Origin of the sequence: Colwellia sp. 75C3, assembly GCF_002836255.1 — a bacterium.
Taxonomy (GTDB): Bacteria; Pseudomonadota; Gammaproteobacteria; order Enterobacterales; family Alteromonadaceae; genus Colwellia.
Map to the genome: position 1 here is coordinate 1 of NZ_PJAU01000048.1, position 57,671 is coordinate 57,671.

Annotated in this window: 52 protein-coding genes and 1 tRNA gene; 36 read left to right on the forward strand and 17 right to left on the reverse strand. The window is 37.4% G+C overall.

Translation table 11 applies throughout. The annotated features are described in order from the left end of the window. Positions 1-212: 212 nt before the first annotated feature. Both CXF85_RS10365 and mutY read right to left on the reverse strand, forming a co-directional pair. The gene (locus CXF85_RS10365) at positions 213-485 is read right to left on the reverse strand and encodes an oxidative damage protection protein (protein WP_101228460.1); all 273 of its coding nucleotides are present in this window, start codon (positions 483-485) and stop codon (positions 213-215) included. 109 nt (positions 486-594) lie between these two features. Next, complete coding sequence (gene mutY, locus CXF85_RS10370) at positions 595-1,683, reverse strand: A/G-specific adenine glycosylase (RefSeq protein ID WP_101228461.1); 1,089 nt, start codon at positions 1,681-1,683, stop codon at positions 595-597. 150 nt (positions 1,684-1,833) lie between these two features. On the opposite strand from mutY, the gene CXF85_RS10375 reads away from it, so the two are divergent. Together CXF85_RS10375 and trmB are read left to right on the forward strand one after the other, a co-directional pair. Next, entirely contained in the window at positions 1,834-2,172 is a 339-nt protein-coding gene (locus tag CXF85_RS10375) for a YggL family protein (RefSeq protein ID WP_101228462.1), read from the forward strand. 207 nt (positions 2,173-2,379) lie between these two features. Further along, complete coding sequence (gene trmB / locus CXF85_RS10380) at positions 2,380-3,105, forward strand: tRNA (guanosine(46)-N7)-methyltransferase TrmB (protein ID WP_101228463.1); 726 nt, start codon at positions 2,380-2,382, stop codon at positions 3,103-3,105. A 65-nt stretch (positions 3,106-3,170) separates the two neighbouring features. On the opposite strand, the gene CXF85_RS10385 is transcribed toward trmB, so the two are convergent. Further along, positions 3,171-3,533, reverse strand: coding sequence for a hypothetical protein (locus tag CXF85_RS10385; protein ID WP_101228464.1), 363 nt, complete (start codon positions 3,531-3,533; stop codon positions 3,171-3,173). Between the two features lie 140 nt (positions 3,534-3,673). On the opposite strand from CXF85_RS10385, the gene CXF85_RS10390 reads away from it, so the two are divergent. The 6 genes from CXF85_RS10390 to CXF85_RS10415 all read left to right on the forward strand — a co-directional run bounded on the left by CXF85_RS10390 (position 3,674) and on the right by CXF85_RS10415 (position 9,491). After that, positions 3,674-4,723, forward strand: a complete 1,050-nt coding sequence (locus tag CXF85_RS10390) for a S1C family serine protease (protein ID WP_101228465.1) — start codon at positions 3,674-3,676, stop codon at positions 4,721-4,723. 180 nt (positions 4,724-4,903) lie between these two features. Then, complete coding sequence (locus tag CXF85_RS10395) at positions 4,904-5,572, forward strand: GntR family transcriptional regulator (RefSeq protein ID WP_101228466.1); 669 nt, start codon at positions 4,904-4,906, stop codon at positions 5,570-5,572. A gap of 232 nt (positions 5,573-5,804) precedes the next feature. Then, complete coding sequence (locus CXF85_RS10400) at positions 5,805-7,334, forward strand: SulP family inorganic anion transporter (protein WP_101228467.1); 1,530 nt, start codon at positions 5,805-5,807, stop codon at positions 7,332-7,334. A gap of 266 nt (positions 7,335-7,600) precedes the next feature. Further along, complete coding sequence (locus CXF85_RS10405) at positions 7,601-7,921, forward strand: DUF1289 domain-containing protein (RefSeq protein ID WP_101228468.1); 321 nt, start codon at positions 7,601-7,603, stop codon at positions 7,919-7,921. A gap of 116 nt (positions 7,922-8,037) precedes the next feature. Then, positions 8,038-9,264 carry an erythromycin esterase family protein gene (locus tag CXF85_RS10410; protein ID WP_157829072.1) on the forward strand — a complete coding sequence of 409 codons (1,227 nt, stop codon included), beginning with the start codon at positions 8,038-8,040 and terminating at the stop codon, positions 9,262-9,264. A 151-nt stretch (positions 9,265-9,415) separates the two neighbouring features. After that, positions 9,416-9,491 (forward strand) — tRNA-Phe (locus tag CXF85_RS10415). Between the two features lie 150 nt (positions 9,492-9,641). Here CXF85_RS10415 and mutS read toward each other — a convergent pair. From mutS to CXF85_RS10430, 3 genes are all read right to left on the reverse strand, one after another. Continuing rightward, the gene (gene mutS, locus CXF85_RS10420) at positions 9,642-12,296 is read right to left on the reverse strand and encodes a DNA mismatch repair protein MutS (protein ID WP_101228470.1); all 2,655 of its coding nucleotides are present in this window, start codon (positions 12,294-12,296) and stop codon (positions 9,642-9,644) included. 301 nt (positions 12,297-12,597) lie between these two features. After that, positions 12,598-13,176: a hypothetical protein gene (locus CXF85_RS10425; RefSeq protein WP_101228471.1), complete on the reverse strand. Its 579-nt coding sequence runs from the start codon at positions 13,174-13,176 to the stop codon at positions 12,598-12,600. Positions 13,177-13,434: 258 nt separating this feature from the next. Beyond that, entirely contained in the window at positions 13,435-14,055 is a 621-nt protein-coding gene (locus CXF85_RS10430) for a LysE/ArgO family amino acid transporter (RefSeq protein ID WP_101228472.1), read from the reverse strand. A gap of 122 nt (positions 14,056-14,177) precedes the next feature. Here CXF85_RS10430 and CXF85_RS10435 point away from each other — a divergent pair, with 122 nt between their 5' ends. The 3 genes from CXF85_RS10435 (at position 14,178) to recA (ending at position 18,929) form a co-directional block, all read left to right on the forward strand. Then, positions 14,178-15,074 carry an ArgP/LysG family DNA-binding transcriptional regulator gene (locus CXF85_RS10435; RefSeq protein WP_101228473.1) on the forward strand — a complete coding sequence of 299 codons (897 nt, stop codon included), beginning with the start codon at positions 14,178-14,180 and terminating at the stop codon, positions 15,072-15,074. Between the two features lie 84 nt (positions 15,075-15,158). Beyond that, positions 15,159-17,375, forward strand: coding sequence for a putative bifunctional diguanylate cyclase/phosphodiesterase (locus tag CXF85_RS10445; RefSeq protein ID WP_157829073.1), 2,217 nt, complete (start codon positions 15,159-15,161; stop codon positions 17,373-17,375). A gap of 522 nt (positions 17,376-17,897) precedes the next feature. Next, positions 17,898-18,929, forward strand: a complete 1,032-nt coding sequence (recA, locus tag CXF85_RS10450; RefSeq protein ID WP_101228476.1) for a recombinase RecA — start codon at positions 17,898-17,900, stop codon at positions 18,927-18,929. A 127-nt stretch (positions 18,930-19,056) separates the two neighbouring features. Here recA and CXF85_RS10455 read toward each other — a convergent pair whose 3' ends face one another. Together CXF85_RS10455 and ygfZ are read right to left on the reverse strand one after the other, a co-directional pair. Beyond that, positions 19,057-19,545: an FKBP-type peptidyl-prolyl cis-trans isomerase gene (locus CXF85_RS10455; RefSeq protein ID WP_101228477.1), complete on the reverse strand. Its 489-nt coding sequence runs from the start codon at positions 19,543-19,545 to the stop codon at positions 19,057-19,059. 30 nt (positions 19,546-19,575) lie between these two features. Next, positions 19,576-20,550, reverse strand: coding sequence for a tRNA-modifying protein YgfZ (ygfZ, locus tag CXF85_RS10460; protein ID WP_101228478.1), 975 nt, complete (start codon positions 20,548-20,550; stop codon positions 19,576-19,578). A 214-nt stretch (positions 20,551-20,764) separates the two neighbouring features. On the opposite strand from ygfZ, the gene CXF85_RS10465 reads away from it, so the two are divergent. Together CXF85_RS10465 and CXF85_RS10470 are read left to right on the forward strand one after the other, a co-directional pair. After that, positions 20,765-21,070, forward strand: a complete 306-nt coding sequence (locus CXF85_RS10465) for an FAD assembly factor SdhE (RefSeq protein ID WP_101228479.1) — start codon at positions 20,765-20,767, stop codon at positions 21,068-21,070. After that, entirely contained in the window at positions 21,012-21,494 is a 483-nt protein-coding gene (locus CXF85_RS10470; protein ID WP_157829074.1) for a hypothetical protein, read from the forward strand. Before CXF85_RS10465 ends, CXF85_RS10470 begins: the two co-directional genes overlap by 59 nt. 52 nt (positions 21,495-21,546) lie before the next feature. Here the strand turns inward: CXF85_RS10470 and nadB are convergent, their stop codons facing one another. Beyond that, complete coding sequence (gene nadB, locus CXF85_RS10475) at positions 21,547-23,148, reverse strand: L-aspartate oxidase (protein WP_101228481.1); 1,602 nt, start codon at positions 23,146-23,148, stop codon at positions 21,547-21,549. Positions 23,149-23,480: 332 nt separating this feature from the next. Between nadB and rpoE the strand changes: the two genes are divergently transcribed. The 11 genes from rpoE (at position 23,481) to CXF85_RS10530 (ending at position 33,054) form a co-directional block, all read left to right on the forward strand. After that, positions 23,481-24,107, forward strand: coding sequence for an RNA polymerase sigma factor RpoE (gene rpoE, locus CXF85_RS10480; RefSeq protein WP_101228592.1), 627 nt, complete (start codon positions 23,481-23,483; stop codon positions 24,105-24,107). 46 nt (positions 24,108-24,153) lie between these two features. After that, positions 24,154-24,864, forward strand: a complete 711-nt coding sequence (locus tag CXF85_RS10485; RefSeq protein WP_101228482.1) for a sigma-E factor negative regulatory protein — start codon at positions 24,154-24,156, stop codon at positions 24,862-24,864. Between the two features lie 56 nt (positions 24,865-24,920). Continuing rightward, complete coding sequence (locus tag CXF85_RS10490; RefSeq protein WP_101228483.1) at positions 24,921-25,925, forward strand: MucB/RseB C-terminal domain-containing protein; 1,005 nt, start codon at positions 24,921-24,923, stop codon at positions 25,923-25,925. A 4-nt stretch (positions 25,926-25,929) separates the two neighbouring features. Continuing rightward, complete coding sequence (locus CXF85_RS10495; RefSeq protein WP_101228484.1) at positions 25,930-26,409, forward strand: SoxR reducing system RseC family protein; 480 nt, start codon at positions 25,930-25,932, stop codon at positions 26,407-26,409. 120 nt (positions 26,410-26,529) lie between these two features. After that, positions 26,530-28,320 (forward strand): translation elongation factor 4, encoded by a 1,791-nt coding sequence (lepA, locus tag CXF85_RS10500; RefSeq protein WP_101228485.1) that lies wholly within the window; start codon positions 26,530-26,532, stop codon positions 28,318-28,320. Positions 28,321-28,408: 88 nt separating this feature from the next. Next, positions 28,409-29,341: a signal peptidase I gene (gene lepB / locus CXF85_RS10505; protein WP_101228486.1), complete on the forward strand. Its 933-nt coding sequence runs from the start codon at positions 28,409-28,411 to the stop codon at positions 29,339-29,341. 44 nt (positions 29,342-29,385) lie between these two features. Then, positions 29,386-30,159 carry a ribonuclease III gene (gene rnc / locus CXF85_RS10510; protein ID WP_157829081.1) on the forward strand — a complete coding sequence of 258 codons (774 nt, stop codon included), beginning with the start codon at positions 29,386-29,388 and terminating at the stop codon, positions 30,157-30,159. A gap of 3 nt (positions 30,160-30,162) precedes the next feature. Then, entirely contained in the window at positions 30,163-31,080 is a 918-nt protein-coding gene (gene era / locus CXF85_RS10515; protein WP_101228488.1) for a GTPase Era, read from the forward strand. A 14-nt stretch (positions 31,081-31,094) separates the two neighbouring features. After that, positions 31,095-31,850, forward strand: coding sequence for a DNA repair protein RecO (gene recO, locus CXF85_RS10520; RefSeq protein WP_101228489.1), 756 nt, complete (start codon positions 31,095-31,097; stop codon positions 31,848-31,850). A gap of 74 nt (positions 31,851-31,924) precedes the next feature. After that, entirely contained in the window at positions 31,925-32,665 is a 741-nt protein-coding gene (gene pdxJ / locus CXF85_RS10525) for a pyridoxine 5'-phosphate synthase (protein ID WP_101228490.1), read from the forward strand. Positions 32,666-32,802: 137 nt separating this feature from the next. Then, positions 32,803-33,054: a hypothetical protein gene (locus CXF85_RS10530; RefSeq protein WP_101228491.1), complete on the forward strand. Its 252-nt coding sequence runs from the start codon at positions 32,803-32,805 to the stop codon at positions 33,052-33,054. Positions 33,055-33,169: 115 nt separating this feature from the next. Here CXF85_RS10530 and barA read toward each other — a convergent pair whose 3' ends face one another. After that, positions 33,170-36,019 (reverse strand): two-component sensor histidine kinase BarA, encoded by a 2,850-nt coding sequence (gene barA, locus CXF85_RS10535; RefSeq protein WP_101228492.1) that lies wholly within the window; start codon positions 36,017-36,019, stop codon positions 33,170-33,172. A gap of 181 nt (positions 36,020-36,200) precedes the next feature. On the opposite strand from barA, the gene rlmD reads away from it, so the two are divergent. The 5 genes from rlmD to CXF85_RS10560 all read left to right on the forward strand — a co-directional run bounded on the left by rlmD (position 36,201) and on the right by CXF85_RS10560 (position 41,900). Further along, complete coding sequence (gene rlmD, locus CXF85_RS10540; protein WP_101228493.1) at positions 36,201-37,604, forward strand: 23S rRNA (uracil(1939)-C(5))-methyltransferase RlmD; 1,404 nt, start codon at positions 36,201-36,203, stop codon at positions 37,602-37,604. 50 nt (positions 37,605-37,654) lie between these two features. Continuing rightward, complete coding sequence (gene relA, locus CXF85_RS10545) at positions 37,655-39,868, forward strand: GTP diphosphokinase (protein ID WP_101228494.1); 2,214 nt, start codon at positions 37,655-37,657, stop codon at positions 39,866-39,868. A gap of 64 nt (positions 39,869-39,932) precedes the next feature. Further along, positions 39,933-40,778, forward strand: coding sequence for a nucleoside triphosphate pyrophosphohydrolase (gene mazG, locus CXF85_RS10550; RefSeq protein WP_101228495.1), 846 nt, complete (start codon positions 39,933-39,935; stop codon positions 40,776-40,778). A 44-nt stretch (positions 40,779-40,822) separates the two neighbouring features. After that, positions 40,823-41,422, forward strand: coding sequence for an RNA methyltransferase (locus CXF85_RS10555; RefSeq protein WP_101228496.1), 600 nt, complete (start codon positions 40,823-40,825; stop codon positions 41,420-41,422). A 25-nt stretch (positions 41,423-41,447) separates the two neighbouring features. Further along, entirely contained in the window at positions 41,448-41,900 is a 453-nt protein-coding gene (locus CXF85_RS10560) for a YbaN family protein (RefSeq protein WP_232771152.1), read from the forward strand. A gap of 85 nt (positions 41,901-41,985) precedes the next feature. Here CXF85_RS10560 and CXF85_RS10565 read toward each other — a convergent pair whose 3' ends face one another. Then, entirely contained in the window at positions 41,986-42,582 is a 597-nt protein-coding gene (locus tag CXF85_RS10565) for a DUF4202 domain-containing protein (protein ID WP_101228498.1), read from the reverse strand. Between the two features lie 352 nt (positions 42,583-42,934). Between CXF85_RS10565 and CXF85_RS10570 the strand changes: the two genes are divergently transcribed. Both CXF85_RS10570 and eno read left to right on the forward strand, forming a co-directional pair. Beyond that, the gene (locus CXF85_RS10570) at positions 42,935-44,563 is read left to right on the forward strand and encodes a CTP synthase (protein ID WP_101228499.1); all 1,629 of its coding nucleotides are present in this window, start codon (positions 42,935-42,937) and stop codon (positions 44,561-44,563) included. 156 nt (positions 44,564-44,719) lie between these two features. Then, complete coding sequence (eno, locus tag CXF85_RS10575) at positions 44,720-46,018, forward strand: phosphopyruvate hydratase (RefSeq protein WP_101228500.1); 1,299 nt, start codon at positions 44,720-44,722, stop codon at positions 46,016-46,018. A 216-nt stretch (positions 46,019-46,234) separates the two neighbouring features. Here the strand turns inward: eno and CXF85_RS10580 are convergent, their stop codons facing one another. The 3 genes from CXF85_RS10580 to tal all read right to left on the reverse strand — a co-directional run bounded on the left by CXF85_RS10580 (position 46,235) and on the right by tal (position 48,510). Continuing rightward, positions 46,235-47,038 carry an alpha/beta fold hydrolase gene (locus CXF85_RS10580; RefSeq protein WP_101228501.1) on the reverse strand — a complete coding sequence of 268 codons (804 nt, stop codon included), beginning with the start codon at positions 47,036-47,038 and terminating at the stop codon, positions 46,235-46,237. A gap of 159 nt (positions 47,039-47,197) precedes the next feature. Beyond that, a complete protein-coding gene (locus CXF85_RS10585; protein ID WP_101228502.1) occupies positions 47,198-47,371 on the reverse strand; it encodes a DUF3545 family protein in 174 nt (57 codons plus the stop codon). Between the two features lie 176 nt (positions 47,372-47,547). After that, positions 47,548-48,510 (reverse strand): transaldolase, encoded by a 963-nt coding sequence (tal, locus tag CXF85_RS10590; RefSeq protein WP_101228503.1) that lies wholly within the window; start codon positions 48,508-48,510, stop codon positions 47,548-47,550. A gap of 322 nt (positions 48,511-48,832) precedes the next feature. On the opposite strand from tal, the gene yaaA reads away from it, so the two are divergent. From yaaA to aqpZ, 4 genes are all read left to right on the forward strand, one after another. Continuing rightward, the gene (yaaA, locus tag CXF85_RS10595; RefSeq protein ID WP_101228504.1) at positions 48,833-49,606 is read left to right on the forward strand and encodes a peroxide stress protein YaaA; all 774 of its coding nucleotides are present in this window, start codon (positions 48,833-48,835) and stop codon (positions 49,604-49,606) included. Positions 49,607-49,676: 70 nt separating this feature from the next. Continuing rightward, the gene (locus CXF85_RS10600; protein ID WP_101228505.1) at positions 49,677-50,210 is read left to right on the forward strand and encodes a DUF2062 domain-containing protein; all 534 of its coding nucleotides are present in this window, start codon (positions 49,677-49,679) and stop codon (positions 50,208-50,210) included. Beyond that, positions 50,210-52,000, forward strand: coding sequence for a TIGR03545 family protein (locus CXF85_RS10605; RefSeq protein WP_101228506.1), 1,791 nt, complete (start codon positions 50,210-50,212; stop codon positions 51,998-52,000). The genes CXF85_RS10600 and CXF85_RS10605 overlap by 1 nt, the downstream gene beginning before the upstream one ends. Positions 52,001-52,100: 100 nt before the next feature. Next, positions 52,101-52,799 (forward strand): aquaporin Z, encoded by a 699-nt coding sequence (gene aqpZ / locus CXF85_RS10610; protein ID WP_101228507.1) that lies wholly within the window; start codon positions 52,101-52,103, stop codon positions 52,797-52,799. 110 nt (positions 52,800-52,909) lie between these two features. Here the strand turns inward: aqpZ and CXF85_RS10615 are convergent, their stop codons facing one another. The 3 genes from CXF85_RS10615 to fldB form a co-directional block, all read right to left on the reverse strand. Then, positions 52,910-54,151 carry a porin gene (locus CXF85_RS10615; RefSeq protein WP_157829075.1) on the reverse strand — a complete coding sequence of 414 codons (1,242 nt, stop codon included), beginning with the start codon at positions 54,149-54,151 and terminating at the stop codon, positions 52,910-52,912. Positions 54,152-54,425: 274 nt separating this feature from the next. Further along, positions 54,426-55,679: an ATP-dependent RNA helicase SrmB gene (srmB, locus tag CXF85_RS10620; protein WP_101228593.1), complete on the reverse strand. Its 1,254-nt coding sequence runs from the start codon at positions 55,677-55,679 to the stop codon at positions 54,426-54,428. 320 nt (positions 55,680-55,999) lie between these two features. Continuing rightward, complete coding sequence (fldB, locus tag CXF85_RS10625; protein WP_101228509.1) at positions 56,000-56,518, reverse strand: flavodoxin FldB; 519 nt, start codon at positions 56,516-56,518, stop codon at positions 56,000-56,002. A 234-nt stretch (positions 56,519-56,752) separates the two neighbouring features. On the opposite strand from fldB, the gene dsbC reads away from it, so the two are divergent. Then, positions 56,753-57,547: a bifunctional protein-disulfide isomerase/oxidoreductase DsbC gene (gene dsbC, locus CXF85_RS10630; protein WP_101228510.1), complete on the forward strand. Its 795-nt coding sequence runs from the start codon at positions 56,753-56,755 to the stop codon at positions 57,545-57,547. Positions 57,548-57,671 lie beyond the last annotated feature (124 nt).

A 57,671-nucleotide genomic window follows, 5' to 3' on the forward strand; every position in this document is an offset into this window, starting at 1 on the left:
AAACATGCTTAACTTGGCTGTATTCGTTACCTCGTTAAGACGGGGCGTATTAAACTGTTTTTCCTTTATCCCGTCAACTCTTTTTTGCTATGTTTTTTATAAAAAGTGTTTGTTTGCTGGTTTTTACAGCACATCTTTTTTTAGTGTGCCTTTTGTAAGCATTAACGAGTTATAAAATAACCAGGGAAAACCAGTGTAGCTGTTAAATGTGATTATTTAGTCGGAGGAACGTAACCTTCAATTTCAGGCTCTTTACCTTCAAAAAGGTAGGCAACCATGGCAGTTTCTAAAAAAGCACGATCGTCAGCATTCATCATATTCATTTTTTTTTCGTTTATCAGCATGGTTTGCTTCTTTTGCCAAATACCCCAAGCTTCTTTACAAATATTATCAAAAATGCGTTTACCGATTTCACCAGGGTAGAGTTGGAAACCTAAACCTTCGGCTTCTTTGTTTAAATTTTGACAAAATACTGTGCGACTCATAATGGTTTCTCTTATCTATATTAGGTAGTAGTTAATTAGTTTAGGCTGTTGAACTTTACTTTTATTTTATATGAAAAAATTTAATGTGAACAAATTTAAATATGAAAGATCAATAGTCTCTAAGTAAAGTAAGTAGTTTTTGTGTCGAGGCCGCTAAGCCGACACTTAATTCTTGGTGTAAATCATACCACTTTTGCTGATCAGGTTCGTTTATATTTACTGAATCAAGTTGCTGGCAGTCTACTATCACAGGAGTGATATCTAAATGAAAGTGACTAAAAGTATGCCTAAATTCCGTTAAGGTTTGTGATGAAAGTGCTTTTAAGGATAAGTTAGTCATTAAGCCATCAATTTCAGTGAGTTCATCAATTTCATGAAAACACCATAATCCTCCCCAAATACCAACAGGTGGCCGCTTCTCCATTAATACCCTATCACAGCGTTCGTTTTTTAGTCGAGGGATTACCATGATGGTTTTCTTCTCAGGAATTTTCTTTTTAGGTTTTTTCTGAGGAAAATTCATTTGTTGATCACCAGCTTTGGCCAAGCAGCTCTGCTCAACAGGACAAAGCTCGCAGTTTGGTTTACTGCGAGTACAAACTGTTGCGCCAAGGTCCATCATTGCTTGGTTGAAGCTGTCAGTTTCTATAGCAGGGGTTAATTGTTCGCTTAATTGCCATAATGCTTTATCGAACTTGCTCAAGCCATTATAGCCTTCAATAAGATAGCTGCGTGCTAATACACGTTTAACGTTACCGTCTAAAATAGGATGATGCTGGTTTAGCGATAAACTTAAAATAGCGCCAGCGGTTGAGCGACCTATGCCAGGTAAAGCGATAACTTGTTCAATCTCAATAGGAAATTGACCATCATAATCATTGACCATTATTTTAGCTGATTTATGTAAATTACGCGCTCGCGCGTAATACCCAAGACCAGTCCAATGATGCAAAACTACATCTTCATCGGCATTGGCTAAGTCAGTAATTGTTGGAAAACTTGCCATAAAACGTTGATAGTAAGGAATAACTGTTGCAACTTGGGTTTGTTGTAACATTATTTCTGAAATCCACACACGATATGAGGTTTTATTTTGTTGCCAAGGTAAGTGCTTCCTACCTTGTTGGTGATACCAGCTAACGACTTGCTGACCAAATTGTTCAGCCGAGTTGGCTGATAGTACTATAGGATTATTCATAGCGCGCAGTGTAACTAAATAAGTTGTCGAGCTCAAATAGGCAAATTCGCATCTTGGTGCTAACGGGTATATAATCCCGCCTTTAAAATTCGATTCGCTTAGTTCAGCTTGAAACTAACTAAAGCATGAAGAAAAATATAAGGCTTTATAATGAAAATTGACGCAAAAAACCGTAGTACTCGTATCCGTAAAAAATTACGTGTTGATGAGTTTCAGGAATTAGGCTTCGATATTGCTTGGAAATTAAAAGATGGCATAAATGGCGAAGAACTTGATGCTTTTATCAATAAGTTTTTTGCAGAAGCTATCCAGCCAAATGGCCTAGGTTTTGGCGGTGAAGGTGATACTTTATGGCATGGTCTTATTTGCACTCAGAAATTAGGTTCTTGTACAGATGAGAATCGCAGCACTGTTGAAAAATGGTTAACTGATAATGGCGCTACTTCAGTAGCTGTTAGCGATTTGTACGATGTTTGGTGGGCTGAATAAATTTATTCGTCATAAATGACTTTTATACGGCATTGTCGGCGTTATTCATTACCATTACTTATGTTCCATAAGCGCTGGCACTGAATAACTTGACGGCTTTGTCTAAAATCCATTTATTTAGAATAATGAAGTCGAAGAACTACTTATGCAGCACTATCTATAATGCTTGCTGAATATAATTGAACAAATATTAGTAAAAGATCCAATATGACTGAAAAAACACATAAAACCATAGAACAAGCCGAGCAAGAAGGTAAGTACATTCGTAAGGTACGTAGCTTTGTTAAACGCGAAGGCAGGTTAACAAAAAATCAAGAACGAGCGATTAACGATCATTGGAAAAATATGGGCTTAAACCATAGTGATGGCGTTATTGATACTAAAGCATTATTTACCAATGATAACCCTGTGGTTTTAGAGATTGGTTTTGGTATGGGTAAATCTTTAGTTGAAATGGCTAAAGCAGCACCAGAACTAAATTTTATTGGTATTGAAGTTCACAAACCTGGTGTTGGCGCTTGTATTTCCTCTGCAGTTGAAGAAAGTGTTAGCAATCTAAAAGTTTATGAACACGATGCTATCGAGATTTTAGCCGACTGCATTCCTGACGGCACGTTAACAACCGTACAGTTGTTTTTCCCTGATCCATGGCATAAGAAAAAGCATCATAAGCGCCGAATTGTTTCTGCAGAATTTGTAGAAACTATCAGACAAAAGTTAAAAGTTGATGGTGTATTCCATATGGCGACTGACTGGGAAAACTACGCGGAATGTATGTTAGAAGATATGCAAAGTGCTCCAGGTTATAATAACTTGTCTGAAACAAGTGATTATGTGCCACGTCCAGATTCTCGTCCGTTAACTAAATTTGAAAACCGTGGGCAGAATTTAGGTCATGGTGTTTGGGATTTACAGTTTGCTAAAAAGGCTTAACTTTTCCGTTAAACCTTTGTACTTCATCTAGTCAAGTTAGTTTAGCCAAGTTAGTTTTGGCTTGCTTAAGCTTTGCTTTGGCTAGGTGAGGGTAAAAATTGACGTTCAATGAAAAATAAATGTTGAGCGTTACGTAAATTTCCGCTGTCTATTAACCATTGTTGGTCAATAATTTCACGTGCTAAAGCTGCATGTAATATACGGCTTTTATATTGGGTCCAATAAACTAATGTTGCTGCTTGGTGGCAATCATTATTTGGAAACTTTTCACTACGAGTTAGTGCTAATTCTTCAATGATCTTAGCAATGACTTTATCTTTTAACTCAGTATCAATTTGTTGTTTAAAGCGCGTAAATCTTTTTGCTTTAACTAATTGCCAAAACAACCAAATTAATGACAGTAACGCCAGTGTGGCGATAATTTCCATGTAATATTCCTATTTTAATACTCACGATTATCATAGCACCTTAACTTGATTATTTATCTATACAAGTGCATAAAAGTAATGATAAAAAGATAACAGTTCGTTACACTGTTATTAATTTAATGACAGTCGGATTTTTATCAATGAGCAGAGTTTTTCTAATTCTTAGTGTTTTCTTCTTAAGTGGATGCGCAACACCAACACAAGCATATAAAGTAAAAGAAAATTCAATTCAAACCCTATATAAGAAAGTTAATCCTTCAGTAGTCGAATTGCATGTACAATCATTAGCTGATCCGCAAGTCGGTCAAGTGGCTTATAAAGAAAAAATGTCAAATTCATTGGGCTCAGGTGCTTTAGTTAGTAGCGAAGGACGTATTTTAACCGCGGCACATGTTGTTGATAAAGCGACATCAATCGAAGTTGAGTTTGCCGATGGCACTAAAACAACCGGTCATGTTGTTTGGATAGAACCTCTTATTGATTTGGCTATGATTCAAGCAGGCGAAGTGCCTAGTACAGCAAAGCCATTAAAGTTAGCTGAGGCTAACGATTACCAAATTGGTGAGCAAGTTATTATAATTGGTGCACCTTTTGGTGTTAGCCATAGTTTATCTGTCGGTTATTTAAGTGGTATTCGTGACGGTAAAGCAATACCTGGAAGAAGCCTAATACCACGCTTATTGCAAACGGATGCCTCAATTAATCAAGGTAATTCTGGCGGTCCAATGTTTAACCTTAATGGTGAGATTGTTGGTATTGTTAGCCACATATTATCTAAAAGTGGTGGCAGCAATGGTTTAGGGTTTGTTGTTTCAGTTGATACTGTTCGCCATATTATTGATAGCGGTCCCGGTACATTTTCTGGCTTTATTCCACTTTTACTTAATAAAAAACAGTCTTACGCAATTAACAATACCGCAGGTCATGGTATGTTAATTCAACATGTTATACCGGGTACTTTAGCAGATAAACTTGGCTTTAAAGGTGGTACTCTTAGTGTTGTAATGGGTCGTAGTCCTATTTTACTTGGTGGTGATATACTGCTAGAAGTCGGTGGTCGTGCTATCATTGATTTGGCCTCAGCAATGCAAATTAAGAAACATCTTGCTAGCTTTGAAAAAGGCGATAGAGTTACCTTTAAATATTTACGCAATGGCGAAATGAAAGAAACTTACTGGATAGTTGAATAATACCTATTTAGTAGTTGTCGCAAATAATAAGCTATGATGTTTATTCAAAATAGCTAAAATAAAATAGCAGATAGCCTATCTGTCTTTTTTTAGATAACTTAAACGGTAAAAGTACATTTTTTAATGGTGTTATATAAATGACTCCTTATAATGATTGCTAATATTGTTCGGAAGCATTTTATGAATATAGTATATAAAACAAGAACGCAGTTAGTGGTTGAAACTCTTAGAGAGAAAATCCTTAGCGGTGAATTGAAAGCGGGTGAATCACTTCGTCAAGCGGCGTTAGCGACCGAATTAAATGTCAGCCGTATTCCAGTAAGAGAAGCTTTGCTTCAGCTGGAAGGTGAAGGTCTAGTTGTCTTTGAACCACATAAAGGTGCTACAGTAACCGAGCTTAGCGCTAAGCATGTAGCGGAACTTTTTGAATTACGAGCAATGCTTGAAGGGAATTTACTAGCCGCTTCATTACCCTTGTTAACCAGCGAGAAATTAGCTGAGGCAACTGATATTTTAGCGCAGTTAGATAAAGCACTGGGTAAGGAAAATGCAGCAAATACCTGGAGTGAACTTAACTCTCGTTATCACAACTGCCTATATTCAGCGGCGAATAGACCACAAACGCAAGATTTAGTGAACACGCTAAATAAAAATGCGGATAGATATATTCGTATGCACTTATTGTGGGCCGGCGGTATTTCTAAAGCAGGACCTGAGCACAACCAGCTACTAGCCTTTTGTAAAACTGGTGATATAGACGCAGCTGTTGGCGTATTGAAACACCATATCCTAAGCTCTAGAGATGAAATAAAAGCCTTTTTAGAGCAACGCGAAGCAGCTAATATTTAACTTAGCTCTTAGCTGAAAATTTATTTGCTTACTTATGTTGTAAAAGTAAGCAAATATTGACTTTTTCTCTCCATCTCTATAGTATTCACGCCCCTCAAAACCACAGTAAACTTGCTTATTTTTGTCTATGCTTAATGTTAATTAAGTATAAATAAAACAGTTCGCCAATTCGTATTCGCCAAAGATTTGACCTAAAAGGTTAACTATTAGCGATAAACTCAATGAGATAAAAATGTTTGAATTACACGCCAGTAAAGTGTCCAACTTGAAAAATGATGTGTTATCAGGTCTAACAGTTGCGTTAGCACTGGTACCTGAAGCCGTAGCTTTTGCCTTTGTTGCCGGTGTTGAACCCTTAGTTGGTTTATATGCGGCGTTTATGGTCGGTTTAATAACGGCTATTTTTGGTGGTCGTCCGGGAATGATTTCAGGTGCTACAGGTGCTATGGCTGTAGTAATGGTTAGTTTAGTTGCCATTCATGGTGTTGAATACCTATTTGCCACTGTGGTGCTCACGGGCTTACTGCAAATTATGGCGGGAATATTCAAATTAGGTAAGTTTATTCGCCTAGTACCACATCCAGTAATGCTAGGTTTTGTTAATGGTTTAGCTATCGTTATCTTCTTAGCGCAATTAGGGCAATTTAAAGTAACTAATGCTGCCGGTGAGCTTGAATGGATGCAAGGTACGCCATTGTTTACTATGGCTGGTTTGATTCTTTTGACTATGGCAATAATACACTTTTTCCCTAAACTGACTAAAGCAGTACCTTCTACTCTTATTGCAATTGTAGGTGTTTCATTACTCGTTTTTGCTACCGGCCTTGATACTAAACTTGTTGGTGATGCTGCTTCGATTGCAGGCGGTTTACCTACATTTTCTGTTCCAGATGTACCTTTCACCTTTGAAACTTTTAAAATCATTCTTCCTTTTGCTTTAGTTCTTGCAGCAATAGGTCTTATTGAATCGTTATTAACACTAACCTTAATTGATGAATTAACGGGGACTCGTGGACGCAGTAATAAAGAATGTATTGCACAGGGTGCAGCTAACACTGCTACTGGATTTTTCGGCGGTATGGGTGGTTGTGCGATGATCGGTCAATCGATGATCAACGTAAACTCCGGCGGTCGTGGTAGAGCATCAGGTATTACTGCAGCATTGGCCTTATTAGGTTTTATCTTATTTGCTTCTGGCTTAATTGAGCAAATTCCTCTAGCTGCATTGGTTGGGGTTATGTTTATCGTTGTTATTGGCACTTTTGAATGGTCTAGTCTGCGTATTTTAGGCAAAGTACCTAAAGCTGATGCCTTTGTAATTATACTGGTATCAGGAGTTACTGTTTATTCAGATCTGGCTGTCGCCGTTATTGTTGGTGTTATTGTATCTGCATTAGTTTTTGCATGGGAACACGCAAAACATATTATAGTTAAACGTAGTGTTAATGAAGATGGTTCAACTGTATATGAAGTAAGTGGACCAATATTTTTTGGTTCCATTGCAAACTTCCTTGAGCAGTTTACGCCAGAAGAAGACAGTGATGATGTCATTGTTGAATTTAAAAATGCACGTGTTGTCGACCATTCAGCTATTGAAGCTATTGATACCTTGGCTGAACGTTATTTATCACGCAATAAGGCTATGCATCTGAAGCACTTAAATAAAGAGTGTAAAGAGCTGTTAGACAAGGCAGATAAATTAGTTGAGCTTAATATCATTGAAGATCCTGATTATCATATCGTCAGTGATAAGTTAGCATAAAATTAGCTTTAAAATCATCTAGCTAAGCTAGCTGTTATAAAAAGTGCGTTGATAAGTTATACTTAACTTACAGCGCATTTTTTTTGTTTTTTTTATATCAGTCTCATTAAGTTTGTGCACTTTTTGTGCGTAGATAAAATAAATTAGGGCAAGGCACCCTATTGAATAATAGCTGGCGATTGTGATTGAGAGTAACGCGGACTTGGAGTATTTTAACAAGCACAAGTGGGCAATCATTTATTGAAACTGGTATTAGGGAGGGGTAAATGCAATTAGAATTTTTTGATGTTCCTAGCCCTTGTATTGGCATGTGTCAGTCTGATGATAAAGGTCATTGTCTAGGTTGCATGCGCTCCCGTGATGAAAGACAAAACTGGAAAGAATTTAATAATGATAAAAAACAAAAAGTTATAAAACTCTGCGTTCAACGAAAAAAACGTAAACAAAATCAGCATAATCCCAAGCAAGAAAAAGCAGTTATCACCGCTGAACTTGAAGCTGATATGCAGCCATCTTTACTAGATATCCCAAGTAGTACTAATACAGCACCAGACATCGACTTAGATTTTAGTGATTTTGAACTATAATATTCATTTTTCTACTATCGATATCATTAATAATCTATTGAAATTCAGTGTATTATTCTTAGTCCGTTCTATCTGTTACCACCTATAGAATACTACAATTATCAAGGATGAAATTAATGCGTTTAATAAGCCTCGTCTATATTTATGTCATAGTTTTAACTGCTTGCAGTTATGAGCCAAGTCATTTAAATATCCCGATAGACACCCATCTTAGCCATCAGCTTATAGATAATCATCTAGCCATTAATGTCGATAACTCAGGACATATTGATAGTCGCGGTTTAGCTGAATTTGCTAAAAAGATCGAAAATGTTAGGATTTTAGCTTTAGGTGAACAAACTCATGGCGCAGGTAATGTTTTTACCCTGAAAACGGATTTGATAAAATACTTACATAAGCACCATGGTTTCGATTTATTCATATTGGAAAGTGGCATGTATGATGTGCGTGAGATAGTTCAACAAGCGAAAAATGGGCAATCAATAAAAGCATTAGCGCCGGGCAATATTTTTTATATGTATGCCAATAGTAAAGAGGTTACGCCTTTATTTGATTATGTTAATGAACAGCTTAATACTGATAACCCGTTGATGATGGTAGGTTTCGATAGTCAACATACGGGAGGCATCTCATTAACCGGCCTTGTTACTGACTTAACTAAAGCACAACAAACAATTGATAAAGCTTGGGTGAACAGCTCACAGTGGCTAGTCTTTTCATCGCAAATTCAACAAGTACTTGATGGTTCAAGGGAACGCTTGTCATCAGAACAAGAAAAATTATTTTTTACTCAACTTGATAAATTAGCAAGTAACTTTGAACAGCACGAGAATGGCTTTTGGTTTCGTATTTCAAAAGGCTTAGCCGCGCAAGCAAAAAGGCAATGGCAGTTGGGTGATAACCGTAGCCAGCAAATGGGTGAAAATATTAAGTGGTGGGCTGAACAATACCCAGATAAGAAAATTATTGTTTGGGCGCATACATGGCATTTGACTAAAGAGGGTAATAACCAAATTAATGCCGGGAAAGTGGTTAGTGATGCCTTTGGTGATGCTTATTACATGGTGCACTTTAGCGGTGAAAAAGGCCAATATCTAAGTTATATTGATTTAACAAATGAAGAAGTAGCTAAACCAAAGCATAATTCAGTAGAACAGTTATTCAGTCAAACTAAATCCTCGCCAATTAGTTATATTGAAAATAAAGGTTTATCCTTTCAAGGCGGTGAGATGCACGTTTTTAGTAATGACTATAAAGAGATACTCGCGGCTAGTGAATGGGCAACCTATTGGGATGGCATGTTTATCTTAAAAAAAATAACACCAGCAACTTATCAACAATAAAAATGTATGTTTAAGTTTAATAATTGAACACTTATTTAACCGTAATGTATTAAATTAGATTTTAAGTAAATTATTATTATAAAACGGTTGCTTGCACCAAAACTTCACTATATTATACGCTCTCTTTAGAGAGTTCTGCTTTATAAAGATTGCCCCGATAGCTCAGTTGGTAGAGCAGAGGATTGAAAATCCTCGTGTCCCTGGTTCAAATCCGGGTCGGGGCACCATAAAAAGACAAAAGCCTCAACACTATTAATGTTGAGGCTTTTTTCGTTTCTGCATGGCTAACTTTAATTAAACTATTTATTAGTTAATTGATGCCTGTAAATCAAAAGTAATTGAGTGTTTTTAACTCAATTACTTTTGTTATTAGATTCCTACAATTGCTCTTTTAAAGCGAACAATAAATCTAACGCCTGTCTCGGGCTTAACTCATTAACATCGGTGTCGATAAGCGTTGTTAGTGCAGGATGCTCATTTGAGGCAAAAGTAAGTTGCTCAAAGGCATCACTAGGTGCAGCTGTTGTAGAAAGTAACGTTGGTGTTTGCTGTTGCTCAAGTTCACTTAATTTTTGTTTAGCACGCTTGATCACCATTTTGGGTACGCCGGCTAATTGCGCTACTTGCAAGCCAAAACTCTTACTGGCAGCACCTTCTTGTATTGCGTGCATAAAAACGATGTTATCGTCATGTTCCATGGCATCTAAGTGAACATTGGCTAAGCTTGGGATCTGCTCAGCAAGCATGGTCAGCTCAAAGTAATGCGTAGCGAATAAGGTAAAAGCCTTAGTTTTAAGTGCTAACATTTCTGCACAAGCCCAAGCTAGTGATAAACCATCGTAAGTACTGGTGCCGCGGCCAATCTCATCAAGCAGTACTAAACTTTTATCAGTAGCATTATGTAAAATATTGGCAGTTTCAGTCATTTCAACCATAAAGGTTGAGCGACCACTGGCTAAATCATCGGAAGCACCAATGCGGGTAAATATTCTATCAACCAAACCTATCGTTGCGCTGTCAGCAGGTACATAACAACCGATATGAGCAAGCAATACGATTAAAGCTGTTTGACGCATATAAGTTGATTTACCGCCCATGTTTGGTCCGGTAATAATCAACATTTTTCGCTGTTGCGTTAACGAAACTGGATTAGCGATAAATGCATCATGAGTCATTTGTTCAACGACAACATGGCGACCCGCATCAATACTAATACCTGGCTTTTCAACTAAATTAGGCTTTACATAATTTAGGGCTAATGCACGCTCTGCAAAGGTAGTTAATACATCAAGTTCAGCAATGGCTTGGCTCAATTGCTGTAGTTGTGCCAAATCAGGTAATACTTTATCGAATAACTCCTGATAGAGTACTTTTTCTAAGGCTAAGAATTTACTTTGAGCACTCAGCACTTTCTCTTCATGTTGTTTCAATTCTTCGGTAATAAAACGTTCATTGTTTTTTAATGTTTGGCGACGAATGTAATCATCGGGTGCATCAACTGCAGCAGTGCGACTCATTTCGATAAAGAAACCATGAACTCTGTTATAACCAACTTTCAATGAATGTATGCCAGTACGCTCTTTTTCACGTTGCTCAAGCTGTGCTAAAAATTGAGTAGCGCCATCACTTAAATCACGTAATACATCGAGTTCGCTATTATAACCGGGTGCGATAACACCACCATCACGTATTAGCACCGGTGGATTTTCAATAATGGCATGTTCCAGCAAAGCTTGTAATTGAGGCATTGGCTGGCTTTGTTGAGCAATGGTCGTTAAGTAGTTAGCAGCTGAATCGCTAGTGTGGAGTTCTGTAAATTCACCTTGCGACTCATTTTGTAACTCATCCTGTAACTCAGGCAACTGTTGTAGCGCATGACGTAAGCGAGCAAAATCTCGAGGTCGAGCAGAGCCTAACGCTATTCTAGAGACAATACGTTCAATATCGCCTAAGCCTTTTAATAATGGCTGAATTGGTGTGATTAGATCTAAGGCTATGATGTCACTTACCGTATTATGGCGGTTATTAAGAACAGTTAAATCCCGTAATGGAAAGTGTAACCAGCGCTTCAGTAAACGCGATCCCATTGGTGTGGACGATTTATCTAAAATAGCGGCAAGGGTATTATCTAAACCGCCTTGTAAATTTTGGGTTAGTTCTAAGTTACGTCTAGTAGCCGCATCAAGTACTACCCCTTTATTGGCAGACTCACTGATTATGGAACGAATATGGGGAAGAGCGGTACGTTGAGTATCTTTAACGTATTGAAATAAACACCCTGCGGCAGCCAAACCTAATGGTTTATCATCAACACCAAAGCCGGTTAATTCTTTAGTATCGAACTGTTTATTCAATAAACTAACGGCCGTATCAAGGTCAAACTCCCATTCAGGACGACGACGTAAACCTTTTCTATTCTCTATTAAACTAAAATCCTGTAGCGATTCGCTATAAAGTAGTTCAGCAGGAGATAAACGTTGGAGTTCAGCTTGAAGTTGTTCATTGGTTTGTGGCTCAGTCAGTACAAATCGGCCACTGGCCATATCCAAATAAGCAAGACCAAAAGCAGGTGCAGAGCTCGTTTTTAGCTTGGCGTTAGGCGATTGATTATCTACGATGGCAACAATTAAATTATCTTGTTTATCTGTTAATAGGGCTTCATCACTTACCGTACCCGGAGTGATAACACGAACAACTTTACGTTCAACCGGACCTTTACTGGTAGCAGGGTCACCTATTTGTTCACAAATAGCGACAGACTCACCTAAGGCGACCAGCTTTGCTAAGTAATTTTCAACGGCATGATAAGGCACCCCAGCCATTGGAATAGCGTTCCCACCTGTTTTGCCGCGGGCAGTAAGCGAAATATCTAATAAATCTGAAGCTTTTTTAGCATCATCAAAAAATAATTCATAGAAATCGCCCATGCGATAGAAAATCAAAATATGTGGAAATTCAGCCTTAATGGTTAAGTACTGGCGCATCATTGGGGTGTGCGAGGAGAAATCACTTTCTTTTAAAGGTTTAGTCATACTGTTTTAATTCTCTTATTCTTTTTGGTACGAGCGTATATATTGGGCTTGCTGTTTCAGTCTATATCAAAAAATTTGGTTATTATGAAGGGCTAGTGTAGCTTTTGTATATCTCTACATAATAAGGCATTGAGAATGCGGCAACCCTTCAAAATAGAAGCAAGATGGTTAAGCTAATTCTACAGTAATAACTGCTTAGTTGTACAACAGGGAGAGTTTTAAATTAATAATCTGAGGTTGGATTGTGTGATTCAAGGACCGTTTTGAAGAAAGGGGCGCAAGCCCCGTTAAAGCGTAAAGATTAAAATAATTCTATCTCATCTTCTTCGCAGTCGACTCGTTCTAATAGTGCTTGTTTAAAATCAGCTAACGCTTCTTCAATAGGCATGCCAGCGATAACTTTATCAAACATATTACGCTCTTCTTTCATGGTGTATTTAGCTCGAATAGATTCTTGTAAAGCTCGCCATTCTACCGGTGAATATAGTGCAGTGGGATCAGATATTAATGCTGTTAAGGCGCCTAAGCTCTGACTAACATGGTCAAGCCGTTGGGTTAATTTATCGTAAAATTGAAAAGCAATAATTGCTGAATGCACCTTATCTAATGCTGTTGTCGTTGAACCTTCAATAATCAGCTTCAGTTTATCTGCATCGCCATCATCATTTTTACCTTTCATTTGTAAAATCGATGACTGAATATCACTTAAATTTGTTGCCAGTCCGGTAAATGATGCCGAAAGTGTTTCAATTGAAGAATTACCCTCGTTCATTGAACCGTCAATTTGCGCGACAGCAAGATTTAACATTAATACGGTTTCTTTTAGTTGACTCCAATCTAGATCGGGACGTAATGCCGTTGAACCTGATAGTGTGCTCATGGTGCTCCTTTTACTTTCTATAGAGGGGTGTATGGTTTTACTTCACAGAAATATAGTTGAGTATAGGAGTAATCTATTGAGTTGCAGGCTTTTTATAGGTTTTTTGGTGTTAGTTTTTCTGAGAAGGGTTCGCCCTTTAATAATAAGAGGGAGGCTAATGAATCCGATAGCCGAGTAGTGAAAGAAATTTTTAGATAAAATGCTAACATTTTAGTATTAGCATTTCTTAATTATAAATAATGGTTGCAACAATACTTATTATCTCGCCATCCAAGCATTAAATAGTGACCAAGCGACTAACCACATAACTAAGGCAATAATTATATCTATGGTCATTTTTACTTTTGGTCTGCTTAATTGTTTTGAAAGCTTTACTGCTCCAAATGCTAAACAACTAAACCATGTTAATGATCCAAAAACACAGCCAATCAAAAAGTACACTTTCACTTCATCAGAATATTGACCACCAACACTACCAATAACCATAACGGTATCAATATAGGCATGTGGATTTAAGAAAGTAACCGCTAAAGTTGTTAGGAAAATAATCTTTGCTGATTTCTTTTTCAAAACCGTATCAGTTGTATTCTTGCTTTGTACAAAAGCCGACTTCATTGACATTAAACCATAGACACTTAAAAACAAGATACCGCCCCAAGTGAGCACGTTGAACAAAGTGGCATTACGGGATAGTAAAATACTTCCGCCAAGTACCCCCATACTTATTAATAAAGCATCGTAAAGTACAAAAAGAGCTGCGGTCATTTTATGATGATTTTGATTAATACCTTGGTTTATCAGCATCGAGTTTTGTGTGCCTATCGGTATGATCATGCTTAATGTAAGGGTAAAACCTTTTGCTAAAACTAATAAGCTCATAATGGTACTCGATAATTTGTCTGGGAATTTGATAAACGCTAGTTTGCATTAATTCACTATTTAAATATAATTAATAATAATTAACTATCATTAGTAAAACTTATGAGGGGTTTTGATAAAATATGGCAAATTTTGATTATAAGCTTTTAGCTGCACTGTCCGAAGTCATTGAGCTGCAGAGCTTTGAGTTGGCAGCTCAAAAATTATTCATTTCGCAATCAGCAATATCTCAACGTATTAAAGCGTTAGAGGAACATGTTGGCCAACCGGTTCTTATTCGTAATCAACCCATCGTCGCAACGCCAGCCGGTGAACAATTACTCAGTCACTTTAAAAAAGTGAAACAACTTGAACATGAATTGGTACCACTGTTATCTCCGGATAAGCCAATAAAGCCGATGAAAATATCTTTAGCGGTTAACGCAGATAGTATTGCCACTTGGTTTATCGATGCGATTACTCCTGTACTTAAAAATCACTTAGTTGAATTAAATTTAATTATTGAACATGAAGAGAGAACTTTAGATAAGCTACGAAGCGGTCAGGCCATTGGCGCGGTAAGCGTTATTGAAAAGCCGTTAAAGGGGTATCGCTCTTTCAAGTTAGGTGAAATGGAGTATTGTTTAGTCGCGAGTGAAGGCTTTGCGAAAAAATACTTTCCTGAAGGTGTGAACCAAAGCTCATTAAAAATGGCGCCAGCGATAAGTTATGATCATAAGGATGATATGCACGTTCGCTATATCGCAAAACATTTTAGTTTGGCGGCTAGTGAATATTATTGCCACAGTGTTCGCTCATCAGAAGCGTTTGTTGCATTAGTTAAACAGGGGGTAGCTTATTGTTTGTTACCTAAGTTACAAATAGAGCACGAATTACTTACAGATCAATTAATAAACCTATGTCCGGATAATGAATTGGTAGAGACCTTGTATTGGCATAGTTGGGTGCTAGTAAAAGGCGTTAACAAAAAGATTTCCGAACAAATCGTTAATATAGGCCGTGAAAAACTAGCATACTAACCTTGTGGATATTTATAGTACTTGCGTTAAATAAAGTGACTGTTTATATTGTTTTGATTCCCCGATCTATTATTTGAACGTTTTTTGAATTACTCATCTTTACAACAACAGCAAAGCAAAGCATTAAAGACGTCAAAAGCTGTGGTTGTTTTAACGAGTTTTTTAATTTTAATATTATTGATATCGCAATCGTTTTCCGCCAATAAAATTCATCACAGTTACCAAGAGTCATTAATGGACTCAGTAACGGATCGTATCCTTTCTGACTATCAAGAGTATTTCACTCATCTTCGTTTAGAGATCGATCTTTTTCAACAAAAACAACTCAATGCTATTGAAAATTTGGAAGAAAAAGGGATTGAGGTTTCAAAAGAAGAATATATGCAGGTATTAACATCGTTGAAAAATGACATTGATAATACCCGTTTATTTGCTTTGATAGATCAGAATGGCCAAGGCAGTTTAAAGCATATTACGGGAAATTTTTTACCTGATTGCGAAAATGAAATAGCGACAACTATTGTCGATGGCGTACAAGAAAAATTATTTTTACACCGAAGTAAAAGCAGTATTCATTTTGATTTACTGCAACCATTAGCTACTTCCTCAGGAGAAAATTCTTTTTTCTTTGTCGCTTTTAATCCCGATATCTTGACCGATATATTAACAAAATATCAGTTACCGCATCAGCAACTTTTTTTAATGCGATCGGATCTACCTGGGGAAATTGAGCTTTCTACTGAAAAAGGTGAGAGTAATTACAACGAATTAATTTTGGGGGAAGGGCTAAATTCTTTTAATTTTGTCAAACCCATTCCACATACCCTTTGGCAGTTAGCTATCCGCCAATCTCCAGAATATAGTAACGATTTATATCGGCAAGGTTTGATAAAGGCAATACTCATATGGGGATTGCTAACGCTATTTATTTACCTTTTTTATCGCCAGAAAAAGCATAGTTTACAAAAACAACTGAAAGTTGAACAAACATTAGTTTACGTGGATAACCATGACCAACTAACAGGTTTAGCGAATAGGGTTAATTTTGATAGACAGTTATCGGAATATATTGAGGCTAATCGTTTACTCGCTCATAACTCAATTAATGCTAACACTTTAGTAAATGATCAAGTTGGTGTTGTAATGCACATCGACTTAGATAAATTTCAAGTGATAAATAATAGTCTGAGTTATGCGATTGGTGATAAATTTCTTCATCAAATATCAATAGGGCTGAAGAATTTCCTTCCTGATAATGCCATTGTAAGTCGATTAGGTAATGATGAATTTGCCGTGTTATTACCTGTCATGTTATTTAGCGAGGCTAAAGATTATGCCCATGAATTACGCTTAGAAATACAGGGGATTCGTATTCCTGAACTTGAAAAAGATACCAATATCACCGCCAGTATTGGCGTGATTATTTTGGACCATTCTATTTTTGATGCGCAACAAGTGTATTCATCATTAGGTCAGGCGGTTAGATTAGCGAAAGAAAAAGGTCGTAATAGAGTACAAGTTTATCAAAGCGATGATGAGCAATTAGTGTTACATGCGAAAGAAATGGAAGTCTTACATGATGTTGCTGAAGGCTTAAAAGAAAATCGTCTCTTGTTATATCGACAAGAGATTAAGTCGCTAAAAAATATCCATAGCTCTCATTACGAAGTGCTTGTTCGGATGAAAAATGCACAGGGCGCGCTAGTGCCACCTAATCACTTTATTCCAGCGGCAGAGAAATACGGGCTGATCCGACAAATAGACCAGTGGGTCATTGAACATACTTTTAAAATGCTTGCTTCTCAGCCTGATGATAATAAAACTTACAGCATTAATTTATCTGGCGTTACTATAGCCGACCGCGATATTTATAGTCAGGTAATTAAGTTATTTGAACAATACCAAGTGTCAGCAAAACGAATCTGTTTTGAGGTAACGGAAACTTCAGCTATTAGTCATATAGACTCTGCCTTATATTTTATTCATAAAATGAAAGACTTTGGTTGTAGTTTTTCATTAGACGATTTTGGTAGTGGTTTGTCATCATTTAGCTATTTACAAAAACTTCCTGTAGACATAATAAAAATTGATGGCGTTTTTGTACGAGATATCGATACCAATCCGGTCAACCGAGTTTTTGTTGAAAATATTAAACGTACTGCGGATGCGATGAATAAAAAAACTATCGCTGAATTTGTCGAAAATTCGGTGATTGAAGAAATTCTTATCGAGATTGGTATTGATTATGGGCAAGGCTATAATATCCATAAACCTGAACTTTGGTATGAAGTAACCCAATAATGAGCTAATAGAGTCTCTCAATTCTACTAGTAGCTTTTAGGTGGCCTAATGAGTAACAAAGCTAAAATAAAACCCACTATCTTAGTCAGTGGTATGATTTCCTTTCTTTCAAAGCTTCCGTTTAGTTAACGGGGGGTTGCAATATCTTAAGATCTCCAAATGTCCCCACCCAGTTACCTAAAGCATCAAGAAGGCACTGTTTAACAGTTTAACTATAGCAACGAGAGAGCCCTCCTTATTATGATAATTAAATCTAGAATACGTAGAAAAAATTAAAAATTAAAAAAGCTGTTAAATAACGATGATAATTAAATAGTAACTTTTTAGCGTGAAACAATAAAAAGATATAAAGTGATAAATAATTCTTTATTATCAGTCAATTAAAAGTACCAGTAGTTAAGTTTTTTTAGAAATAAATAAAAAGTTGATAAAAAGCTTGATACTGTACGACCATACAGTATACTTGTCTCATCTAAACGAAACCATAAACAAGAACTAGCGATTTAGAGTCGCGGAGCAACTATGAAAGACGATAAAGATAAAGCACTATCAGCAGCCTTAGCACAAATTGAACGCCAATTTGGTAAAGGCTCAATAATGAAGCTTGGTGATAACACCACCATGGATGTAGAAACAATCTCTACCGGTTCATTAGGCTTAGATATCGCATTAGGTGCTGGTGGTTTACCACTAGGTCGTGTTGTTGAAATTTATGGTCCAGAATCTAGCGGTAAAACAACGCTAACGTTAGAAGTTATTGCTGAAGCACAGCGTAATGGTAAAGTTTGTGCCTTTATTGATGCAGAGCATGCTCTTGACCCTGTTTACGCTGAAAAATTAGGTGTTAACATTAATGAATTATTAATATCTCAACCTGATACAGGTGAGCAAGCATTAGAAATTGTTGATATGTTAACGCGTTCTGGTGCTATCGACGTTATTGTAGTCGATTCTGTTGCCGCACTTACACCTAAAGCTGAGATTGAAGGTGATATGGGTGATTCACATATGGGCTTACAAGCACGTATGTTGTCACAAGCGATGCGTAAGCTTACTGGTAATTTGAAAAAATCTAATACCATGCTTATTTTTATCAACCAAATTCGTATGAAAATTGGTGTTATGTTCGGTAGCCCAGAAACTACTACTGGTGGTAATGCATTAAAATTCTACGCTTCAGTACGTTTAGATATCCGTCGCATTGGTGCAGTTAAAAACGGCGATGAAATTGTTGGTAATGAAACACGCGTTAAAGTAGTTAAAAACAAAATTGCTCCACCGTTTAAACAAGCTGAATTCCAAATCTTATACGGCGAAGGCATTAACAACTTAGGTGAGTTAATTGAACTTGGCGTTAAGCATGGTTTTGTAGAAAAAGCGGGTGCTTGGTATAGCTGTAATGGTGAACGAATCGGTCAAGGTAAAGCAAATGCAGCGAAATATTTAGATGAACATCCGGACATGGCTAAAGATGTTGATACTAAATTACGCGATATGTTTTTATCAAAAGATGTTGTTACTGAAGATAAAAAAGAAGCAGCAGTAACTGAATAGTTAATACTAATTTAATTACTAACAGTTAATAAAAATTAGTAAAAAAAAACGTAACCTTAGACGTAAGGTTACGTTTTTTTATGCCTGATTAGTTTGTAAAACCCTACAAACTTGTCAGCAAAAATTTCTAATGGTCGTGTCCACAACCACCTTCACTATGTACATGACCATGTTCAAGCTCATCCGCTGTGGCTTCACGTACTTCAATAATCTCTACATCAAAACTTAAGTCTAAACCTGAAAGCGGGTGATTACCGTCAACGGTAATCTCGTCTTCTTGTACATCAATAACAATGACCGTTTGCTCGCCATCATCAGTTGTTGCACGTAATTGAGTACCAAGAGAAAGATCTTCAACACCGGCAAGTACTTCTCTAGGAACTGTTTGAACATAATCATCATGTCGTTCGCCGTAAGCATCTTCACAAGCGACGGCAACTTCAAACTTATCGCCAGCTTCATGATCAATAAGAGCATCATCTAAGCCAGGGATTAAATAACCAGTACCTTGAATAATTGCCATTGGCTTATCTTCGTATGAGCTATCAATTAAAGTGCCTTCGCTGTCAGATACGGCATAATGCATAACAACGACATTGTTTTTAGCTATTTTCATTTTTTTTCCTAATTATTTTAAAATTTGTGCTTATTCAGCTGCAAGAGTATAAGGTAATGTTTGAACTGTTACTACGGATTCAGTTTGCGAAGCAATGCGCATTGTCGGTAAGTCACCATCGTTAACTAATATTGCTTGTATAACACAACTGCCATCATCGGCTTGGTAATGAGCTAGTATATCGCCTGCTTTACGCCAATTTTCACCCAGTTGTTTCTCGATGATATCATCGGATTGAAAAGGTTGTTCAAGTTGAGCTGTTAAGGAAAATAGTGCTCTCTTGTTTTTTCCTAAATATTGCATTCTGGCAACGGTTTCTTGTCCTAGATAACAGCCTTTAGTGAAACTTATGCCATTAATCGCTTGTAAATTAAGCATCTGTGGGACGTAATGACCACTAGTGCTTGCGGTTAAAATTGGAAAGCCTTGGCTTATTTCTAATAGATTCCATACTGCTTGAGAATAGGTTGGCAGAGCTAATTTCTGGATTAAGGATTTAATAGCCACTTGCTCGTCAATAATGATGTATCTAGGCTGCTCACCACAAAGATAAACTAAACTAGTTGTACCCACTTGCACAACAGGACTTAAGCTATCTGGAACTTGTGAGAATTCTTGTTGTAACAAGCTACTTGCTTGTTCACCAACTAAAGCAATAAAACTTAAACCTTCAATAGCATCAATGGTTACTTTAGCGAACACACCAAACTTTTTCAGCTCTTTAAGTGAACTCTCTATACTGGCTTTAGGTTGCAATAATAAATGAGCAGAAGAGCGATTGATTAATCGAAAAACGGAAAAAACCTTTCCTTTAGCATCGCAGTGAGCCCCGACAAGTAAGTTTGATTCAGTGCTATTGTTAACATCACAGGTTACTTGTCCTTGTAAATAGCTAGTTTGCTCTTCACCAGATAACGAAATTGCCCCGAAATCACTAAGATCAATAAGGTAGGTCTCAGGTAGCTGTGTTATAGATGGTAATTGTGTACTGGTGGTAATTGTCATAATAAACTCTATGAAGAAGCAATGCTTGTATATTAACGGATAACTATAGGATAGGGGCGAAAATAGTAAAAACAACTCGTGTGGTGGATTATATTAGTGATAATTAGTGTTTTTAATAGCTGTGCCCAGAGAGTTATTGGTACAATGTCGGCGTATAAATTAATTGCGTTAATCAACACTATTGATTAACGGTATCAATCAATAAAGGGTACTTATGTCAGGTAACGAAGCTTCAAGCAACACAGTGACAAATAATGAAAACTCGGCTAATCTTTTAAAAGTTAACAAGGCTCGCTTAAAGTGGGCATGTCGTCGCGGTATGTTAGAGTTAGATATGTTGTTTATTCCATTTGTTGATGAAGCATATGATGACTTATCAACGAAGGATCAGTTCACTTTTGAACGTTTACTTACCGGCCAAGATCCTGAGTTATTTGCATGGTTTATGGGGCATGAAGTTTGTGAAGATACAGAGCTCAACGCCATCGTTCAATTTATACTCAAACGCGTTAAAGTATAATGTTAATGTAAGAGAGTCTCGATATAAGCTAGCCGTTTATAGCGCTTTAGGAATATTCATTTTCTTAGTTATGTTGGTTAGTTTTACTTTTTATTATATCTTGGCTCAGACCGTCGCTGTAGTAGGCATTATTTCTCTTGGTTTATTCTTATCAATTGGCAATAAAAATCCCTTCACCAACTCTCTAATTTTAACGAATACCGGTAGTATTGAGTTTAATAACAAGCAAGTCAGTTATCAACTATTAGCGAATAGCCGACTCAGCTTTATTGGCTGCTGGTTAGTTATGATACAAGATGTTCCATCTCTCCCCCCTCACACCAATCTATCTGAAAAAATCCCTAAACAATTATTTATATTCAGGGATAGTATGAATGAGCAAGATTACTCCCGTATTACTAGGGTGATAGAACAATTAGAATAGTTTCTCTATCTCTTTATTTTTTCTGTTTATTAATACTATTGGCTGAGCAATTTTATGAAGTTGGCGTCAGTATTGTTGGCTCAACAGTTGTTAATAACTCAGGATAATCCAGGGTATAGTGTAAACCTCTACTTTCCTTTCGTTCCATGGCACATTTTATTATTAGTTCTGCAACTTGTACCAAGTTTCTTAACTCTAGTAAGTTATTACTCACTTTAAAGTGTTGATAATAATCTTCCATTTCTTGTTGTAGCAATTCAACACGATGTAATGCACGCTCTAGGCGTTTAGTTGTTCGGACAATGCCAACATAATCCCACATGAATAATCTAAGCTCATGCCAGTTATGCTGAATAACAACCTCCTCATCAGAGTCGGTTACGCGACTGTCATCCCAATGGGGAAGCGTTAAGATACGATTGTCTTGTACCAAGGTTTCACTGATTTCGATGGCTGCAGCGCGAGCAAAAACAAGGCACTCAAGCAATGAATTACTTGCTAAGCGATTTGCGCCGTGCAAGCCGGTGTATGACATTTCACCAATAGCATAAAGCTGATTAACATCGGTCTTACCCTGTTTATCAACCATGACGCCACCACAGGTATAATGTGCAGCAGGTACGATAGGAATAGGTTGCTTAGTAATATCAATACCCAAAGACATAGTTTTTTCATAAATCATTGGGAAGTGTTGTTTGATAAAACTGCTGGGCTTATGACTAATATCTAGATACATGCAATCTGCACCTAAGCGCTTCATTTCATAATCAATAGCACGTGCGACAATATCACGCGGTGCTAGCTCTGCGCGTTCATCAAAAGCAGGCATAAAACGACTACCATCAGGGCGTCTTAATTTAGCGCCTTCACCACGTAGTGCTTCCGTTAGCAGAAAGGTCCCAGCAGAAGGGTGAAATAAGCAAGTAGGATGAAATTGATTAAACTCCATATTTGCTACTCGACAACCTGCTCGCCATGCCATAGCAATACCATCACCGCTGGCTACATCCGGATTAGAAGTGTATTGATAAACTTTGCTTGCACCGCCAGTGGCTAAAATAGTTTTTTGGGCATAAATACTTTCAACTTTTTCAGTATTTCTATTCCAAATATAGGCACCAATACATTTCTTTGGTTTGTTACCTGTCGTACTTGACTGACAAATTAAGTCAATAGCATTAAAACGCTCAAATATACGAATACGAGAATGCTGCTTTACTTGATCGGCTAAAGTTGTCTGAATTGCTTGGCCTGTTGCATCAGCGGCATGCAATATTCTACGGTGACTATGTCCACCTTCGCGCGTTAAGTGATAGCGGGTTTCTCCCTTATCACTCTGCTCTTTATCAAAGACAACACCTTGGCCTATTAACCACTCTAAACAGGATTTTGCATTTTCAGTGGTAAATTGCACAATCTCTTCGTCACATAGACCGGCACCGGCAATAATCGTGTCTTCGACGTGAGCGGCGACACTATCATTTTCATCAAATACGGCAGCAATGCCGCCTTGGGCATAAAAAGTTGAGCCTTCGTTTAATGGCCCCTTACTTAAAATGACGACATCAGCATTTTTAGCTAAATGCAACGCCAAAGTTAAGCCTGCAGCGCCACTGCCAATGATTAAAACATCACAATTGTTTTGTTGAGTCATACTTTTGATTAAGTTCGGTTATAAAAGCGAATAAATACCGAAACCATATGAGGATAAAGCTTCAAGTGATAAGGGTATATAGTAAAGAAGTTGCAGGTATTCTATAATACATAGGTATAAGCCGCCAGATAATAGCGTTTAATTAATGTTTAGTTAAAGTTTAGTTAGTGTTTGATTAATCTTTAATTCGCGTTGAATCACACTCTGGATATTAATAATATCATTGCTTGATAAGCCATCTAGTCTAAAGATTAAAAAAAATCAAAAATAAAAAGAACTTTTTTGAGAAACCTTAGTCTTACTTTATGAGTTTGTTACGAGCAATGGAAAATATGAGTACAAATCAATTGTCAGTGTTAAAAGATATGCCTCAAAAAATTGAACCAAATATAGATCAACAATTAGTTGAGCGGGTTCAGCGTGGCGATAAAAATGCGTTTAACTTACTGGTAACAAAATATCAGCATAAGGTTGCAAACCTAGTGAGTCGCTATGTTAAGAATCATAGTGATGTTCCTGATATCGTTCAAGAAGCGTTTATTAAAGCATATCGAGCATTGCCAAACTTTAGAGGTGATAGTGCTTTTTATACTTGGCTTTATCGTATTGCTGTCAATTGTGCAAAAAACCACAGTGTAGCATTAGGTCGTAAGCCACCAAGTAATGATGTCGAAATTACTGATGCAGAACTTTATGATACCGGTGGTGCGCTACGAGAAACTGCTTCACCAGAAAAGATATTACTTACAGCCGAAATTAAAAAAGTTATTTTCAGCACCATGGAGTCGTTACCAGATGATCTGCGCTTAGCCATTAACTTTCGAGAAATTGAAGGTTTAAGTTACGAAGAGATTGCGACGATAATGGAGTGTCCTGTTGGCACTGTACGCTCACGTATTTTCAGAGCACGTGATGCAATCGATAAGAAGATCAGACCCCTGTTGCAGAAAAATAATTAAGTCATTTGTGAAAGCAAAAATTAACTAAGTTTTTTTAAGGTAAAATATGAGTGAAATTAAATCAGAGTCAGTATCTTCATTAGTCGATAATTACTCTCCATCAGCAGATGATAGTGTTAGTGCGCATTTAGTTGATAATATGCTTAAGGATGAACACTTATCAAGTACGTGGCAAAACTATCATTTAATAGGTGATGTTTTACGTGATGAAGTGCCACAGTCATTACAGCTAGATTTAAGCAAAACAATTTCAGCGGCAATTGCTCAAGAAGCAACGATATTGTCACCTAACTCTTCTACTCAAGGTTTTTCTCAGATTTTGGCCGAAAGTATTGATTCATCATCTGATGAGAGCATTACTATTCATAAAGTTGAAGAGACACAAAGTAATAATCGAGTTATTGATGCAACAAATCGTTTTAAAGCCAAAATATCTGCTTTAGTTAAGCCGATGGGGCAAGTTGCTATTGCTGCTTCTGCTGCAGCTTTAATGATTGTTGGTGTTCAGCATAACGTTGGTAGTAATGACTTAGTAACACCTAGTCAAGTAGTACAAACGGTACCATTAACAGGTTATGCTAATCCTGTTAGTTTTAACGTTCAATCGGCCCAACCAGAGCCAAGCCTTCAAAGTAAACAACAAACACAACAAGCAATGAATGAACAGGTAGCTTCTGAAAGAGTTGCACAACAACGTCGTTTGCAAGCGCTGCTAACCGATCATAACCAACAAGTGAAATTAGGTAGTAATCAATAGCGTGATTGGCTGAATTAGTTGATAATTAAACTTTCAGCCATCATCTACGAGAATTTATGAAATTACCGGCACTTTTTTTATTGCTGTTTAGCTTTAATGTATCAGCTATAGCTGCTGATACAGAGTCAGCAAAACTTTGGCTAGAGCGACTTTCCCAATCATTACGTCAACTTAATTTCACTACCTCCTTTGTCGTGGTTAAAAATAATCAAGCCGAGCCCTATCATTGGTTACATGGCATTGGTGAAAATGATCAAGAATTAGAAATTTTCACTCGTCTAAATGGTCCTCGTCGTGATGTACTACGTCAAGGGGCGATTGTTAGTTATATTGAACCTGAGCAAGAAGCCTACTCTCTCATCTCTACTGATGTTCGAGGCCCAATTCCTACAATATTTCGCGGTGATATAACCGAGCTTGAAGAAAGTTACCGGTTCATTTCTGTTGGTCGCAGCCGGGTATTGGGGCGCGTCGCTCAACTTGTTCGTATTGTCGCAAAAGATAAATATCGTTTTAGCTATTGGCTTTGGCTTGATCAGAAAACCGGTTTGCTGTTAAAAATGGCGATACTTACACGTCAAGGACAACTATTAGAGCAAATTCAATTTACTCACATTGAAGTAAATGACCAGTTATCAGAAAACTTGGCACAACTGCAGATAACTGAATTACCTGATGTCATGCAGCTAACTAATCAAACCCAAAACAAAGCACTTTCTTGGCAAGTGGATTGGCTGCCACAGGGGTTTTCAGTAGTTAAATCAAACCAACATAATTTGAATAGCCGTAATCGCGGTGATGATAAAACCGTTGATTTTATGTTGTTTTCGGACGGTTTAACTGAAGTCTCTGTCTATGTGAACTCAAGTATAGAAAAGTTTAGAGCACCTGAATACGCTAGTGATGGCGCTACAATGGTATTTAACCAGATAGTCCAAGGAGTTGAAGTTGGCGTGGTTGGTGATATTCCTGTTGCAACGGCCAAAAAAATTGCAGAATCAATTGTTCCATTAAAGGTTGAGAAGATAAAAGACGACTCTCAACCGTCTGTAAGAGAATAGTCAGATGATTAAAGAATTGGCTAATGTTGTTGCTATTGATGCAGGACAAGTTACCGTCACGAGTCAAATAAAATCAACTTGTAGTGGTTGCGCGCAAGTTGATACCTGCGGTAGCGGGCAAATTGCTAAAGCGCTACCACAAGCTAAACTTACTCTGACTTTACCTTATGATATAAAGACAACAGGAAAGCAATTAAAGCAGGGTGACTGTGTTGTTTTAGCTTTACCGGAAAAACACATTTTGTCGAGTGCTGGTCAAGTTTATCTATTACCTCTACTTGGTTTAATTACTTTTTCAGCGGTTGGTCAATGGTTATTAAAACAGCAAATATTACCTCATGAATTATATGCTTTAGGGCTTGGTATTACCGGAGGATATTTAGGTTATAGACTGGCTAAGTATCAGCAAAAACAAGGTAAGCAAAGCGAAAATTTACAACCTAAAATAATCGAAGTTATTCCTTCTACAAACCTCAGTAAATGATGATTTAGGCTGTTACCGCTTGAAACAAAAGATATCTGAACAAAAGATAGCCCCAAGGCACTAAATTCGTTAAAATCACGTCATTATATTATTTTAACGCCCTTTATTTGACTGCCTTTTATGAAAAATATTCGAAACTTCTCAATTATTGCCCACATCGATCATGGTAAATCAACACTTTCTGACCGTTTAATTCAGCATTGCGGTGGCTTACAAGAGCGTGAAATGGAAGCACAAGTTCTTGATTCAATGGATATTGAACGAGAGCGTGGCATAACAATCAAAGCGCAGAGTGTTACTTTAGATTATAAAGCGAAAGATGGTGAAATTTACCAACTAAACTTTATCGACACGCCAGGACATGTTGATTTTTCTTATGAAGTATCACGCTCATTAGCTTCTTGTGAAGGTGCATTACTTGTTGTTGATGCCGGACAAGGTGTTGAAGCACAAACGGTTGCTAACTGTTATACCGCACTAGAAATGGATTTAGAGGTTTTACCAATTTTGAATAAAATTGATTTACCTCAAGCCGATCCAGAACGTGTATGTGAAGAAATTGAACATATCATAGGTATCGATGCTACAGATGCGGTAACTTGTTCAGCTAAAACGGGTATTGGTATTGAAAATGTTTTAGAAACAATTGTTAAAAACATTCCTTCTCCTAAAGGCAGTGTAGATGAACCGCTACAAGCGTTAATTGTTGACTCATGGTTTGATAATTATCAAGGCGTTGTTTCACTGGTTCGTGTTATCAATGGTGAAGTTAAAAAAGGCGATAAAATGTTGGTCATGTCTACAGGACAAGTCCACCAAATCGATAAAGTCGGCATATTTACACCAAAGCAAACAGATACAGGTGTATTAAGAGCGGGTGAAGTTGGTTTTATTATTGCTGGTATTAAAGAAATTCATGGTGCACCAGTAGGTGATACCATCACTATCAGTAAAAAAGAAACAGCAATAGCGTTACCTGGCTTTAAAAAAGCACAACCACAAGTTTACGCAGGTATTTTCCCGATAAGTTCTGATGATTATGAAAATTTCAGAGATGCGTTAAACAAGTTAAGCCTGAATGATGCGTCATTATTTTTTGAACCAGAAAACTCATCAGCGTTAGGTTTTGGTTTTCGTATTGGTTTCCTTGGTATGTTGCATATGGAAATCATACAAGAACGTTTAGCGCGTGAATATGATTTAGATCTTATAACTACAGCGCCAACAGTAAACTATGAAATAGCCTGTACAAGCGGTGAAGTTATCTCTATAGATAACCCTTCTGATTTACCAGCAATTAATAATATTGATGAAATTAGAGAGCCAATTGTTCAAGCAAATATCTTAGTACCACAAGAGTATTTAGGCAGTGTGATTATGCTTTGTATTGAAAAACGTGGTGTACAAAAAGATTTAATTTATCATGGAAACCAAGTTGCTGTTACTTATGAATTACCTATGGCTGAAGTGGTAATGGACTTCTTCGATAAGCTTAAGTCAACAAGTCGCGGTTATGCTTCGTTAGATTACAGCTTCATCCGCTTTGAACCTGCGGACATGGTTCGTGTAGATGTGATGATTAACGGTGATCGTGTTGATGCTTTAGCTATGATCACTCACAGAGCAAACTCGGTTGCCCGTGGACGTTTGTTGGTTGATAAACTGAAAGAGTTAATACATCGTCAAATGTTTGATATCGCTATTCAAGCGGCTATTGGCAGTAATGTTATTGCGCGTACTACAGTAAAACAGTTACGTAAAAACGTTACTGCTAAATGTTATGGTGGTGATATCAGTCGTAAGAAGAAGCTTTTACAAAAGCAAAAAGATGGTAAAAAACGTATGAAGCAAGTGGGCAATGTTGAAGTACCACAAGAAGCGTTCTTAGCCGTTCTTAAGCTTGATAGTTAGTTTAGCCGTTAAGTTAATTTAAAAAGTAGCGATGGCAAATAAACGTTGTCGCTAAACTTACCTAATAGCATTTTAAAGTAGGAATAATATGGCCGTTTATTTTTCGATTATCTTAGTGATAATTACGGTATTAACAGGGATGGTTTGGTTTGCTGATAAATTTTATTTAGCACCACAACGTAAATTAAAAGCTAGCTTCGCGCAACTTGCCGCCAAAGAGTCTTGTGCTGCTGAATTAACACCAGAAACCCTAGCAACGTTATCAGAGCCGTCGCCTTTAGTAGATACAGCAATACAAATCTTTCCAGTGATTGCCTTTGTCTTAATTTTACGCTCTTTTTTGTACGAGCCATTTCAAATACCATCGGGGTCAATGATGCCGACCTTACTTGATGGTGACTTTATTTTAGTGAATAAATTCAATTATGGCTTGAAAGATCCTGTTGTAAGACATAAATTCCTTGAAAATGGCTTGCCTGAGCATGGTGATGTTGTCGTTTTCAAATATCCAGAAGACCCAAGAGTTGACTTTATTAAGCGGGTAATTGGCTTACCAGGTGATCGAATTATCTACCGTAATAAATCACTTTATATCAAACGAGCTTGCCAAGAATCTGATACTAAATGTCCAGACTTCGAACAAATACAGGCAAATCTTGTGGGTCAATATACCGGACCTGATGCTGAATCAGGTATGAATCAATTTGAATCAAAAATGTTCAATAAAAGCCATCAGATATTAAATGATGCGCCAACGTTACCCCGAGTAGCGCACTATTTCCAACAGTCAGGGACTGCAGCAGATGAGTTCTTGGTGCCAGCAAAGCATTACTTTGTTATGGGTGATAACCGTGATAATTCTTTAGATGGGCGTTTTTGGGGTTTTGTACCTGAAGATAACCTTGTCGGTGAAGCGGTTGCAATATGGATGAGTTTTGATTTCGATAGAAATGCAGACAGTTTTTTACCTCAATGGTTACCAACAGGTGTCCGTTTTGATCGCATAGGCGCAATTATTTAACATGGTCACTTTTTTTACATGGCACAAAGAGCTATATCGTGAATATTAATCCACATAATCTTGCTAGATTAACCAAAAAGCTTGGTTATGAATTTAATGAACCGGCATTGTTAGTGCAAGCACTAACTCATCGTAGTGCTAAAGGTGCCCATAATGAAAGACTTGAGTTCTTAGGGGACTCAATCTTAGGTTTTGTTATTGCTGAGGCGCTTTATGATAAGTTCCCAAAACATGACGAGGGTGACCTTACTCGTATGCGTTCTAGTTTAGTTAAAGGAGTCACTTTAGCAGAACTGGCGCGTGACTTTAATTTAGGCGAATGTTTGATATTAGGACCAGGTGAGTTAAAAAGTGGCGGCCATCGTCGTGAGTCAATATTAGAAGATGCCATTGAAGCCATTATTGGTGCTGTGTATCTTGACTCGACTATTGAGCGTTGCAAAGAACTTATCTTAAGTTGGTTTGATAAACGTTTGACGGTAATTAAACCAGGTAATGAACAAAAAGATCCCAAAACACGCCTTCAAGAATTCTTGCAAGGAAGAAAGATACCTCTTCCTAGTTATGAAGTGATTGATACAACAGGGCAGTCTCATAACCAAGAGTTTACTGTACGATGTGAAACATCTGTGATCAGTGAAGTGGTGGTGGCTAAAGGAACGAGTCGTAGAAAGGCAGAACAAGAGGCTGCGCAGCAGATACTTGCCTTAATTGAACAAGAGAAAGAAGTGAAAATAAAGCCGTCAAAGCAAGCTAAATTAGCAAATCCCCGACATACTAAAAGTAACCTAAGTAAAAAAAGCAGCCTGAGAAAATAAATTATGCAAAACGATACCTCAAAAACCTATGCAGGCTTAATTGCTATTGTCGGTCGCCCAAATGTTGGTAAATCAACGTTATTAAATGCCTTGTTAGGGCAAAAAATTAGTATTACCTCTAAAAAACCACAAACGACTCGTCATCGTATTTTAGGGATTTTGACCGAAGAGAATAGACAAGCAGTATTAGTTGATACTCCGGGTTTACACACAGAAGAAAAACGTGCAATAAACAGGTTAATGAACCGTGCAGCTAGTAGCTCAATTGCGGAAGTTGAATTAATCATGTTTCTAGTGGAAGGGACTCATTGGACCCAAGATGATGAGTTAGTGTTATCTAAAGTTAGGCAAAGTGGCACGCCATGTATATTGGTGGTTAATAAAACTGATAATATCCCAGATAAAGATGAGTTATTGCCTCACTTACAAAAATTAGGTGAAATGCATGATTTTAGAGATATCGTGCCTATTTGTGCGACTAAAGGCCATGGCGTTGATACCATTCGCCAATTATGTATATCATCCCTGCCGGAAGGCGTTTTCTGGTTCCCTGAAGATCACATCACTGATCGCTCTAGTCGCTTTATGGCTTCTGAAATTATTCGTGAGAAGCTGATCCGCTTTACGGGTGATGAGTTACCTTACTCTATCACGGTAGAGATAGAGCAATTTAAGATGGATGATAAGGGAATTATTCATATAAATGCACTTATATTAGTTGAACGAGATAGCCAAAAACGTATGGTTATTGGCAATAAAGGCGAGCGTTTGAAAACCATTGGCCAAGAAGCCAGACGAGATATGGAAAATTTGTTTGAGAGTAAAGTCTTCCTTGAAACCTGGGTAAAAGTAAAATCAGGTTGGGCTGATGATGAACGAGCATTACGTAGCTTAGGTTATGGTGATGATTACTCTGGTTAATAGGTGTACGGTAAATGATTGAACAAAACGCCTTTGTTTTGCATAGTCGACCGTACCGGGAAAATCAGCAGATAGTTGATTTATTAACAGAGCACGATGGTAAACTGACTGCTTTAGTTTATGTTGGTCAATCTAAGCGTTCTATTAAAAAAGGCTTAATTCAGCCTTTTTTACCGCTAAGATTAACATTGAAAGGCCAAGGTAATGTTAAACAAATCACCCACATTGATTCTATTGCAAAATCATATTCGCTGATAAAGCATAGTCTGTTTAGCTCTTTTTATATTAATGAATTACTGATTCGTTTATTAACTGAGCACATTGCTTGTCAGCAATTATTCTTTCAATATCAAGCAACGTTAATCGCCTTAGCTCAAGGCGAAGAAATAGCCCCCCATTTACGTTTATTTGAACTAGCACTACTTGAAGAGTTAGGACTGTCATTTGACTTTAGTCCTGTATTTGAGCAGGATGTTAAATACTTTCATTATATCGCCGAGCAAGGCTTTGTTCCTGCATATAGTTATTCCCCAAAAAATAGTGCCCAATGCTTCGAAAGAAGCCATTTACAAGCCATTGCTCAACGGGGATATCTATATCAAAGTTCTTTATCCGGAAACTCATTAACTGAAAGCTCGTTATCTGAAAGTGAGGTGACAGAAGACGTTAGTTATACCTTTAAGTTGTTAATGCGTCAGGTTATAAATCAGCTATTAGGGAATAAACCATTAAATAGCCGTAAACTTTTTGCCAATAAAGCATACAGTTAAGTTATTTCGAACGTCATAAAATATTCAATAAAGTAATCAATAAAGTATTCAATAAAATTAAAAAGAGATTAAAAATGTCTGAATTATTATTAGGTGTAAACGTTGACCATATAGCCACACTAAGACAAGCCCGTGGTACTAATTATCCTGATCCAGTCTATGCCGCGAGTGTTGCAGAGCATGCCGGAGCCGATGGTATTACCGTGCACCTACGCGAAGATAGACGTCACATCCAAGATCGAGATATTCACGTATTAAAGCAGACGTTACACACTCGTATGAACTTTGAAATGGCTGTAACTGATGAAATGATAGCGATAGCTTGTGATGTGAAACCCGTTTTTTGTTGTTTAGTGCCAGAAAAACGTGAAGAGCTAACAACAGAAGGGGGCTTAGATGTTGTCGGGCAATTAGATAAAATTACTCAAGCAACTAAACAGTTAACAGCAGCAGGTATCGCGGTAAGTTTATTTATTGATGCTGATAAAGCACAAATTGATGCTGCACTTGCTAGTAAAGCGCCTTATATAGAAATCCATACTGGACACTATGCTGACTTGACCTCAGAGGAAGAACAGCAAATAGAGCTTGAGCGCTTAACGGTAGGCATTAAGTATGCACATAGTTTAGGGCTAAAAGTTAATGCTGGTCATGGCTTAAATTATTTCAATGTGAAACCCATTGCAGCGATTAAAGAAATTATCGAACTAAATATTGGACATGCCATAATCGCACGTGCAGTTATTGATGGCTTAGATAAAGCAGTTCGAGATATGAAGCAATTGATGTTAGAAGCAAGGTCATATAACTCCTAGTATAAAAGTAGTGTGACTATGCATTATTAAAAACACTATTTTTTTGACCATTTATTTTATATTTGCTTAAATTATAGTCTATACTTTAAGAGATAGAGTGCAGAAAGGACTCAGCATAAGCTAAGTGAGGATTAATAATGCAGACAAACATGAAACCAATGCTAGAGCGAAGAAGGGAAGCTCCGGAGCAGTCAGTTTGGTGGGATAAATTATCATTAGCACAAAAGTTTTCGGCAAGTAGCTTGGGGAAATTTGGCTATGAGTTGACCTTTGTTCGTAAAGATAAGGAAAGCAATGAAAGTTTAGCGGTACTTCAGTGTAGTAGCGGTGTTGCCGTAATTTCTGAGGATGGAGATATAGATACTTCGCCAAACATTATAATTCGTTAACTATCAATATTTAACTATTAAAAAATAGTTAAATATCCGAAAAAAAAAGCAACAGTCTCTGTTGCTTTTTTTATTTTAGGAAGGCTAACTCAATTCAAATTAAACAGTGTTGAGATTAAATATTCTTTGCACTCATTTCTTTTAGTGCCTCAGGTACAGCAAATAAAACCTGTTCTATATGTTCAAAAAACTCTAGGAATTCAGGTTCAAGCTCTTCTAAATTTAATCCCATCTTTAACTGAGTCTCTAATTGAGTCGTAATCTTCGCTAGGTTAGGCGCACCAGTATAACAACAAGTGCCATTGAGTTTGTGGACTAAACGCTTAATCGAAGCTATGTCTTGAGCTTCAATTGCTTCACTGATACTTTGCTGAATTTCGGGTAAGCTCTCTACTAAACCTAGAAACATCTCTTTGGCTAAATCGACTTTATTAGCACTACGCTTAAGTGCTAGGGGCCAATCAATGACTTTTGCTTGTTGTTCTGCCTGAGCAATGATGTTGCTTGATATTAAAGGCACGGCAGGAGTTACTAGGTGATTAAAGTCACAGTATTCATAAATAATATGACGTAACATCGTTTCATCTATTGGCTTTGTCATATAAGCATTAAAGCCTTGCTGATGCATTTTCTCTCTTTCACCACTTAATGCATGAGCGGTAACGGCTATGATAGGCGTGTTATTGTTATTATTATCTAACAGCTTTATTTCTTTTAGAGCACTAATACCGTCCATAATTGGCATTTGAATGTCCATGAAAATTAAAGAAAAGGTCTCCACTTTACAAAGCTCTATAGCGATTAAACCATTATCGGCGACCACGACTTCCGCTACTTGCTCTAACAGTAGTGCTTTAATCAATTTTAAGTTGGCCTCATTATCATCAACAGCTAAAACTTTTATTGGCAATATATTACCAATAGGCGCATTTAGCGTCAGTCGTTCTGCCTTTGCTTCTATAGTTGGTTGTAATGCTCGACTTAAAGCACTTGGTGTTAGCGGTTTACTCATACAACTAACAGCGCCACTGGCAATCAATGCTTCTTGTAAACTTGGTGAATTATTATTTAAAGCGACATGTATCTGCTCAGAAAGGGGCATTAACTGGGCTATGGTTTTTTTGAGATCACTCAATGCCGTAGCGGTTTGGTTATGGCCAATAAGTACATAATCAAAACCTCGTTCAGCTTGACTACTATGTGAGAGTACTTGTGATAATTGATGTTTGTTTATTACACTGGTAACACGCATTTTCCAATGCTTTAATATGTTTTTAGTTGCTTGGCGACTGTGATCATTTTCTTCAAAGTAGAGTACCGTTTTAGTTGCTAAATGCTGGTTATCTAACTCGAACATTAACGGCATAGCATTAATTTCACATTGAAATGTAAACCAAAAACTAGAGCCGTTATTTTTTTCACTGGTAAAGCCTATATCGCCAGTCATCTCTTGTGCTAGTCGTTGACAAATTACCAGCCCTAGACCGGTACCACCATATAAGCGAGTGATACTTTGGTCTGCTTGGGTGAAAGCATCAAAAATGGTTCTTTGCTGATTGGTCGTCATGCCAATACCTGTGTCGTTAACCGTGACTTTTAATTTAATGTTTTTCTGGTTTATTTCTTCACTGGTTATATCGACAGCAACACAGCCCTGCGGGGTAAATTTTATTGCATTACTGATTAAGTTGGTGACTATTTGCTTGATTCGCATGGTATCACCGACAAGAGAGTCGGGTAATTCTTGCGGAATATTTATCGATAATTCAATATTCTTTTTATGGGCAGTTGGCGCTAATAAAGTAAGGGTATCTTCAATGGACTCCCTTAAAGAAAAAGGAATATTTTCAATAACCATTTTACCGGCATCAAGTTTAGAAAAATCGAGAATATCATTAATGATGGTCAATAAATTATTTGCAGAACGGTCAATGGTCTGTAAATAATCGCGCTGATTTTCAGTAAGTGGCGTTTTCAGTACTTGTCGAGTAAAGCCTATTACACCATTGAGTGGTGTACGTAACTCATGGCTCATATTGGCTAAGAACTCTGACTTTACCTTATTGGCTTCTTGCGCTTTACGTTTAGAAATACTCAATTCAACGTTCTGAATTTCAAATTGCTCTAAGCTTTCCCTTAAATCTATAGTGGCTTGATCTATACTGGCATGCATTTCATTTTGGTAACTGTCGAGTGACTGTGCCATGGCATTAATGCCACTCTTTAAAAAATTAAGCTCTCCAATGAGTTGGCCACTAACTCTACTTTCTAGTTTTCCTTCTCTAATCCTCTCAATTGCTTGTACCATCGAGTTAATCGGTTTAGTGACTTTTTTAATAAGCCTGATTGCAAAGATAGCGCTAAGTAAGGAGCCTAATAAAGCAAAGGAAAAAGCGATTATAAATTGGCTTTGTTGTTGAAAGTTGAGGTGGCTTTTATCAATTTGCATCGCTATGTAACCAATAATCACAGGTTTTGAGTTATTGGAAGTCGAATTATATTGTGGATTATCGGTTGCGGTTAAGTTTTTATTCGCTTGATAGTTATAGTTTTCATCGATAATAGGAGTTCTAAATATTATAAAGTCAGATAAAGGTTGAAGGGCAGTGTGGGTTGGTAAGTCTGTTCCCGCCTTTAGCCGCATTAGATTAGTATCACCATGATATGCGCTGGTAACAAACACTTGGTTATCTTCAGTAAAAACCACAATACTTTTAACAATGCTTGATTGGTTGCGGTGAGTGAAGCCGATTAGCTGACGAAGTTTATCTCTGTTTTTGTTCAGTAAAGGGTCTTTACTGGCAATTGCAATCGGTTCAATGATGCTTTTAGCACGTTGTTCAAGGAAGTCATTTAGTTCAACAGAGCGGCTATAGGAAAAATAACTGGCTAAACCAAAGCCGATTAGGGTAGTTGGGATGATAGTGAGTATGATAACCCAGTCTTTCAGGCTTATTTTATGCATTTTTTTGTTGAACTTTTCTGATAAATTTAGGGTAAAATACCCACTGAAATAATTAGCGATCTAATCGATTATCCAACTTAACATAAATAGTCTCATAAGCGGCTATAAATTGGTCCGATTGGTATAAGCTTTTCCAAAATAAACAAGCGTCAATAAAGTTAGCGTAAATTCTAGGGTGAAAATGGCAAATTATTTTAAAGCTGCAGTAAAACCACAAGCGTCAAATCAGCGATTGACCGTGACTGTTGATAAACTGGATATGAACGGTGTAGGTGTTGCCCGTTGGCAAAATAAACCAGTATTTATATCAGGAGCTTTACCTAATGAATTGGTTGAGGTGAAGATTATCGAGCAAAAGAATAAATACGCTCGTGCAAAACTGATCTCTATTAGCAATCCAAGTGACAGTCGTGTTACACCTCAATGTCAGCACTTCGGACTTTGTGGCGGCTGTGACCTGCAAATGTTTGATATGGCCGCGCAACTCGATTTTAAGCAAAGTAAAGTTAGCGAACTTTTCTCACGTTGTTTTAGTGATCAAAATGTAGTCAAAAACTTAGCGGAAAAAGACCTGCCTTGGCACGCGGCGATAAAAAGTAGCCCTTGGCACTATCGTCGTAAAGCGCGTATAGGCGTACAATTTGACAAAAAAGCCCAAGCAACTATTGGTTTTAGACAAAAATCGACCAACCAGTTAGCAGCGATAAAGTCATGCCCTGTGTTAGTGGAACCCCTTAATGTTATCTTTCCATTGCTAAAAAAGCTATTAGCAGAACTTACGGTAAAATCAGCAATTGGCCATATAGAAGTTATTCACGCTGATATTATTGAGACAAATGCGGAAAATAAAAGTCAAAAAGATAATCAGGTTGTTCTCGTTGTTCGTCAACTAAGGACAATGAACAAAGCTGATATTGGGCTTTGGCAATCCTATGCTCAGAAACATGACTGGCATGTCATTATTGATAATGGTGACAAGCAAGAGTCGCTTGATAGCCTCAAAGGCATTAGTTCCCCTGTACTTTCCTATGAATTAGTGGATAACAGTAAAATTTATTTTTCGAGTGGTGATTTTATTCAAATTAACCATGAGGTTAATAATGCCATGATTAGCCAAGCTTTAGCTTGGTTAAATGTTTTACCTAGCGATAATGTATTGGACTTATTTTGTGGTCTAGGAAACTTCAGCTTAGCGCTGGCAAAACTGGCAAAAGGGGTTGTTGGTGTTGAAGGGGTGCAAGTGATGGTTGATAAAGCTACTCATAACGCTCAGACAAATGGCTTTGATAATTGCCAATTCTACCAGCAAGACTTGAATAGTAATTGGTTATTAGAATCATGGGCTAAAGCACAGGTTTTTGATAAAGTTTTACTTGATCCAGCAAGAGCTGGCGCAGAAGAAGCAATGCATCAAATCGCTAAATTAAAAATACCTAGCATCTTATATGTCAGCTGTGATCCCGCTACCTTAGCAAGAGATAGTGCAATACTTGTTTCTAAGGGCTACAAACTTGAGAAAATATCAATCATGGATATGTTTGCACAAACCAAGCATGTTGAGACTATGGTATTGTTTACTCGATAATATTTATTATAAAATAACATTAAACCGCTTTCAAAGATAAAGGGATACCCATGGTTTCCGTACGTAAATCACATCAGATAACAGTACAAAGTTTTGAGCAATGGTTAACCAGTTTAGCGTTGACCGATGTAAAAGCCAATGCTTTGTCAGCTTTATGGTTACAGGTATCCAACTGCTATCAGCATGAAGAGTCAGAAAAGCTCGAGTTGCTTAACAAGAGCATGGAAATGGTTGAGATTTTAAGTGGTTTAAATCTCGATGCAGATTCGTTAGTCGCGGCATTTATTGCTCCTTTATTAGCGAACAATATTGTTGATATAGAATTTGTTAAGGAACACTTTTCTAAAGATATCCTTATGCTTTGCCAAGGTGTTGAGCAGATGGCCGCGATTAAAGCCTTGCGCCAACAAAGTAATCTGTCGAATGGCCAAGATCCACAAAATATAGATAATATTCGTCGTATGTTACTGGCGATGGTAGATGATGTTCGCGCTGTAGTGATCAAGTTGGCTGAGCGCTTATGTGATTTGCGTGAAAAGAAAAATAGTGATGAAGAAACACGTGTACTGGTAGCAAAAGAGAGCGCGAATATCTATGCACCACTGGCGAACCGTTTGGGTATAGGCCAATTAAAGTGGGAACTCGAAGATATTTCATTTCGTTACCTTCACCCGCAGGTTTATAAAAAAATTGCTAAGCTTTTAGATGAAACACGTCTAGAACGAGAACAATACATGGCCAGTTTTGTAGGTCATTTGAATAATGAACTCAATGCTTTATCAATCAATGGTGAGGTTTATGGCCGCCCTAAACACATCTATAGCATCTGGAAGAAGATGCAGGAAAAGTCACTTGATTTTGAGCAGCTGTTTGATGTTCGAGCAGTACGAGTTGTGGTCGAAAAAGTGCAGGATTGTTACTCAGCCTTGGGTATTGTCCATACCGAGTGGCAACATATTGCCAAAGAGTTTTCTGATTATGTAGCAACCCCGAAAGGCAACGGTTATCAATCTATTCATACCGTGGTATTAGGGCCTGAAGGAAAATCGGTCGAAGTACAAATCAGAACTAAGCAAATGGATGACGATGCTGAACTTGGTGTTGCGGCGCATTGGCGTTACAAAGAAGGTCAGGCGAGCGGTAAAACTAATAGCTTTGATGACAAAATCGGCTGGTTAAGAAAAATATTACAATGGCAAGATGATGTTGCTGAAAGCGGTGAATTACTTGATGAATTGAGAAGTCAGGTGTTTGAAGATCGTATTTATGTCTTTACCCCAGGTGGCGATGTTATTGATTTACCTATGGGAGCAACTCCGTTAGATTTTGCCTATTACATTCACTCCAATGTTGGTCATTGCTGTATTGGCGCTAAAGTGTTTGGCAAAATTGTGCCTTTTACTCACCAGCTACAAACTGGTGATCAAGTCGAAGTACTAACAAGTAAGCAACCTAATCCGAGCCGTGATTGGCTTAATCCTAATTTAAATTATATTTACTCTTCACGTGCTCGCGCTAAAGTTCAGCACTTTTTTAAATTACTCGATAGAGATAAATACATTGCCCAAGGCAAAGAGCTATTTGAGAGTGAGATAGCTAAGCATGATATTGCGACGATAGACTTATTAGCGGCAGCAAAACGTTTTAATATGAAAACCGTTGATGATCTTTATGCGGCGATAGGTACGGGTAATGCACGATTACAGCAAGTCGTTAACCACTTTACCCAGCTTGATAGCAAATTAAAGCCAGCGCCTGAAATAGATCCACAAAGTTTAGTTAAACAAAGTTCAACGAATAAAGCCTTAGCGCAAGACGATAATGGTATCACTGTTTCTGGTGTTGGTAACTTGCTTACGCATATGGCTAAATGTTGCCAGCCCGTTCCGGGTGATACCATCTCTGGCTTTATCACCCAAGGAAGAGGTATCTCTGTACATAGGCAAGATTGCGAACAATTAGCTAATGCACTTAATTTACAACCCGAACGTTTAGTTGAAGTGCAATGGGGTAGTGATAATAAACAAAGCTATCAAGCCTCAGCTCAAATTGTTGGCAGTGATAGACAAGGTTTATTACGCGATATTTCTACCATCATCGCTAACGAAAGAGTTAGCATTGTTGGCATGGATAGTAATACCGACAAAGTTAAACAAACGGTGAGCATGAACCTCAAATTAGAAGTTGCCAGTAGTGAGTTATTAACACGAGTTTTAGACAAATTACGCCAATTAGATGATGTTACGCAGGTCAGACGGCTTTAGTTTTTATCTTACCTAAGTAAGCTGGCGCCTCAAGAACGATACACGTGAAAAAGAAGTAATTATAATGCTAAATGAACAAGCCTCAATAAACAAACTACGTTGGATTATGTCTGAGTTACGTGACCCAGAAACGGGTTGTCCGTGGGATATGAAACAGGATTTCGCTTCTATAACCAGTCATACCCTAGAAGAAGCTTATGAAGTCGTTGATGCTATTGAACAAGGTGACTTTGTCGAACTTGAGAAGGAGCTTGGCGATTTACTATTTCAGGTGGTTTTTTATAGCCAGTTAGGTAAAGAACAGCAGCACTTTGACTTTGATAGCGTAATTGCGGCAATCTGTGAAAAACTTATTCGACGTCACCCGCACGTATTCGCTCAGGCGAATTTACAAACCGATGAAGAAATTAAGACCAATTGGGAAAATGAGAAGACGCTAGAAAGACAGCAAAAAAACCAAAAGCAAATGGGAAGTAGCGCTGGTTCAAGTGATTTAACTAATTTAAGTATCTTAGCCGATATTCCTAAAAATTTACCCGCTTTGTCTCAAGCTGCAAAAATTCAAAAGCGATGTTCTCATGTTGGCTTTGATTGGGATAACATGACCGATGTCTTTGCTAAAATTGAAGAAGAAGTGCAAGAAGTTAAGGAGGAGTTAGAAGCTGACTCTCTTGATAAAAAAGCACTAGCCGAAGAGATAGGTGACTTAATGTTTGCAGTAGTAAACTTATGTCGTCACGCTAAAGAAGACCCTGAAACACTACTTCGCTTAGCGAATAAAAAGTTTACCAGACGCTTCGTTGGCGTCGAAGCGCAAGTAAATCAATCAGGTAAAACCTTTACTGAACATGACTTAGCTGAATTAGAAAACTATTGGCAGCAAGTTAAAATCCAAGAAAAGCAAGGTTAGGAAGAATCCTAGATACGCTTGTACCCAGAAATAAGACATTGAATATGACCGACAATATGACAGAAAAAAACGTTCCAAATAAAGCACACGTGACCATAGCGCTAACTAATCCAAAAACACCAACTAATGTTGGTGCAGTAATGCGTGCCGTGGGTTGTTATCAAGCGGACCAAATCATTTATAACGGTAATCGCTATGCAAAAGCGGCTGAATATCATAAGCATACATTACAAACTGATACCTTCAATATGAGGGATAAAATCCCGTTATTGCAGGTAGAAAGTTTTATAAGTCTTAAAGACTCACTGGAAAGTATTCCATCGTCTGCTAAAATAATTTGTGTAGACTTAGTGGAAGGCGCAACACCGTTGCCACACTTTGTTCATCCAGAGCAGGCTGTTTATATTTTCGGTCCTGAAGATAGTTCAATAAAACAAGATGTTATTGATATAGCTGATGATGTCGTTTATGTGCCAACTGTGGGATGTATGAACTTAGCGGCAACGGTCAATGTTTTGCTTTATGACCGATTAGCAAAATCTTTGACTAATCAGAAAGACTCAATGTTGGCTGACAATGCGTTGATTAGAAAAAGTCGTGATACTAATAACACATCAAAAGTTAAAACTGACATCGGCAATTAACCACCTTAAATGTGAGTAATCATATATGGAAAGAATGATTAGTACTGAGCAAGAAGTGACCACAGATGTAAAGATAAACATTAGTTCCTGTCCTGTTTCACCATCGGTTCAGAGTAAAGTAAAAATTTTACTGTTGAACGTCACAGGACTCTTTTGTGTTGGTTTAGCTATATTGGGTGCTATATTACCAGTGTTACCAACCACTGTTTTTCTAATCATGGCGGCAGCCTGTTTTGCCAAATCTTCACCGCGCATGCAACAAAAGTTACTAGCAAATAAAACCTTTGGCCCAATGATTCATGATTGGCAAAAATACCGTAGCATTCCTAGAAAAGCGAAACGTATTGCATTATTAACAATGGTCCTTTCAGTATGCTGGTCAGCTTTTATGTTGCAAAGTGCAATGTTAACAGCGCTTGTTGTTGCGTTAATCATTGGACCCTTTATTTTTGTAGCTCGTTTACCTTTGAGTAAATAATAAATTTGTGCAGATTATCTAAATGATTTAACGAGATAAGCTGCATTTATTATTTTGAGTAATAGAGCGTTTATTTAGTTATATTCTAAGAAAGTGCCTTAGTAACTATCACGCCTAAATGTTCAGGTAGTGTTAAACCTAAAGCAATATCATGTGCTTGTTCTGACATTTTCTTCCAGGTAAGTTGCACAATACGAACAATTTTAGCTTCATTATCTTGTTCGGTATATTTTGCCGCAAACTCATCAAAGTAATGCATAAGAAAAACTAAACAGGCTACATCTTCTAAAGTTTGGCTATCACTATTTGTATTCAAGTTTTCTTTTCGGATAATCGCAGCACATTGCTCTGACTGATCTGTAGTGTAACCTTGTTCAAGCATAATATTTGCCGTTAACTCAGCATGAAATTTACCTTGTGCAATTCTCCATTGATAGTACCCAGTTTTCCCTTCGCTAAACTCAGTTCGCTTTAGCTGCCAACGTTTTATATGTTGCGCTCGAACGGCAATTTGTAATAGTTCATTTGACTCAGGCCAATATTGTTTTAAGCAATCAGTCATTTGTTGTCCGTAAACTAACTCTTTTGCTTGGCTAATATCGTTAGATAATATTGTATTCGGATCTTGGCGATTAATTTCGTCAATGGCGGCTAAGGTATTGTTTAAATTTTCACTAGTCATTTTAAAATAAACCACGGTTTAATTAAGGAAAGTAGCACCATTATACGTGTTACTGATAAAAAAGAATCAGACAGGTTTCAATCAATACAGAAAACCACAATAAACAAACAATTTTATAGCTGTGATGGTCTGTTGTTATTGTTGTTTCACTGGATTATACGTATAATACTTTCCCGTCCTGCTTGTTTGACAAAACTCCTATTTCAACACCTTAATATTTACGTAAATATTGTATTTAAGTCTTCTTTAATACAGAAATATAACGTCATATATAAAAGTTAAATTGATATAAAGTTTATAAATATTAACAAATTAAGCACAAAATTCTGTTTCTTCTGACATCGGTGTAAACATGACAACTAGATATATTTTTGTAACTGGCGGTGTAGTATCGTCTCTTGGTAAAGGCATTGCCGCAGCCTCATTGGCAGCAATTCTTGAAGCGCGTGGTTTAAAAGTTACCATGCTAAAACTTGATCCGTATATTAACGTTGATCCAGGTACCATGAGCCCAATACAACATGGTGAGGTTTTTGTTACTGAAGATGGCGCGGAAACTGATCTTGATTTAGGTCACTATGAGCGCTTCATTCGCACCAAAATGACCAAACGTAATAACTTTACCTCGGGGCGAATTTACCAAGATGTTTTAGCGCGCGAGCGTAAAGGTGAATTCTTAGGTGCTACTATTCAGGTTATACCTCATATCACGAACGATATTAAGCGTCGTGTTATTGAAGGTGCTGAAGGTTACGATATCGCTATGGTTGAAATCGGCGGAACGGTTGGTGATATGGAATCACAACCTTTCTTAGAAGCTATTCGTCAATTGGCATTAGAGGTAGGGCGTGATCGTGCTATGTTTATGCATTTGACCTTAGTGCCATATTTGGCCGCTGCCGGTGAGATAAAAACTAAGCCTACACAACACTCAGTGAAAGATTTACGCTCTATTGGTATATTCCCTGACATTTTAGTATGTCGTTCAGACCGTGCTATCCCTAATGCGGAACGCGCTAAGATCTCTCTCTTCACTAATGTTGAAGAGAAAGCGGTTGTATCAATGCGTGATGTTGACAGTATTTATAAGATCCCAGCTTTACTTAAAGCGCAAGGTACAGATGAAATAGTTGTTAAGCGCTTTGGTTTAGACGTACCAGAAGCCGATTTAACTGAATGGGAAGAAGTGCTTTACCATGAGGCAAATCCTATCGGTGAAGTGACAATTGGTATGGTAGGTAAATATACTGAATTACCTGATGCATACAAATCTGTAAACGAAGCATTAAAACACGCAGGTCTTAAAAACCAAGTTACTGTTAATATCAAATACATTGACTCGCAAGATGTCGAAGTCAAAGGTGTTGAAATTTTAGCTGACCTTGATGCGATATTAGTTCCAGGTGGTTTTGGCGAACGTGGTGTTGAAGGTAAAATTTTAACGGCACAATATGCGCGTGAAAATAAAGTACCTTATTTAGGTATTTGTCTAGGTATGCAAGTAGCCTTAATTGAATTTGCACGTAATGTTGCCGGTTTAACTGACGCACATAGTACTGAATTTAATAAAGAAACACCGTTTCCAGTGGTTGGTTTAATCAGTGAATGGTTAGACGAAGAAGGTCAGGTTGAGTACAGAAATGAGCAATCAGATTTAGGTGGCACTATGCGCTTAGGCTCACAATTGTGCCACTTGGTGAAAGGTACCAAGGCTTGCGACGTATATGGTAGTGAAACAATCAATGAGAGACATCGTCATCGTTTTGAGGTAAATAATAACTACCGAGAACAATTAAGCAAAGCTGGTTTGATTTTCTCGGGCTTATCGACAGATAAAAGTTTAGTTGAGGTGATTGAAATAGCGGATCACCCATGGTTTATTGCGGGTCAATTTCATCCTGAGTTTAATTCTACTCCACGTGATGGTCACCCGTTATTCGAAAGCTTTGTTGCAGCCAGTTTTGAACTGCAAAAAAGCTAACCGAAAACACCATATAAAACCGTAGCTATTGCTGCGGTTTTTGCTTTAAGTATATGAAGAATATTAGGCTATGCGTATGTAGCCATAGCAAGATTTAAAATTAACTTTATTGCTCAACACTTTGTTTGAGCATCATAAAAATTACTAGGAATGATAATGTCAAAAATTAGCAAAATTTTAGCACGTGAAATCATGGATTCTCGTGGTAACCCAACAGTAGAAGCTGATGTGTATCTTGAATCAGGTGCCTTTGGTCGTGCCGCTGCTCCTTCTGGTGCATCAACAGGCTCACGTGAAGCATTAGAACTACGTGACGGTGATAAAGCACGCTATTTAGGTAAGGGCGTATTAAAAGCTGTTGCAGCAATAAATGTTAACATTCAAGCAGCGCTTATCGGTCAAAGTGCTTTAGACCAAGCTAACATTGATCAAATCATGATCGATTTAGATGGCACAGAAAATAAAGAGCAATTTGGTGCTAACGCAATTCTTGCTGTTTCTTTAGCAAATGCTAAAGCGGCTGCAAACGAAAAGAAAGTTCAATTATTCGAACACATCGCTGACTTAAATGGCACGCCAGGTGTTTACTCATTACCATTACCAATGATGAACATCATCAACGGTGGTGAGCATGCTGATAACAATGTTGATATCCAAGAATTTATGGTTCAGCCTGTTGGCGCTAAAAGTTTCCGTGAAGCGTTACGTATGGGTGCTGAAATTTTCCACGCACTTAAAAAAGTATTATCTTCAAAAGGTATGAGTACATCTGTTGGTGATGAAGGTGGTTTTGCACCTGATTTAGCATCTAACGCTGAAGCATTAGCGGTAATTAAAGTAGCAGTTGAAGCTGCGGGTTACGAATTAGGCAAAGACGTTACCTTAGCAATGGATTGTGCTGCTTCTGAATTTTACGATGCAGATAAAGGTATTTATGACCTTACTGGCGAAGGCAAGCAATTTACAGCGAACGAATTTTCTGATTTCTTAGCTACGCTTTGTGAAGAATACCCAATCGTTTCAATTGAAGATGGCTTAGACGAGTCAGATTGGGATGGTTTCAAATACCAAACTGATTTACTTGGTGATAAAGTTCAAATCGTTGGTGATGATTTGTTCGTTACCAACACTAAGATTTTAGCGCGTGGTATTGAAAACGGTATTGGTAACTCTATCTTAATCAAATTTAACCAAATCGGCACATTAACTGAAACGTTAGCTGCTATCAAAATGGCTAAAGATGCTGGTTTTACTGCTGTTATCTCTCATCGTTCAGGTGAAACTGAAGATGCAACTATCGCTGATTTAGCGGTAGGTACTGCTGCTGGTCAAATCAAGACCGGTTCTTTATGTCGTTCTGACCGTGTTTCTAAGTACAATCAATTATTACGTATTGAAGAGTTCTTAGGTGATAAAGCTATATTTAATGGTCTATCAGAAGTGAAAGGCCAATAATAATTAATACCTTTGTTTCTAGGTAAAATAACAGCGTTACATGTACTCATTGACTAACGTCAACTCCGTGCATGTGCCTTGTTCTTATTACCAATAAGCTTATGTATTAAATATTATTCAAATCTTTGGTCTTTAGCTTATAAACACCAAAGAACAGATATTAAAAACGCGACTTTCGTCGCGTTTTTTTATGACTGTAGTTTCCACCGCTAATAATTAACTTTCAGGGAAGTCTTTTATAATTTCAGCGATTAACTGAGCTGTTTTCTCAGGACTTTCAAGGGGAAACATATGACCACCGGTAACTGTTTTTAGCTTTATGTGCTTATTCAGTTTTATAAATTTACGGAATATATGGTGAGGGAAAACATCAGTCGTTTCTCCGTAAACCAAAGTAGCAGGTACGGTTAATTTATTTTTATAACTGGATAAGTTTGATGGAATATTTCTAAAAATATCCGCTTCAACTTGAGCATCAAATACTAGCTCTAATTGATCATTACGTTCACAAATACCATAGGTGATATAATCACCTAAACAGCGACTATCAAACGGTCTGAAAAGCTTTCTTCGAGCAAAGCTTGAGGCAATGTCAGAGCCTAAAGGCCAATGACTACGCCGATTTTTAGCTCTACCTGCAGGGCTAAACTTATCTATCCACTTTGTTTTCTTCAATAGCCTAGCCGCTAATGCACCAACTCCACTAAGTGCAGGAGGATCTAGCATAATAAGCCCTTTGAATAAATCAGGTCTCTGACAACAGGCAATAAAAGATATTACGCCGCCAAAGGAATGACCTAAGCAAATAACTTTATTACCATCAACTTGCTGCCCCTCAACATACGCGATCAACTCTTCGACTTGCGCTTGCCAATTATGATTAATAGGCTTCTCTGGATTATGGCCATATTTATCTAATGCGATCACTTGAGTATTATCAGGCAGGTAATTAAATAATGTTTGATAGCTACCTGTAGGAAAGCCATTAGCATGGGCAAAATTGATTACATTTTTGGTCATTGAATTTGTTTATGGATAAAGGTGAAGACAAAATTTAAACGGGTGTTTGAATTTTGTCAACAAGTTACGCATTTTAGTTGAATAAAGTGACAGGCATAAAAAAGCCCAGCATACTGGGCTTTTGTGTATTACGTAGTTTTTACAGAGCTATTTATCAGGCTAAAACTCTTCTAACATATGTTCTAATGAGTCTTCGTACATGCGTAGATCTTTTTCTAGCTGAAACTTGTCTCGTATAGATTCAATTTCTCGCCATTTTCTTTTAGTTGTTGATGTTACGCGTTTATGTGCTATTTGACTTGTTGATTTTAAAACTTGGTTTATCTTATCCATTAAGTGCCCCTTATTTTTACCATCACATCGAAAAACAAATGCCTTTTTTCTAAGCCGCCTTTAGGCTTAATAACATTTTTAACACAATTCATTAGTCATGAAAACGAAAAAACGCATGTTTTTTATAAAACATGCGTTGAAAGTAATCGTTATTCGGTTGAAATATAGAGTGCTTATTAAAGCATTTCAGTTAATTGCTTCTCAAGTTTGACTTGATCAATAGCAAAGTTTCGAATACCTTCAGCAAGTTTCTCTGTTGCCATGGCATCTTCATTCATCAACCAGCGGTATTGTGCTTGGCTTAATGCTGTTTCTTGCTCTGCAGTCGCTTCACGTGTAGTTAGCTTCTGTTCAACAATCTCAGTGCTATTCGCTAGTTCATCCATTAATCCTGGGCTGATAGTTAAACGATCACAACCGGCTAGTTCAAGAATCTCACCAATATTTCTGAAGCTTGCGCCCATCACTACGGTATTAAAGCCTTGTTGTTTGTAATAGTTATAAATACCCGTAACCGATACAACACCAGGATCTTCAAAACTTGCATAGTCAGTACGGCCAGTGTCTTTTTTGTGCCAATCTAAAATTCGGCCGACAAAAGGTGAGATTAAATAAACGCCCGCTTCAGCACAGGCACGTGCTTGCGCAAAACTAAAGAGTAAAGTCAGGTTACAATTAATTCCTTCTTGCTCAAGTTGCTCTGCCGCTTTAATACCTTCCCATGTAGAGGCAAGTTTAATCAATATTCTATCGTTACTAATGCCAGCTTCGTGATACATAGCAATTAGCTTATGGGCTTTACTAATTGAGGCTGCAGTATCAAAAGATAATCGAGCATCAACTTCTGTAGAGATACGGCCAGGAACAATTTTTAAAATTTCTAGACCAATTAATACTGACAGTTTATCTGCAGCATCAATAACTTGCTGTTCAGCACTGCTTGATTGTGTTTTCGCCCAAGCAACCGAGTCTTTTACTAAGCCTTGATAATTAGTTAAAGAAGCCGCTTTTAATAAAAGCGATGGATTAGTTGTCGCATCTTGAGGCTGAAATTTTGCTATAGCCTCAATGTCACCTGTGTCAGCCACAACAGTGGTCATTTGTTTTAATTGTGCAAGCTGTGATGAAGAATTTGTCATGGCGTTACCTTAATAGTGTTCTGGAAATTTGATTGCGGATCATTTCTAAATTCAATAATGAATGTAGCTGGTGAAATATTACAACATAAAAATAAAAAAGCACCCTTTATTGCGCTATTTTTAGCTATTTATTACTTATTTGTTTGTAAGTTACGCCAAACGTGATTGATTGGGCTTTAATTACCCTAGATTAAACGCTATTAACATGCGTGTATCCGTACCAACTAAGTGGCAGGTTTAATCCTACACTTTGAATGGTAACGGGCATAAACCTTATGATATATTACGTTTTATTAAGTACTCACAAAAACCGGCTTAAAATATGTTACTTGTTGTTTCACCTGCGAAAAAATTAGATTTTGAATCCCCACTAGCTACCGAAAAATTTAGCCAACCTAGCTTATTAGAGCAAAGCCAATTATTGATGGATGACTGTATTAAGCTTTCTCCCAGTGATATTGCCAGCTTGATGAAACTCAGTGATAAACTTGCCGGCTTAAATGCAGCACGGTTTGGTGAGTGGTCTATGCCTTTTACCCAAGATAATGCCAGGCAAGCAATATTAAGCTTTAACGGCGATGTATATACGGGTCTTGATGCACAATCCTTTAGCGATGAAGATTTTGATTTTGCCCAACAACATTTCAGAATTTTATCTGGCTTATATGGTTTGCTAAAACCGCTTGATTTAATGCAAGCGTATCGTTTAGAAATGGGCTGTAAGCTTGGTAATAGTCGCGGCGATAATTTATACCAGTTCTGGGGTAACATCATAACTAACGAACTGAATAAAACGTTAAGTGAACTCGGAGATGATGTTCTTATTAACCTTGCGTCAACCGAGTATTTTAAATCGGTAAAGACAAAGTCATTAAAGGCCACTGTTATTACACCAGTATTTAAAGATTGGAAAAATGGTCAATATAAAATCATCAGTTTTTTTGCTAAAAAAGCACGTGGTCTTATGGCACGCTACATCATTCAAAATAAGTTAACTTCCTTTGAACAGATCAAGTTATTTGATTTAGCGGGTTATCAATATAATGAAGCGATGTCGAAAGACAATGATTGGGTTTTTACACGTAAAGAAAGCTAACTCAGCCAATAGCCACCTCCGTTGGTGGGATTGTCGATGAGATATTTTAAACATTTTAATAGGAGGCCACATGTTAACTTTACTCGCAAAGCTATTTCATGCCTTAAACAGTGATAGTTCTATCAGACAAATAGCGCTAGCCATTGCGTTAGGTTTTATCGTTGGTTTATCGCCAATCTTAACGCTACACAATATCGTCATAATATTTTTTGTATTACTTATTCGAGTGCATTTAGGTAGCTTTATACTTGCGGTTGGCTTCTTTTCTGGCTTGAGTTATTTATTATCACCGGTAATTGTTCAGGTAGGTGAGTCCCTACTTACACAACCCGCTTTAGTTGATTTCTTTACCGCATTATACCAACTCAGTTTGTTTAAATTAGCACATTGGCATCACACCTATATATTAGGCGCCTTTGTTTTAGGTGCCGCGTTATGTGCGCCAATATATTTTATCAGCAAGTTCATTATTGAGAAGTACCGAGTGCATATCATGACATTTTTTGAGAAGTTTAGAATCGTCAAAGCGTTAAATGCCTCGAAGTTCTATAGCTTATATAGTAGTTTTTCGGGTGAATCTAGCCTAACTAGAGGAGGTCTATAATGGCTCGTTTTATTCGTTGGCAAGGCATTATTGCCTTTATTGTTTTAAGTGCGTTAGTCGCAGGGTTATTGTATTTTTTTGCTGAAAGTTTAGTTAAAACTGCAATTGTTAGCTCGGCCGAAAGTGCTTTTGGCGCTGAAGTGAATGTGGCAGAAGTAAAACTGGCATACTCGCCGTTAAAAGTCAGTGTGCTAGGTTTACAAGTTACAGACAAAGAAACCCCAACACAGAACTTATTTAGTTTTGAGCGAGCTACAGCGGGTGTTGAAGTTTGGCAATATTTATTCGGGAAAATCATTATTGACGAGCTTGAAGTAAGCCAACTCGCTTTTTCTAGTGTTAGGTCTCAAGTCGGTAAAGTGTATGTAAATGATGAGGTCGATGGGAAAGCTGAAGAAAGCTTATCTGATCAAGCAAAAGCAATGTTGCCAGAAGTCGATATGAAGTTGCCTGATGTTAAAACTTTACTGAATGACAGTAACTTACTAACGGTTAAAGCCACTACTCAATTACAAGATAGTTATAAGGTTGAACAGGCGAAACTTAAAGCACTGAAAACACAATTACCTACTAAAGCAAAGCTTAAATCTTATCAAGATAAAGTCAAAGCGTTAGGACAAACGAAAGTAAGTTCATTGGCTGATATAGAAAAAATAAAAACTGAATTTGATAAAATTAAAGCTGAGTTCAAAACAGATCAAGCACTGGTTAAAAAAGCTAAACAGCAAGTATTAGCCAGCAAAAGCCTATTAGCGCAGCAAGTTGATGAGCTAAAAGCGGCCCCCAGTAAAGATTGGAAACAAATAGAAAAAACCTATCAATTAGAAAGTCTTGATACAGAAGATTTTGCGCACATTCTTTTTGGCGAGCAAGCACGAGAGTACGTGCAAAAGGCGCAATGGGCTTATGAACAAATATCACCTTTAATGGCGAATACCAAAGATGATGGCACAGTTAGTGACGTTAAGTCTCATGCTGAGGGACGTTTTATCACTTTTAAAGAAGAGTCACCACTACCATCGGTATTAATTAAAAAGGCATTATTCTCAATTCAACTTGAACAGGGTGAAGTAACAGTTACCGGCAGTGAGTTGACACATCAACATTGGTTTAGGGGAAAAGATAGTCTTATCAATATCAATTCAATAGGTAATGGAGAGCTTAAACTAAGCAGTAACTTTAACGTAACGCAATCAGGTGATTTTAATGCTAACGGTGAGTGGTTAATTAATGACAAAGCGTTATCAAATACTGAGTTAACCCAAAGTAAAGCATTAACGTTATCACTGAACTCAGCACAACTTGACGGTAAAGGTCGCTTTAAGGTGATCAATAGTGAAATTGTTGCAACTAATCATTTATCACTTAATCAAGCGAGTTACCAAGGTGATGCGAAATCTAAAATAACCAAGTTATTATTGGATACTGTTAAATCATTAGATAGTTTAACGGTTGATGTTGGCGTAAATGGTGAGCTTAACAAACCAAACTTTACTATTGCTTCATCGATAAATGATGCACTAACAGGTGCTTTCAAAGATCAGGTTGCCGGTAAGTTAGGTGACTTTAAAAAGAAAGTTAATAAAGGTTTAAATGAAAAGTTAACAAGTGCTTTAAAGTTAGGTGATAGCCAAGCGGCTGAATTATTAGACCTTGAAGCTTTATTAACAGATACCGATAAAGCACTGGCTGATTTAAAAAATTCAGATGTTGTTAAACAACAGCAGAAAAAACTTGAAGATAAAGCCAAAGATAAGTTAAAAAATAAATTGGGCGATTTATTTGGTTAAAGAAAAGTGTACTAAGCTGCTCAGGAAATAGGATGTTGGCGGCCCTTTATACTTATTAATGCACGAGAATATAAATTTATTAACAGATAAGGGAATAACAATGAATAAATATATTGCAGAATGTATTGGCACTTTTTGGTTGGTACTTGGTGGTTGTGGTAGCGCTGTACTAGCTGCAGGGTTTCCTGAAGTGGGCATTGGTTTACTTGGTGTATCATTCGCCTTTGGTTTAACGGTACTTACTATGGCTTATGCGATAGGCCATATCTCGGGTTGTCATTTAAACCCAGCAGTGTCGGTAGGATTATGGGCAGGAGGACGTTTTCCTGCTAACGAACTTATGCCTTATATCATTGCACAAGTGGTTGGCGCTATTCTTGGTGGTGGTGCTTTATACCTTATAGCGAGTGGCCAACCAGGTTTTGATTTATCTGCAGGTTTTGCTTCAAATGGTTTTGGTGAACATTCTCCAGGCGGTTATTCGATGACAGCAGCGCTTGTCGCTGAAGTTGTGTTAACCATGATGTTCATCTTTGTCATTATGGGCGCAACGGACAAACGTGCACCCGCAGGATTAGCACCTATTGCTATTGGTTTGTGTTTAACGTTAATTCATTTGATCAGTATTCCAGTAACAAATACCTCAGTAAATCCGGCGCGTAGTACTGGTGTTGCTTTATATGTTGGTGATTGGGCTGTGGCGCAATTATGGCTTTTTTGGGTTGCTCCTATAATTGGTGGCTTTATTGGCGCGAAGTTATATCGCTTAGTGGCTAAAGAAGAGCCAGAAGCTAGTTAATGAGTCGTTTATATTCAAAAGAACCATTTATGCTTCGTAAATATTAAGCATAAAAAAGACCGGATTGCTCAAAACAAACCGGTCTTTTTATTTTTTATGTTCTTAGAGTATTACCAGTAACTACGCATAGCTACAGTGAAACTCCAACCATCATACGCTCCACCATCATTGGCGTTATCATCCATTTTTGCGTATTGTAAGCCAGCTTGAAACTTTAATTTGTGGTCGTTTACGAACCAGTTAACACCTGCATAAACTTCTTGGTATTTATCACCACGCTCACCGTCTACGATGCTTACGCCATGCTCATCAACTACTTTGCTATCATAACGACCTAAACGAACGCCATTATCTTCTGAGCTACTTAAGTAGGTGTAACGAGCAACCCACTGAATTTTTTCACTTTGTTGATACGTTGGCATCACCACAACACCAAAAAGATCACTTTGACCTAAATCACCTTTACCCCAAGAGATATCACTAAGTAAACCCCAGTCATTTTGTTTAAATTTACTAGAGGTACTAATTACTTGTGAGAAGTCGCGGGTATTACCTTCTTCGTGAGTATCGTTATAAATATAATCGAAACTTACTTCACCTTTATCCCAAAGACTATTTTTTGCTAACTTCTTAGCCGTTGAAAACATTGCGAAGTAACTGGCATCGCTAATCGATATTTCATCTGATCCATCGCTAGAAAATATACCTGTTTTATACGACCAATCATCAGTGAACTTACTTTTAACGCTAACACCAGTAAAGTACTCTGAGGTAAACCATAAATTATTAGTAAGGTTGTTTCTTTGTGGTGTAAGTAGCTTTTTAGATGACGTTTTACCATCTAAAGTAAAGCCAGTAGATTGTTTTAAAAACTTAAGTTCAGTATTTTTATCTAGTGACCAAGCGACATTTGCATCCGTTAAGCGATTATAAGCATCATCTAATGAATCATTTAAGTTAATATCCGCTTCTAATGCGTAAGTAAATTCGCCTGTTTTTCCTTTAAATCCAAAGCGAAAACGACGCCATGCAGTATCGTTATAATCACCTTGCTCACTATCAACCCATGCAGAGTCTAGTTGCAAGCGGCCTGATAATTTAAAGTAATCACCTTGATCATTGTCATATAAATTAGCAAAGTCCCACGCATCATTAATATTACTTTCAGTGCCTTTATTTACTTCAGAGTATTGTGTTGCTTTCGTGATTATTTCATTGTCTTCAATTGCAGCACTCGTTTTTGCATAAGCGAATGAAGTACTCAGTGACGTTGCCACAGCAACTGCAATGATTAATTTTGCAGGTGAAAGGGCACGTGCTGATGTTTTATTAGTTAATGTCTGATTTTTCATATTAATTACTATCATAAAGTTGAAGACCAAATTTTTAGGATATTACTCATTTTTGAGCGCGGCGCTAATAAATGTAGGATTGTTAAATACCAAACAGGTTAATTAACGGGTCAATGTCGAGTCGTTATTTAAAATGTTTGCTATAACTTCATTCATAAAGTGAATGTGGTGCTATTACAACATTGCTTTATGACAGAAATATTACATGAGGGGACTAAAGTGAAATAAAAGTGTCACAATAATGTAACACTCAGGGGCTGGGATTTGGCTAAGCTTATTTCGCTGCTTTGGCTTTCTTAGCTTTTTTCTTTACTTGCTTCTTAGTTTTAGCTTTTTTCTGAGAAGTCGTAAGCTTAATTTTTGCCTTTTTATTGACTACGCGTGATTCTTTATTCTTTGGTCGTAACTCTTGAATAAAACGGCGTGATAGGCGTTCTTTGGTGTAACGCTCTATTTTGCCAATAACGGCCATATCGTGTGCTTCTACTAAGGAGATAGCAGTACCTTTGTTACCGGCACGGCCTGTACGTCCAATACGGTGAATGTAAATATCAACTTTACGTGGCATGTCGAAATTAATAACATGAGTGATGTCGTCAATATCTAAACCGCGAGCGGCAACATCCGTCGCGACTAATACTTTTATTTCACCACTTTTAAAACGCTCAATAGCTTTATTACGTTTGTCTTGTGGCATTTTTCCTTCTAACCAAACACAAGGTAACTCTTCAGCATAAAGCTTGCCTGAAAGGTACTGTACCGTTTCACGTTTATTCGCAAAAACTACCGTACGTTCAACGCCTTCTTGCTTAAGTGTATTCACCAACAATTTGAGCTTATGATCAAAATTATCAGCTAAATGAACCCATTGATGAATAATTGCTTTTTCTTTACGTGATGGAGTTGCTTCTAAAAAGATAGGATCATTAAGTACTTCTTCGGCAAACCGCGTTACACCAGCACTTTCTAAAGTCGCTGAAAATAGCATGGTTTGCTTACGCCAGCGAGCTTCGCCAACAATACGATTAATCGCTTCACTAAAGCCAAGGTCGAGCATGCGATCAGCTTCATCTAAAATAAGAATCTCTATTTCGCGCGCATCAAATTGTTCATTTTCAATATATTCTAATAAACGACCAGGTGTAGCGACTAAAATATCAGTTGTCGTGGTTAATATATCTGCATGGCTACCGTAATTAACGCCGCCTGTTATTACGCCAGTTTTTATTTTTGTCAGCTCAGTAATCTGTTCACTATCTGCGCCAATTTGTATCGCCAATTCGCGTGTAGGTGTTAAAATTAATACACGCGGAAAGCCTGGTTGAGTACGTGGATAATCTAACAAGTGCTGAGCAACAGGTAATAAAAATGCGGCTGTTTTACCGGTACCAGTTGGGGCAGATGCTAATATATCTTTGCCGATCATCGCTTCAGGGATTACAAGTTCTTGAATTGAGGTAGGCTTGGTGTAACCAATTTTTTGGATACTGGCTAATAATTCTGAGTCTAGATCAAATTGCTCAAACATAGGGGATAGTTCACTAAGTGTTAATAATACCAGTTTCATTAAATAAGTGATCTACTTTAATACGTAGGTAAAATTGCCAAGTGCAAGGCATTTATTTAACTAACTAGTTGCTCTAATTATTAAATAAATAACGATGTAGTTGGTTATTTTAACCAGTAGAAATGATTAATTACTTAGTGAGATTGGTATAATGATAATATGAGGGCAATTATAGTGGTTTTAGCCCTTGCTGTAACTATTTATCGCAAGGACTAAGTAATTGACTGAGTAAATTGATGGAGTAAATTAACTGAGAGATTTTTTTGAATTTTTAGAAGCAATTAAAGTAAGTTACTGTACTCAACTAATACTTGTTCACACCAAGTATCTAAACGCTCGTCGGTTAAGTTGTATTGGCTATCTTCATCTAACGATAAACCGACAAATTGGCTTTCATCACTTGTTAATGCTTTTGAAGCAATAAACTCATACCCTTGATTTGGCCAATAACCAATAACTTTTGCACCTTGCTCTGTTACTTGTTCGTGTAGCAAACCTAATGCATCTTGAAACCATTCAGTATAACCCACTTGATCGCCCATGCCATATAGGGCAATAATTTTATCCGAAAGATCTAACTGATTAATATCACTCCAAATTGACTCCCAGTCTTCTTGAAGTTCACCAAAATCCCAGGTAGAAATACCGAAAATAATAAAATCATAATCAAGGCACAGTGCTAATGGTTGATCTTTGATATTAAATATATCAACCAGATCAGCACCGATTATCGCCTGAATTTTTTCGGCAACTATCTCAGTGTAACAAGTGGTTGAACCATAAAATAAACCAATTTTCATTATGCTATATCCAATTTAAATGCGAGTACGGGTAGAATCAGCGAGATTTTAGCAAAAAGATTTATCTTTGTTTACAAGTTAATTCAATTTACTGACTATTTTAAGTTGCAAATAATCTCTCATGGCTGTAATTTCCTTGCATATAACTAGGTCTATTGTAATGAGCACGATTATTTTGCTTATTTTAATATCGATTTATTGCTATTACTTGTTAGGAAATTGTTAGGAACCATTATGTATAAAACATTATTTTTTAGCGCGGTGCTTACCACGCTCACTTTACCTTTATTTTTTCAAAGTGCAAATGCAGCAACGTCTGTTAATGTACCTGCCGCATTAGCTAAACCAGCAACTAACGATACTGCGCTTAACGTCGAAATTTTAAAAGAAAAATTTAGTCAAAGTTTAGGAATGAAGGTTGATAAAATTGAAGCTACACCTATAGCTGGTATTGCGTTAGTAGTGACAGACCAAGGCGTATTTTATGCTAGTTATGATGGCGACTTTTTGATACATGGCAAAGTGTATAGTTTAGGTGATAAGGTTATAAATTTAACCGAAAATAGTTTGGCTGAAGTGCGACTTAAGGGTTTAGAAACGTTTAAGGATGACACTATTGTTTATAAAGCTAAAAATGAAAAATATGTTGTCACCGTCTTTACCGATATTACCTGTGGCTATTGCCGTAAAATGCATGAACAAATGGATGATTACAATGCGCGCGGTATTACTTTTCGCTATTTAGCTTACCCACGTTCAGGTATAAAAGACCAAATAGGTAACTATAGTCAAGGCTTCAAAGATTTACGTTCAGTGTGGTGTAATGAAGATAACGCTCTGGCATTGACTAAAGCTAAATCAGGTAGTGGTATCGCTAATCGAATTTGTGAATCACCGATTGAAGCCCAGTTCAATTTCGGTCGTAAAGTTGGTGTAAGTGGCACACCGGCAATTATTTTATCAAATGGTACTATGATTCCAGGCTATCAGCCGCCAGAGCAATTAGAAAAGTTACTGAAAACTATTTAATCCCAATTCATTAGTGTAATAAATTATCTCTATAAAAGTACTTGCTGATTATCACCAAGTACTTTTTTTACGTTCAAAATAAGTCACTAATATCTCCTCTTATCACCAGAAAAACTGAGAACGA

What these genes read in the sequence shown, in the direction of transcription:
- CXF85_RS10365 (WP_101228460.1), bottom strand. Translation starts at nt 485, where the DNA reads ATGAGTCGCACAGTATTTTGTCAAAATTTAAACAAAGAAGCCGAAGGT.
- mutY (WP_101228461.1), bottom strand. Translation starts at nt 1,683, where the DNA reads ATGAATAATCCTATAGTACTATCAGCCAACTCGGCTGAACAATTTGGT.
- CXF85_RS10375 (WP_101228462.1), top strand. Translation starts at nt 1,834, where the DNA reads ATGAAAATTGACGCAAAAAACCGTAGTACTCGTATCCGTAAAAAATTA.
- trmB (WP_101228463.1), top strand. Translation starts at nt 2,380, where the DNA reads ATGACTGAAAAAACACATAAAACCATAGAACAAGCCGAGCAAGAAGGT.
- CXF85_RS10385 (WP_101228464.1), bottom strand. Translation starts at nt 3,533, where the DNA reads ATGGAAATTATCGCCACACTGGCGTTACTGTCATTAATTTGGTTGTTT.
- CXF85_RS10390 (WP_101228465.1), top strand. Translation starts at nt 3,674, where the DNA reads ATGAGCAGAGTTTTTCTAATTCTTAGTGTTTTCTTCTTAAGTGGATGC.
- CXF85_RS10395 (WP_101228466.1), top strand. Translation starts at nt 4,904, where the DNA reads ATGAATATAGTATATAAAACAAGAACGCAGTTAGTGGTTGAAACTCTT.
- CXF85_RS10400 (WP_101228467.1), top strand. Translation starts at nt 5,805, where the DNA reads ATGTTTGAATTACACGCCAGTAAAGTGTCCAACTTGAAAAATGATGTG.
- CXF85_RS10405 (WP_101228468.1), top strand. Translation starts at nt 7,601, where the DNA reads ATGCAATTAGAATTTTTTGATGTTCCTAGCCCTTGTATTGGCATGTGT.
- CXF85_RS10410 (WP_157829072.1), top strand. Translation starts at nt 8,038, where the DNA reads ATGCGTTTAATAAGCCTCGTCTATATTTATGTCATAGTTTTAACTGCT.
- mutS (WP_101228470.1), bottom strand. Translation starts at nt 12,296, where the DNA reads ATGACTAAACCTTTAAAAGAAAGTGATTTCTCCTCGCACACCCCAATG.
- CXF85_RS10425 (WP_101228471.1), bottom strand. Translation starts at nt 13,176, where the DNA reads ATGAGCACACTATCAGGTTCAACGGCATTACGTCCCGATCTAGATTGG.
- CXF85_RS10430 (WP_101228472.1), bottom strand. Translation starts at nt 14,055, where the DNA reads ATGAGCTTATTAGTTTTAGCAAAAGGTTTTACCCTTACATTAAGCATG.
- CXF85_RS10435 (WP_101228473.1), top strand. Translation starts at nt 14,178, where the DNA reads ATGGCAAATTTTGATTATAAGCTTTTAGCTGCACTGTCCGAAGTCATT.
- recA (WP_101228476.1), top strand. Translation starts at nt 17,898, where the DNA reads ATGAAAGACGATAAAGATAAAGCACTATCAGCAGCCTTAGCACAAATT.
- CXF85_RS10455 (WP_101228477.1), bottom strand. Translation starts at nt 19,545, where the DNA reads ATGAAAATAGCTAAAAACAATGTCGTTGTTATGCATTATGCCGTATCT.
- ygfZ (WP_101228478.1), bottom strand. Translation starts at nt 20,550, where the DNA reads ATGACAATTACCACCAGTACACAATTACCATCTATAACACAGCTACCT.
- CXF85_RS10465 (WP_101228479.1), top strand. Translation starts at nt 20,765, where the DNA reads ATGTCAGGTAACGAAGCTTCAAGCAACACAGTGACAAATAATGAAAAC.
- nadB (WP_101228481.1), bottom strand. Translation starts at nt 23,148, where the DNA reads ATGACTCAACAAAACAATTGTGATGTTTTAATCATTGGCAGTGGCGCT.
- rpoE (WP_101228592.1), top strand. Translation starts at nt 23,481, where the DNA reads ATGAGTACAAATCAATTGTCAGTGTTAAAAGATATGCCTCAAAAAATT.
- CXF85_RS10485 (WP_101228482.1), top strand. Translation starts at nt 24,154, where the DNA reads ATGAGTGAAATTAAATCAGAGTCAGTATCTTCATTAGTCGATAATTAC.
- CXF85_RS10490 (WP_101228483.1), top strand. Translation starts at nt 24,921, where the DNA reads ATGAAATTACCGGCACTTTTTTTATTGCTGTTTAGCTTTAATGTATCA.
- CXF85_RS10495 (WP_101228484.1), top strand. Translation starts at nt 25,930, where the DNA reads ATGATTAAAGAATTGGCTAATGTTGTTGCTATTGATGCAGGACAAGTT.
- lepA (WP_101228485.1), top strand. Translation starts at nt 26,530, where the DNA reads ATGAAAAATATTCGAAACTTCTCAATTATTGCCCACATCGATCATGGT.
- lepB (WP_101228486.1), top strand. Translation starts at nt 28,409, where the DNA reads ATGGCCGTTTATTTTTCGATTATCTTAGTGATAATTACGGTATTAACA.
- era (WP_101228488.1), top strand. Translation starts at nt 30,163, where the DNA reads ATGCAAAACGATACCTCAAAAACCTATGCAGGCTTAATTGCTATTGTC.
- recO (WP_101228489.1), top strand. Translation starts at nt 31,095, where the DNA reads ATGATTGAACAAAACGCCTTTGTTTTGCATAGTCGACCGTACCGGGAA.
- pdxJ (WP_101228490.1), top strand. Translation starts at nt 31,925, where the DNA reads ATGTCTGAATTATTATTAGGTGTAAACGTTGACCATATAGCCACACTA.
- CXF85_RS10530 (WP_101228491.1), top strand. Translation starts at nt 32,803, where the DNA reads ATGCAGACAAACATGAAACCAATGCTAGAGCGAAGAAGGGAAGCTCCG.
- barA (WP_101228492.1), bottom strand. Translation starts at nt 36,019, where the DNA reads ATGCATAAAATAAGCCTGAAAGACTGGGTTATCATACTCACTATCATC.
- rlmD (WP_101228493.1), top strand. Translation starts at nt 36,201, where the DNA reads ATGGCAAATTATTTTAAAGCTGCAGTAAAACCACAAGCGTCAAATCAG.
- relA (WP_101228494.1), top strand. Translation starts at nt 37,655, where the DNA reads ATGGTTTCCGTACGTAAATCACATCAGATAACAGTACAAAGTTTTGAG.
- mazG (WP_101228495.1), top strand. Translation starts at nt 39,933, where the DNA reads ATGCTAAATGAACAAGCCTCAATAAACAAACTACGTTGGATTATGTCT.
- CXF85_RS10555 (WP_101228496.1), top strand. Translation starts at nt 40,823, where the DNA reads ATGACCGACAATATGACAGAAAAAAACGTTCCAAATAAAGCACACGTG.
- CXF85_RS10560 (WP_232771152.1), top strand. Translation starts at nt 41,448, where the DNA reads ATGGAAAGAATGATTAGTACTGAGCAAGAAGTGACCACAGATGTAAAG.
- CXF85_RS10565 (WP_101228498.1), bottom strand. Translation starts at nt 42,582, where the DNA reads ATGACTAGTGAAAATTTAAACAATACCTTAGCCGCCATTGACGAAATT.
- CXF85_RS10570 (WP_101228499.1), top strand. Translation starts at nt 42,935, where the DNA reads ATGACAACTAGATATATTTTTGTAACTGGCGGTGTAGTATCGTCTCTT.
- eno (WP_101228500.1), top strand. Translation starts at nt 44,720, where the DNA reads ATGTCAAAAATTAGCAAAATTTTAGCACGTGAAATCATGGATTCTCGT.
- CXF85_RS10580 (WP_101228501.1), bottom strand. Translation starts at nt 47,038, where the DNA reads ATGACCAAAAATGTAATCAATTTTGCCCATGCTAATGGCTTTCCTACA.
- CXF85_RS10585 (WP_101228502.1), bottom strand. Translation starts at nt 47,371, where the DNA reads ATGGATAAGATAAACCAAGTTTTAAAATCAACAAGTCAAATAGCACAT.
- tal (WP_101228503.1), bottom strand. Translation starts at nt 48,510, where the DNA reads ATGACAAATTCTTCATCACAGCTTGCACAATTAAAACAAATGACCACT.
- yaaA (WP_101228504.1), top strand. Translation starts at nt 48,833, where the DNA reads ATGTTACTTGTTGTTTCACCTGCGAAAAAATTAGATTTTGAATCCCCA.
- CXF85_RS10600 (WP_101228505.1), top strand. Translation starts at nt 49,677, where the DNA reads ATGTTAACTTTACTCGCAAAGCTATTTCATGCCTTAAACAGTGATAGT.
- CXF85_RS10605 (WP_101228506.1), top strand. Translation starts at nt 50,210, where the DNA reads ATGGCTCGTTTTATTCGTTGGCAAGGCATTATTGCCTTTATTGTTTTA.
- aqpZ (WP_101228507.1), top strand. Translation starts at nt 52,101, where the DNA reads ATGAATAAATATATTGCAGAATGTATTGGCACTTTTTGGTTGGTACTT.
- CXF85_RS10615 (WP_157829075.1), bottom strand. Translation starts at nt 54,151, where the DNA reads ATGAAAAATCAGACATTAACTAATAAAACATCAGCACGTGCCCTTTCA.
- srmB (WP_101228593.1), bottom strand. Translation starts at nt 55,679, where the DNA reads ATGTTTGAGCAATTTGATCTAGACTCAGAATTATTAGCCAGTATCCAA.
- fldB (WP_101228509.1), bottom strand. Translation starts at nt 56,518, where the DNA reads ATGAAAATTGGTTTATTTTATGGTTCAACCACTTGTTACACTGAGATA.
- dsbC (WP_101228510.1), top strand. Translation starts at nt 56,753, where the DNA reads ATGTATAAAACATTATTTTTTAGCGCGGTGCTTACCACGCTCACTTTA.